This window comes from Vibrio sp. 10N.261.52.C11 (genome assembly GCF_041471405.1).
Lineage (GTDB): Bacteria > Pseudomonadota > Gammaproteobacteria > Enterobacterales > Vibrionaceae > Vibrio > Vibrio crassostreae_C.
On sequence record NZ_JBFROI010000007.1, the window covers coordinates 48,604 to 106,274 of the forward strand.

At 45.9% G+C, this 57,671-nt stretch carries 53 protein-coding genes (1 of these 53 running past the window's edge); 33 read left to right on the top strand and 20 right to left on the bottom strand.

Annotation, left to right across the window (positions count from 1 at the left end; genetic code table 11):
* Positions 1 to 99: 99 nt before the first annotated feature.
* The gene (locus AB4323_RS01765; RefSeq protein WP_104216341.1) at positions 100 to 993 is read right to left on the bottom strand and encodes a DMT family transporter; all 894 of its coding nucleotides are present in this window, start codon (positions 991 to 993) and stop codon (positions 100 to 102) included.
* Between the two features lie 138 nt (positions 994 to 1,131).
* Here AB4323_RS01765 and rmuC point away from each other — a divergent pair, with 138 nt between their 5' ends.
* From rmuC to tatC, 7 genes are all read left to right on the top strand, one after another.
* Positions 1,132 to 2,664 carry a DNA recombination protein RmuC gene (rmuC, locus tag AB4323_RS01770; protein WP_017063049.1) on the top strand — a complete coding sequence of 511 codons (1,533 nt, stop codon included), beginning with the start codon at positions 1,132 to 1,134 and terminating at the stop codon, positions 2,662 to 2,664.
* Positions 2,665 to 2,729: 65 nt separating this feature from the next.
* Positions 2,730 to 3,509: a bifunctional demethylmenaquinone methyltransferase/2-methoxy-6-polyprenyl-1,4-benzoquinol methylase UbiE gene (gene ubiE, locus AB4323_RS01775; protein WP_026012235.1), complete on the top strand. Its 780-nt coding sequence runs from the start codon at positions 2,730 to 2,732 to the stop codon at positions 3,507 to 3,509.
* A 98-nt stretch (positions 3,510 to 3,607) separates the two neighbouring features.
* Complete coding sequence (locus AB4323_RS01780; protein WP_102332587.1) at positions 3,608 to 4,213, top strand: SCP2 domain-containing protein; 606 nt, start codon at positions 3,608 to 3,610, stop codon at positions 4,211 to 4,213.
* Positions 4,210 to 5,844, top strand: coding sequence for a ubiquinone biosynthesis regulatory protein kinase UbiB (gene ubiB, locus AB4323_RS01785; RefSeq protein WP_102332588.1), 1,635 nt, complete (start codon positions 4,210 to 4,212; stop codon positions 5,842 to 5,844). Before AB4323_RS01780 ends, ubiB begins: the two co-directional genes overlap by 4 nt.
* 53 nt (positions 5,845 to 5,897) lie before the next feature.
* Positions 5,898 to 6,152 (top strand): Sec-independent protein translocase subunit TatA, encoded by a 255-nt coding sequence (gene tatA / locus AB4323_RS01790; RefSeq protein ID WP_017060154.1) that lies wholly within the window; start codon positions 5,898 to 5,900, stop codon positions 6,150 to 6,152.
* Positions 6,153 to 6,155: 3 nt separating this feature from the next.
* Positions 6,156 to 6,563, top strand: a complete 408-nt coding sequence (gene tatB / locus AB4323_RS01795) for a Sec-independent protein translocase protein TatB (protein ID WP_017060155.1) — start codon at positions 6,156 to 6,158, stop codon at positions 6,561 to 6,563.
* Between the two features lie 148 nt (positions 6,564 to 6,711).
* Positions 6,712 to 7,467, top strand: a complete 756-nt coding sequence (tatC, locus tag AB4323_RS01800) for a twin-arginine translocase subunit TatC (protein ID WP_017060156.1) — start codon at positions 6,712 to 6,714, stop codon at positions 7,465 to 7,467.
* A gap of 288 nt (positions 7,468 to 7,755) precedes the next feature.
* Here tatC and AB4323_RS01805 read toward each other — a convergent pair whose 3' ends face one another.
* Positions 7,756 to 8,517, bottom strand: a complete 762-nt coding sequence (locus AB4323_RS01805) for a TatD family hydrolase (protein ID WP_372151465.1) — start codon at positions 8,515 to 8,517, stop codon at positions 7,756 to 7,758.
* A 208-nt stretch (positions 8,518 to 8,725) separates the two neighbouring features.
* Here AB4323_RS01805 and hemB point away from each other — a divergent pair, with 208 nt between their 5' ends.
* The 3 genes from hemB to polA all read left to right on the top strand — a co-directional run bounded on the left by hemB (position 8,726) and on the right by polA (position 13,759).
* Entirely contained in the window at positions 8,726 to 9,769 is a 1,044-nt protein-coding gene (gene hemB / locus AB4323_RS01810; protein ID WP_017060158.1) for a porphobilinogen synthase, read from the top strand.
* A 76-nt stretch (positions 9,770 to 9,845) separates the two neighbouring features.
* The gene (locus AB4323_RS01815) at positions 9,846 to 10,280 is read left to right on the top strand and encodes a GNAT family N-acetyltransferase (protein WP_372118381.1); all 435 of its coding nucleotides are present in this window, start codon (positions 9,846 to 9,848) and stop codon (positions 10,278 to 10,280) included.
* 680 nt (positions 10,281 to 10,960) lie between these two features.
* The gene (polA, locus tag AB4323_RS01820; RefSeq protein ID WP_372151467.1) at positions 10,961 to 13,759 is read left to right on the top strand and encodes a DNA polymerase I; all 2,799 of its coding nucleotides are present in this window, start codon (positions 10,961 to 10,963) and stop codon (positions 13,757 to 13,759) included.
* 506 nt (positions 13,760 to 14,265) lie between these two features.
* Here polA and AB4323_RS01825 read toward each other — a convergent pair.
* Both AB4323_RS01825 and yihA read right to left on the bottom strand, forming a co-directional pair.
* Positions 14,266 to 14,865: a GTP-binding protein gene (locus AB4323_RS01825; RefSeq protein ID WP_017060161.1), complete on the bottom strand. Its 600-nt coding sequence runs from the start codon at positions 14,863 to 14,865 to the stop codon at positions 14,266 to 14,268.
* Between the two features lie 218 nt (positions 14,866 to 15,083).
* Positions 15,084 to 15,743 carry a ribosome biogenesis GTP-binding protein YihA/YsxC gene (gene yihA, locus AB4323_RS01830; protein ID WP_017060162.1) on the bottom strand — a complete coding sequence of 220 codons (660 nt, stop codon included), beginning with the start codon at positions 15,741 to 15,743 and terminating at the stop codon, positions 15,084 to 15,086.
* A 148-nt stretch (positions 15,744 to 15,891) separates the two neighbouring features.
* On the opposite strand from yihA, the gene AB4323_RS01835 reads away from it, so the two are divergent.
* The 5 genes from AB4323_RS01835 to hemN all read left to right on the top strand — a co-directional run bounded on the left by AB4323_RS01835 (position 15,892) and on the right by hemN (position 20,433).
* Positions 15,892 to 16,509 carry a cytochrome c gene (locus AB4323_RS01835; RefSeq protein ID WP_012602993.1) on the top strand — a complete coding sequence of 206 codons (618 nt, stop codon included), beginning with the start codon at positions 15,892 to 15,894 and terminating at the stop codon, positions 16,507 to 16,509.
* Positions 16,510 to 17,066: 557 nt separating this feature from the next.
* Positions 17,067 to 17,705 carry a class I SAM-dependent methyltransferase gene (locus tag AB4323_RS01840; RefSeq protein WP_010433503.1) on the top strand — a complete coding sequence of 213 codons (639 nt, stop codon included), beginning with the start codon at positions 17,067 to 17,069 and terminating at the stop codon, positions 17,703 to 17,705.
* Entirely contained in the window at positions 17,705 to 18,262 is a 558-nt protein-coding gene (gene yihI / locus AB4323_RS01845) for a Der GTPase-activating protein YihI (protein ID WP_017060163.1), read from the top strand. The genes AB4323_RS01840 and yihI overlap by 1 nt, the downstream gene beginning before the upstream one ends.
* A gap of 6 nt (positions 18,263 to 18,268) precedes the next feature.
* Positions 18,269 to 18,757 (top strand): DUF2489 domain-containing protein, encoded by a 489-nt coding sequence (locus AB4323_RS01850; protein WP_017060164.1) that lies wholly within the window; start codon positions 18,269 to 18,271, stop codon positions 18,755 to 18,757.
* A gap of 284 nt (positions 18,758 to 19,041) precedes the next feature.
* On the top strand, positions 19,042 to 20,433 hold the full coding sequence (gene hemN / locus AB4323_RS01855; protein WP_017060165.1) for an oxygen-independent coproporphyrinogen III oxidase: 1,392 nt from the start codon (positions 19,042 to 19,044) through the stop codon (positions 20,431 to 20,433).
* A gap of 83 nt (positions 20,434 to 20,516) precedes the next feature.
* Here the strand turns inward: hemN and AB4323_RS01860 are convergent, their stop codons facing one another.
* The 5 genes from AB4323_RS01860 to glnA form a co-directional block, all read right to left on the bottom strand.
* A complete protein-coding gene (locus AB4323_RS01860; RefSeq protein ID WP_017063058.1) occupies positions 20,517 to 23,099 on the bottom strand; it encodes a GGDEF and EAL domain-containing protein in 2,583 nt (860 codons plus the stop codon).
* 108 nt (positions 23,100 to 23,207) lie between these two features.
* Positions 23,208 to 24,611, bottom strand: a complete 1,404-nt coding sequence (gene glnG, locus AB4323_RS01865) for a nitrogen regulation protein NR(I) (protein WP_372151469.1) — start codon at positions 24,609 to 24,611, stop codon at positions 23,208 to 23,210.
* Positions 24,612 to 24,732: 121 nt separating this feature from the next.
* Positions 24,733 to 25,809 carry a nitrogen regulation protein NR(II) gene (glnL, locus tag AB4323_RS01870; RefSeq protein ID WP_019826501.1) on the bottom strand — a complete coding sequence of 359 codons (1,077 nt, stop codon included), beginning with the start codon at positions 25,807 to 25,809 and terminating at the stop codon, positions 24,733 to 24,735.
* A gap of 168 nt (positions 25,810 to 25,977) precedes the next feature.
* The gene (locus AB4323_RS01875; RefSeq protein ID WP_372151471.1) at positions 25,978 to 26,547 is read right to left on the bottom strand and encodes a DUF4124 domain-containing protein; all 570 of its coding nucleotides are present in this window, start codon (positions 26,545 to 26,547) and stop codon (positions 25,978 to 25,980) included.
* Between the two features lie 214 nt (positions 26,548 to 26,761).
* A complete protein-coding gene (gene glnA / locus AB4323_RS01880; RefSeq protein ID WP_017059221.1) occupies positions 26,762 to 28,171 on the bottom strand; it encodes a glutamate--ammonia ligase in 1,410 nt (469 codons plus the stop codon).
* Positions 28,172 to 28,733: 562 nt separating this feature from the next.
* Between glnA and typA the strand changes: the two genes are divergently transcribed.
* Entirely contained in the window at positions 28,734 to 30,569 is a 1,836-nt protein-coding gene (gene typA / locus AB4323_RS01885) for a translational GTPase TypA (protein ID WP_017059220.1), read from the top strand.
* 144 nt (positions 30,570 to 30,713) lie between these two features.
* Here the strand turns inward: typA and AB4323_RS01890 are convergent, their stop codons facing one another.
* A complete protein-coding gene (locus tag AB4323_RS01890) occupies positions 30,714 to 31,244 on the bottom strand; it encodes an AAA family ATPase (RefSeq protein ID WP_171732302.1) in 531 nt (176 codons plus the stop codon).
* Between the two features lie 31 nt (positions 31,245 to 31,275).
* Positions 31,276 to 31,917, bottom strand: a complete 642-nt coding sequence (locus AB4323_RS01895) for a DUF2959 domain-containing protein (protein WP_029235101.1) — start codon at positions 31,915 to 31,917, stop codon at positions 31,276 to 31,278.
* 42 nt (positions 31,918 to 31,959) lie between these two features.
* Between AB4323_RS01895 and AB4323_RS01900 the strand changes: the two genes are divergently transcribed.
* Genes AB4323_RS01900 through AB4323_RS01910 form a run of 3 tightly spaced genes read left to right on the top strand, consistent with a single transcriptional unit; the run spans position 31,960 to position 34,259 of the window.
* Positions 31,960 to 32,901, top strand: coding sequence for a virulence factor BrkB family protein (locus AB4323_RS01900; RefSeq protein WP_032546762.1), 942 nt, complete (start codon positions 31,960 to 31,962; stop codon positions 32,899 to 32,901).
* On the top strand, positions 32,873 to 33,307 hold the full coding sequence (gene dtd / locus AB4323_RS01905; RefSeq protein ID WP_004735590.1) for a D-aminoacyl-tRNA deacylase: 435 nt from the start codon (positions 32,873 to 32,875) through the stop codon (positions 33,305 to 33,307). Before AB4323_RS01900 ends, dtd begins: the two co-directional genes overlap by 29 nt.
* A gap of 16 nt (positions 33,308 to 33,323) precedes the next feature.
* Positions 33,324 to 34,259: a bifunctional GNAT family N-acetyltransferase/hotdog fold thioesterase gene (locus AB4323_RS01910; RefSeq protein ID WP_017065806.1), complete on the top strand. Its 936-nt coding sequence runs from the start codon at positions 33,324 to 33,326 to the stop codon at positions 34,257 to 34,259.
* A 40-nt stretch (positions 34,260 to 34,299) separates the two neighbouring features.
* On the opposite strand, the gene AB4323_RS01915 is transcribed toward AB4323_RS01910, so the two are convergent.
* The 4 genes from AB4323_RS01915 to hslR all read right to left on the bottom strand — a co-directional run bounded on the left by AB4323_RS01915 (position 34,300) and on the right by hslR (position 39,686).
* Positions 34,300 to 36,270, bottom strand: coding sequence for an AsmA family protein (locus AB4323_RS01915; RefSeq protein WP_229648022.1), 1,971 nt, complete (start codon positions 36,268 to 36,270; stop codon positions 34,300 to 34,302).
* 154 nt (positions 36,271 to 36,424) lie between these two features.
* On the bottom strand, positions 36,425 to 38,050 hold the full coding sequence (gene pckA / locus AB4323_RS01920; protein ID WP_229648021.1) for a phosphoenolpyruvate carboxykinase (ATP): 1,626 nt from the start codon (positions 38,048 to 38,050) through the stop codon (positions 36,425 to 36,427).
* Positions 38,051 to 38,387: 337 nt separating this feature from the next.
* On the bottom strand, positions 38,388 to 39,281 hold the full coding sequence (gene hslO, locus AB4323_RS01925) for an Hsp33 family molecular chaperone HslO (RefSeq protein WP_017063067.1): 894 nt from the start codon (positions 39,279 to 39,281) through the stop codon (positions 38,388 to 38,390).
* 18 nt (positions 39,282 to 39,299) lie between these two features.
* Entirely contained in the window at positions 39,300 to 39,686 is a 387-nt protein-coding gene (gene hslR / locus AB4323_RS01930; protein WP_017090220.1) for a ribosome-associated heat shock protein Hsp15, read from the bottom strand.
* A gap of 330 nt (positions 39,687 to 40,016) precedes the next feature.
* Here hslR and gspC point away from each other — a divergent pair, with 330 nt between their 5' ends.
* The 12 genes from gspC to AB4323_RS01990 all read left to right on the top strand — a co-directional run bounded on the left by gspC (position 40,017) and on the right by AB4323_RS01990 (position 51,567).
* Entirely contained in the window at positions 40,017 to 40,898 is an 882-nt protein-coding gene (gene gspC / locus AB4323_RS01935; RefSeq protein ID WP_372151473.1) for a type II secretion system protein GspC, read from the top strand.
* A gap of 41 nt (positions 40,899 to 40,939) precedes the next feature.
* On the top strand, positions 40,940 to 42,964 hold the full coding sequence (gene gspD / locus AB4323_RS01940; protein ID WP_102332599.1) for a type II secretion system secretin GspD: 2,025 nt from the start codon (positions 40,940 to 40,942) through the stop codon (positions 42,962 to 42,964).
* Complete coding sequence (gene gspE, locus AB4323_RS01945) at positions 42,964 to 44,466, top strand: type II secretion system ATPase GspE (RefSeq protein ID WP_372151474.1); 1,503 nt, start codon at positions 42,964 to 42,966, stop codon at positions 44,464 to 44,466. Before gspD ends, gspE begins: the two co-directional genes overlap by 1 nt.
* Position 44,467: 1 nt before the next feature.
* Positions 44,468 to 45,688, top strand: coding sequence for a type II secretion system inner membrane protein GspF (gene gspF / locus AB4323_RS01950; RefSeq protein WP_017070113.1), 1,221 nt, complete (start codon positions 44,468 to 44,470; stop codon positions 45,686 to 45,688).
* 88 nt (positions 45,689 to 45,776) lie between these two features.
* Entirely contained in the window at positions 45,777 to 46,220 is a 444-nt protein-coding gene (gene gspG / locus AB4323_RS01955; protein ID WP_017062485.1) for a type II secretion system major pseudopilin GspG, read from the top strand.
* 96 nt (positions 46,221 to 46,316) lie between these two features.
* A complete protein-coding gene (gspH, locus tag AB4323_RS01960; protein WP_017062484.1) occupies positions 46,317 to 46,910 on the top strand; it encodes a type II secretion system minor pseudopilin GspH in 594 nt (197 codons plus the stop codon).
* Entirely contained in the window at positions 46,897 to 47,292 is a 396-nt protein-coding gene (gene gspI, locus AB4323_RS01965) for a type II secretion system minor pseudopilin GspI (protein ID WP_017062483.1), read from the top strand. Before gspH ends, gspI begins: the two co-directional genes overlap by 14 nt.
* Positions 47,279 to 48,046, top strand: a complete 768-nt coding sequence (gene gspJ / locus AB4323_RS01970; protein WP_017063073.1) for a type II secretion system minor pseudopilin GspJ — start codon at positions 47,279 to 47,281, stop codon at positions 48,044 to 48,046. The genes gspI and gspJ overlap by 14 nt, the downstream gene beginning before the upstream one ends.
* Positions 48,030 to 49,079, top strand: coding sequence for a type II secretion system minor pseudopilin GspK (gene gspK, locus AB4323_RS01975; RefSeq protein WP_372151476.1), 1,050 nt, complete (start codon positions 48,030 to 48,032; stop codon positions 49,077 to 49,079). The genes gspJ and gspK overlap by 17 nt, the downstream gene beginning before the upstream one ends.
* Positions 49,048 to 50,277 (top strand): type II secretion system protein GspL, encoded by a 1,230-nt coding sequence (gene gspL, locus AB4323_RS01980; RefSeq protein WP_102332601.1) that lies wholly within the window; start codon positions 49,048 to 49,050, stop codon positions 50,275 to 50,277. The genes gspK and gspL overlap by 32 nt, the downstream gene beginning before the upstream one ends.
* A 20-nt stretch (positions 50,278 to 50,297) precedes the next feature.
* The gene (locus AB4323_RS01985; RefSeq protein ID WP_102332602.1) at positions 50,298 to 50,786 is read left to right on the top strand and encodes a type II secretion system protein M; all 489 of its coding nucleotides are present in this window, start codon (positions 50,298 to 50,300) and stop codon (positions 50,784 to 50,786) included.
* Between the two features lies 1 nt (position 50,787).
* Positions 50,788 to 51,567 (top strand): type II secretion system protein N, encoded by a 780-nt coding sequence (locus AB4323_RS01990; RefSeq protein ID WP_372058093.1) that lies wholly within the window; start codon positions 50,788 to 50,790, stop codon positions 51,565 to 51,567.
* Between the two features lie 119 nt (positions 51,568 to 51,686).
* Here AB4323_RS01990 and cysQ read toward each other — a convergent pair whose 3' ends face one another.
* The 4 genes from cysQ to AB4323_RS02010 all read right to left on the bottom strand — a co-directional run bounded on the left by cysQ (position 51,687) and on the right by AB4323_RS02010 (position 54,808).
* A complete protein-coding gene (gene cysQ, locus AB4323_RS01995) occupies positions 51,687 to 52,514 on the bottom strand; it encodes a 3'(2'),5'-bisphosphate nucleotidase CysQ (protein ID WP_017062477.1) in 828 nt (275 codons plus the stop codon).
* Positions 52,515 to 52,550: 36 nt separating this feature from the next.
* Positions 52,551 to 53,102, bottom strand: coding sequence for an ADP compounds hydrolase NudE (gene nudE / locus AB4323_RS02000; protein ID WP_019826462.1), 552 nt, complete (start codon positions 53,100 to 53,102; stop codon positions 52,551 to 52,553).
* Positions 53,103 to 53,400: 298 nt separating this feature from the next.
* Complete coding sequence (nfuA, locus tag AB4323_RS02005) at positions 53,401 to 53,985, bottom strand: Fe-S biogenesis protein NfuA (protein ID WP_102332663.1); 585 nt, start codon at positions 53,983 to 53,985, stop codon at positions 53,401 to 53,403.
* Between the two features lie 109 nt (positions 53,986 to 54,094).
* Positions 54,095 to 54,808 (bottom strand): ComF family protein, encoded by a 714-nt coding sequence (locus tag AB4323_RS02010; RefSeq protein ID WP_372151478.1) that lies wholly within the window; start codon positions 54,806 to 54,808, stop codon positions 54,095 to 54,097.
* A gap of 93 nt (positions 54,809 to 54,901) precedes the next feature.
* Here AB4323_RS02010 and bioH point away from each other — a divergent pair, with 93 nt between their 5' ends.
* Positions 54,902 to 55,678 carry a pimeloyl-ACP methyl ester esterase BioH gene (gene bioH / locus AB4323_RS02015; RefSeq protein WP_017063077.1) on the top strand — a complete coding sequence of 259 codons (777 nt, stop codon included), beginning with the start codon at positions 54,902 to 54,904 and terminating at the stop codon, positions 55,676 to 55,678.
* 352 nt (positions 55,679 to 56,030) lie between these two features.
* Complete coding sequence (locus tag AB4323_RS02020; RefSeq protein ID WP_017063078.1) at positions 56,031 to 56,504, top strand: hypothetical protein; 474 nt, start codon at positions 56,031 to 56,033, stop codon at positions 56,502 to 56,504.
* A 126-nt stretch (positions 56,505 to 56,630) separates the two neighbouring features.
* On the opposite strand, the gene AB4323_RS02025 is transcribed toward AB4323_RS02020, so the two are convergent.
* Positions 56,631 to 57,671: the end of a Tex family protein gene (locus AB4323_RS02025; protein WP_102428474.1), read on the bottom strand. The gene runs 1,290 nt beyond the window's last position; the window shows 1,041 of its 2,331 coding nt (coding positions 1,291–2,331); its start codon lies off the right edge, out of view; its stop codon occupies positions 56,631 to 56,633.

Here is a 57,671-nt window from a genome sequence, read left to right on the forward strand (position 1 = left end):
TCATACGACTCGCCATTTTTGTATCTAACATTGTGCTCTAGCTCTAGATTCGACTTTATCGATAGCTTTTCGTGCTCAATTGAATCTTTTAGCTCTTATTTACGCCGGTTTGTTTTTTGAAAACTTGATCTGTTGAATCACTAAGCCAGCAATGATCAGTACCAAGCCAAACAGGGTCGCTGGGTGAATCTCTTCGCCGATAATAGTGGAAAGTAGCATCAACGAGATAAACGGTGACGCAAAAATCAGATTGCTGATACGCGCTGTGTTGTTGGTCAGCTTCAGTGCTGATAGCCATAAGACAAAGGTAATGCCCATCTCAAACAGGCCTACGTAAGTCACAGCCATCCAACCTTTTGCTGTGATTTGGCTAAAGCTCTCGCCTTCGTAAATGGTTAAACCGATCGCGAAGGGCAATGCCACTAAGAAACCAAGCAATACGCCAATCACAGGGTCAGCCTTGTTTTTGGTGTTTAGAATCCAGTATCCCGCCCAAAGCAAGGTTGAAAGTAGCGCCAGAGCCACACCAAGTGGACTATCGAACTGCATTCCTAGCACATCGCCTTTGGTGGCAATGACCACCACACCCGCATAACTGAAGGTACACGCAATCCAATCTTGCTTACGAATCTTTTGTCCGAGAAAAACCGCCGCCATCAAGGTTAGCGTAATTGCCCAACTGTAGTTGATGGCCTGCGCTTGAGATGCTGGCAATAGGTCGTATGCTTTGAATAGAATCAGGTAGTAGGCCAGTGGATTGACCAAGCCGAGCAGTAGGTAATACCAAGGGTTTGAAAGGAACGTTGTACTCAGCTGAGAGAGCTTACCTTGAAAGGCGCAGACTGCGATCAGCGCAATCGACGACACAATGCTAGCGATAGTCAGCATTTGAATAGGTGAAAACTCAGCAAGGGTCAGCTTAAAAGCAGTAGCGACCGTTGACCACAGCAGTACTGCGGAAAGGCCAAAGCCCAAGGCACGACGTTCGTTCATGGCAACTCATTCTAATTTGATGGGACAGAATACGGAGCGCCTAGTCTATCTGTCGAATTTTAATACGGCAAACTGGACATTTATCCAGTATCAAAATACCATTTAATGAGTTATTTCCAATTAGGCTAAATCATTATCATGCAATGGATTATCGAACATCAGGCAACGCTTATTGCTGCAATTTCTGGCGCGCTCGTCAGCGGCGGTGTGGTGGGTTGGTGGATTAAACAGAAGCTCTCTTTTCAGCAGCGATTGCTCGAGCAGCAGCTAGAGTCCGATCGTTTGTTGCATGAATCTCAGCAAGCTCAGCTCAAAGCATCACTCGCAGAGGCGCAACAAGAGCTCGATGAGTTAGATGATGACCGAGACAAAGCGGCATTCGAGCTCAAGCAGGCGCACGGTAAGGTGATGGCTGCAATGGAAAAACTGCGCTACTTTGAGGCGGTAAAGCAAGAGCGCCAGCAGTACGCTGATGAGATCAATGTGCTTAAAGATCATAAGTCTGAATTAGAAGCCGAGCTGCGCGAGCAAGAAGCAAGGCATGACCAAGAAAACCTCGCCAATAGCGAAAAGCTGCAGTTGCTAGAGCAAGCTGAATCACGACTTAAGCAGCAGTTTGAATTGTTAGCGAACCAACTGTTTGAAACCAAAACCGCCAAGGTCGATCAGCAGAATAAGCAGAGCCTAGAAGGTTTGTTGTCTCCACTAAGAGAGCAGTTGGAAGGCTTTAAGAAACAAGTGAACGACAGCTTCAGCCAAGAAGCCAAAGAGCGTCATACTTTGGTGCATGAGCTTAAAAACCTGCAGCGTCTTAATGAGAGTATGACGCGTGAAGCGGTGAACCTGACTCAAGCACTAAAGGGCGATAATAAACAGCAGGGTAACTGGGGCGAAGTAGTACTGGCACGGGTGCTGGCAGAATCAGGGCTGCGCGAAGGTCATGAATACCAAACTCAAGTGAACCTGCAAAACGATGCGGGCAAGCGTTACCAGCCAGATGTGATTGTGCATCTGCCACAAGACAAGCAAGTGGTGGTGGATTCAAAAATGGCTTTGGTGGCGTTTGAGCGTTACTTCAATGCTGAAACCGACCAGCAGCGTGATGCTGCATTGCGTGATCACTTGGTGTCGTTAAGAGCGCACATCAAAGGTTTGAGCCAGAAAGATTATCATCAGCTCAAAGGCATCCAAAGCTTGGATTATGTGTTGATGTTTATCCCGGTTGAACCAGCATTCCAAGTGGCGATTCAGGCGGATCCTAGCTTGGTGAAAGATGCGATGGAGCAAAACATCATCTTGGTCAGCCCAACCACTTTGCTGGTGGCACTGCGTACAATTGATAACCTGTGGCGTAACGACAGACAGAACCAGAACGCACAGGTTATCGCAGAACGTGCGAGCAAGCTTTACGACAAGCTGCGCCTGTTTGTTGATGATATGGAAGGCCTTGGCAGCTCACTTGATAGAGCAAACCAAAGTTATCAAGGGGCGATGAATAAGCTAGTCACAGGGCGAGGCAACGTGATTCGTCAGGCCGAAAGCTTCAAGCAATTGGGTGTTGAAGTGAAGAAACCGATCTCGATTGGTTTGGCCGAAATGGCGCAAAATGAGGCTTTTTCAGAAAATGCCTCCTTAGTAGAAAGACAACCCGCTGAGGATAAAGTAAACTAATCGGCCGCAGCGCCTCTAAACACGGAGCGTGCTGTCGATGAGAACTTACCATGGTAGATAACAGCATTATGGACACAAGCGTGCAGACAAATTCAGCAGTAGAGTCAGAAACCACACACTTTGGTTTCGAAACAGTCGCGAAAGACGAAAAAGTCGCGAAAGTAGCAGAGGTATTTCACTCTGTAGCCGCTAAATACGACATCATGAATGACTTAATGTCGGGTGGTGTTCACCGCTTGTGGAAGCGATTCACGATTGATTGCAGTGGCGTTCGCCCTGGTCAGCGTATCCTAGATCTTGGTGGTGGTACTGGCGACCTTACTGCGAAATTCTCGCGTATCGTTGGTGAAAAAGGCCACGTGGTTCTTGCTGATATCAACAACTCAATGCTGAATGTTGGCCGTGATAAGCTGCGTGATAGCGGCATTGTTGGCAACGTACACTACGTACAAGCGAACGCTGAAGAGTTGCCATTCCCAGATAACTACTTCGATTGCATTACGATCAGCTTCTGTCTGCGTAACGTAACCGATAAAGACCAAGCGCTGCGTTCTATGTACCGCGTACTTAAGCCGGGTGGCCGTCTGTTGGTTCTTGAGTTTTCTAAGCCAGTGCTTGAGCCACTATCAAAGGTTTACGACGCATACTCTTTCCACCTGTTGCCAAAAATGGGTGAGTTGATTGCTAACGATGCAGACAGCTACCGTTACCTTGCAGAATCTATTCGTATGCACCCAAATCAAGAGACTTTGGAAGGCATGATGCAAGAAGCGGGCTTTGAAAATACAAAATACTTCAACCTAACGGGCGGCATTGTTGCGCTGCACCGCGGTTACAAGTTCTAGTCGAGCTTGGTAGCAGGCTCGCTGAGCGTGCTAAACAATAAGAATAAAGATAGAACGGATAGGTTAAGGCTTATCCGTTTTCAAAGGTAAGGACAGTCATGCCATTTGATCCATTGGTAACCGCGGTTATTGAAACCTCTTTAAATACTTTCGTGAACGATGATCCAGCCTTGGTTCGTCGTTTGTCTCGTTTAAAGGGGCAGATCATTCAAGTTAATTTGAAAGAGTTGAATAAAACACTCACTTTCGTTTTCAGCCAACAGATCGATGTGTTGTCGGAATACGAAGGGCAGCCTGATTGCTACCTATCTTTGAACCTATCGGTACTGCCTGAACTGCGTGAGCAATCGAACATCACCAAGCTGATCAAGCAAGATAAGCTGATCTTAGAGGGTGATATTCAACTGGCTCAGAAATTTGCTCAGCTGATGACAGACTGCAAGCCGGACTTAGAAGAGTGGCTATCGCGCGTAACGGGCGATGTGGTTGCGCATACCGTGGTACAAGGCGTTAAAAACGTCGGTGGTTTTGTGGCGAAGCAAGCAACTAAGCATCAAAACCATGTTGCTCAGATTCTGACAGAAGAGTGGAAGATTGCACCGGCTCCGTTAGAAGTAGTGCATTTTTGCGATCAGGTTGATGACGTAAAAAGCTCGGTAGCTCGCCTTGAAGCTAAGTTGAACGCTCTGTTGGAGAAAGCATGACCCCAACAGAACTGAAACGTCTTTATCATATTATCAAGGTACAGTTAGAGTACGGCCTTGATGAATTGATGCCTGAGCACCATTTGACTAAAGCCCCATTGTTAGCGAGAAAGTCTCTGTTTTGGCTCAAGAACAAGCATCAAGATAAAGAATTGGGTCAGCGCTTGCGTCTCGCTTTGCAAGAGTTAGGGCCTGTGTGGATCAAGTTTGGTCAAATGATGTCAACGCGTCGTGACCTATTTCCTCCTCATATCGCTGATCAATTGGCTTTATTGCAAGACCAAGTGGCGCCATTTGATGGTCAACTGGCCAAGCAAGACATGGAAAAGGCACTGGGTGGCAGTCTAGATAACTGGTTTACCGACTTTGATATCGAGCCATTGGCTTCTGCTTCTATTGCTCAGGTGCATACTGCAAAGCTAAAAGAGAGCGGCCGCGAGATTGTTCTGAAGGTAATTCGACCTGATATTCGCCCGGTGATTGATGCAGATCTAAAACTGATGCACCGAATGGCGCGTATAGTCGCTAAGTCGCTTCCTGAAGCACGTCGTTTGAAACCGGTTGAGGTCGTTCACGAGTACGAAAAAACGTTAATTGATGAACTGGACCTGCGCCGAGAGGCAGCCAATGCCATTCAGCTGCGACGTAATTTTGAAGGCAGCGAAGAGCTGTATGTCCCAGAGGTTATCCCTGATTTAAGCAGTGAAACCCTGATGGTATCAGAGCGAATCTATGGTATTCAGGTTTCCGATATTGAAACTCTGAACGCCAACGGCACTAACATGAAATTGTTGGCAGAACGTGGTGTGACGGTATTCTTCACTCAAGTATTCCGAGACAGCTTTTTCCATGCCGACATGCACCCGGGTAACGTATTCGTTAATCCAGAAAATCCAGACAACCCTCAGTGGATTGGTTTGGATTGTGGCATTGTTGGCACGCTCAACAGCGAAGATAAGCGTTATTTAGCAGAGAACCTGCTGGCCTTCTTCAATCGAGATTACCGTAAAGTCGCAGAGCTGCACGTGGATTCGGGTTGGGTGCCACACGACACCAACGTTAACGATTTCGAGTTCGCGATTCGCATGGTGTGTGAGCCAATTTTTGCAAAACCACTTGGTGAGATCTCATTTGGCCATGTGTTGCTAAACTTATTTAATACAGCAAGACGTTTCAACATGGAGGTTCAACCTCAGTTGGTGCTTCTGCAAAAGACCTTGTTGTATGTCGAAGGCCTAGGCCGTCAGCTGTATCCGCAACTTGATTTGTGGGCAACGGCGAAGCCTTTCCTTGAAACCTGGATGATGAATCAGGTGGGGCCGCAAGCTGTGATCAACGCAGTAAAAGAGCGTGCGCCATTCTGGGCAGAAAAACTGCCAGAGCTGCCAGAGCTACTTTATGACAGCTTGCGCCAAGGTAAAGCGATGAACCACAGAATGGATCAGCTTTATCAAGGTTACCGAGATAGTAAGCGTCAGCAAGCAACTGGAAAGTTTTTGTTTGGCGTTGGAGCCACTTTAGTCGTATGCTCCGCAATATTAGTTTCAAGCCCTTATGAGCAGCTATCTATGGGCTGTGGCATCGCAGGTGTCACATTTTGGTTGCTTAGTTGGCGAGCTTACCGTCGTTAGACAGTAGACTCTCTTAATATTTTTATGTGTAGACAGACCCGAGGACAATGACAATGGGTGGTATCAGTATTTGGCAACTTCTAATCATTGCTGTAATTGTAATTTTGCTATTCGGAACAAAGAAACTGCGCGGTATGGGTGGTGACTTAGGTTCAGCGGTTAAAGGCTTCAAAAAAGCGATGAGCGATGAAGACAAGCCTGCAGATAAGAAAGATGCAGACTTCGAACCAAAGAATATTGAACAGCAGAAGACAGAAGCTCACGCTGAAACAACTGCTGAAACAAAGAAAGACAAAGAGCAGGCGTAAATCGTGTTTGATATCGGTTTTTGGGAACTGGTATTAATATCTGTCGTTGGGTTAGTGGTTTTAGGGCCTGAGCGTTTGCCCGTGGCGATTCGCAGTATTTCCAAGTTTGTTGGACAAGCGAAAAGCATGGCAAACAGTGTGAAAGATGAACTTTCTCATGAGCTTAAGGTGCAAGAGCTGCAAGAAAACCTACGCAAGGCGGAAAAAATGGGTATGGAAGATTTATCTCCAGACCTTAAAGCGTCAGTCGATGAACTCAAGCAGGCCGCTGCTGAGGTTCAACGTCCGTATGCTAAGCCTGAGTCTGATAAGCCAAGTGAGACTAAACCTAGTGTCATGGAAACTGTGGAATCTGAAACCATTCAGGTCAACAGCGAAGCTTCAGCACCGTCAGATAAGAAAGCCGAATAGTCTCGCAAGGAGGAGTCGCCGGATACTTGATTCGCTAGATGTTTAAATAGATATCTATTCAAGTAAATAACTATTCAAGTGGATACCAATTCAACTGGATAGATACACGCGCGGCTCCTTTTCGATCTTCCTGTTTAAGAGGTTTGACATGTCTTCGACTGAGCAGACACAGCCTTTAATTAGCCACCTTCTAGAACTACGTAATCGCCTACTACGTGCGATTGTCGCGGTGCTAGTGATATTTGTCGGGCTAATTTATTTTGCTAATGATATTTATGAATTCGTATCAGCACCTTTGGTAGATCGTCTACCGGAAGGGGCGACGATGATCGCAACCGATGTTGCATCGCCATTTTTCACACCGCTGAAATTAACCTTGATCGCGTCTATATTCCTCGCGGTTCCGTTTATTTTGTATCAGGTGTGGGCTTTTGTTGCTCCGGGTTTATACAAGCATGAAAAACGCTTGATCATGCCGCTATTGGCTTCAAGTTCATTGCTGTTTTACTGTGGTGTGGCGTTCGCTTACTTTATTGTATTCCCGTTGGTATTTGGCTTTTTTACGGCCATATCATTAGGGGGAGTAGAGTTCGCAACCGACATCTCAAGCTATCTTGATTTTGTACTCGCGCTGTTCTTTGCTTTTGGTATTGCCTTTGAAGTGCCTGTTGCGATTATCTTGTTGTGTTGGACGGGGGCAACAACGCCTCAATCTCTGTCTGAAAAGCGTCCTTACATTGTGGTGGGTGCTTTCATCATCGGTATGATGCTGACACCACCAGATATGATCTCGCAAACACTGTTGGCGATTCCAATGTGTATTCTGTTTGAGATTGGTCTGTTTTTCGCACGCTTTTATACGCGTAAGCCAGATGCGGATGAAGAGGAAGAAGCTGAATCTTGATTCGGAATGCTTCAGTAAAAATCACATAATAAAAAAGCGGCCTAGGGCCGCTTTTTTATTATGTCTGTTTATCGAATCTTTAACTGATAGCCACAGTTCTGACATATATAGAGCTCTTTGATGCCCAAAATTTTATGCCATAGGGTTCGATGTTGACGTTGTAAGTGTTGTGAATGGTCACACATAATCAACTACCTCTATATGCAGGTGGTTGATACTATACATGTCACTTAGCTTTCTCAAATAAATTCAGGAAAAATCCGTAATAATTACTTATTAATAGATTTGTCATAAATTAAACAATGCCTTAGCATTTTTGGTGGTTATGTTTGCGACTTCTTCAAGGGTAATTCCGCGTAATTTGGCGATGCGTTTTGCTACTAATTCTGTGTAGGCTGGTTCATTGCGTTTACCGCGATTCGGTGTTGGTGCCAAGTATGGGCAATCTGTCTCTAGAATGACGTAATCCATATCGAGATGTGGGATCACCTTGTCCATCCCAGAGTTCTTAAAGGTCGAAACGCCGCCTAAACCTAAATGAAAGCCTAGCTCGTTGATCGCTTGAGCTTCCTCTAAGCTGCTACCAAAGCAGTGGAATACCCCGCGTAAGCTGCCATCTTGTTCTTTACGAAGTAGGGCAAGTGTCTCTTCAATGGAATCACGAGTGTGGATCACCACAGGTAGATCAAGCTCTTTTGCCCACTGCAGTTGAGTCACAAACGCCATCTCTTGTTCAGCCTTGAAGGTTTTATCCCAGTACAAGTCGATACCAATCTCACCCACGGCGATAAAGTCATGCTTATCAAACCAAGCTCGAATGGTTTTGAGGGTTTGCTCGATATTCGCATCCACATAACAAGGGTGTAAGCCCATCATTGAACGGCACACATCAGGAAACTGCGCTTCCGTTGCTAACATTGGTTTGATAGATTCTAAATCGATGTTCGGCAATAGAATGGTATCAATCCCTTGAGCCAGTGCGCGCTGCACAACTTGTTCGCGGTCTTCATCGAATTCGCTAGCGTAAATATGAGCATGGGTGTCGATCATTGTTTTGTCCTGAAAGCGGTCTTTACTGAGTTGTCATGAGTATACGGCAGTGTGAGGAGAAGGTCATTTTTTGCCATTTATCCCTATTTTTGAGTGGGTTTCATATTTTACTGCTAGCGTCCTGAGCCATCAGTGATATGCTTTTGCCTGTATTTAGCACTTTTCATATCTAAGTATTTCGGTGCTTAGACTAGGCAAGGAGAATCTAGTGTCTGTTTCAATTCAAGGTCAATTCCCAGGTCGCCGTATGCGCCGTATGCGTAAGCACGACTTTAGCCGTCGCCTAATGGCAGAAAATCAATTGTCTGTGGATGATCTAATCTACCCAATGTTTATCCTGATGGGTAAAGACCGCCGCGAGCCTGTCGAGTCAATGCCAGGTGTTGAACGCTTGTCGATCGACTACATGCTTGAGGAAGCAGATTACCTGTCAAAGCTGGGTGTTCCTGCGATTGCTCTATTTCCAGTCGTGAACCAAGATGCTAAAAGTTTATGCGCAGCTGAAGCTCATAACTCAGAAGGTTTGGTGCAGCGCGCTGTACGTTTACTAAAAGAGCATGTGCCAAACATTGGCGTTATTACTGACGTAGCACTAGACCCGTTCACCACTCACGGCCAAGACGGCATCATCGATGAAGATGGTTACGTGATGAATGACGAGACGACTGAAGTCTTGATCAAGCAAGCATTATCACACGCTGAAGCGGGTGCTGACGTAGTTGCCCCATCGGATATGATGGATGGTCGCATTGGTAAGATCCGTGAAGCGTTAGAAGAAGCGGGCCATATTCATACTCAGATTATGGCGTACTCTGCAAAATATGCATCGTGCTACTACGGCCCATTCCGTGATGCAGTTGGCAGTGCTTCGAACCTGAAAGGTGGTAACAAGAAGAACTACCAGATGGATCCAGCCAACAGCGATGAAGCGATTCATGAAGTCGCGATGGATCTTAATGAAGGTGCGGACATGGTGATGGTGAAACCAGGCATGCCTTACCTTGATATTGTTCGTCGTGTTAAGCACGAACTGCAAGCGCCTACGTTTGCTTACCAAGTATCTGGTGAATACGCGATGCACAAAGCGGCGATTCAAAACGGCTGGCTGAAAGAGCGCGAAACCGTCATGGAATCACTGTTGTGCTTTAAGCGTGCTGGCGCTGATGGCATTCTTACTTACTTCGCTAAAGATGTCGCAGAGTGGCTTGCTGAAGATAACGCACAAGCTGCTGAGCATTTAAAAGAAAAGTAACCGTGTAGATCTCACTTAAGTGATCAGTAAAGGGTTGGCCATTGTGCCAGCCCTTTCGTTTATAAGGATGAATAAGATGTCAGTTGTCGTACGTGAAGGTTCTTTAGAAGAAGTGGTGTCTGTGGTCGAGCAGATCTCTGAGTTCGCTAAAAAAGAGAGTGTCGCTTCTCTGTCAGAGCGGCTGGCAGGGAAAAAGAGCCTTATCTTAGTGGCTGAAGAAGCTGGCGTGTTGCTTGGCTTTAAGATCGGCTATGAATTGGATCAAGATACTTTTTACAGCTGGTTTGGTGGCGTGTCACCGCTCGCGAGGAACAAAGGCGTTGCACAGGCGCAATTAGACGTTCAGGAACAGTGGGTGAAAGAGCAGGGCTACAGACAGTTAAAGGTTAAGTCTCGTAACCAGTTCCCTGCAATGTTGCGCCTGTTATTGAGAAACGGTTACCTAATCGAAAGATTTGAAGAAAAAGAAGACATTAATGACCATAGAATCCATTTTTTGAAGCAAATTTAAGCACTGCTGTTAACGGTTTATAAATCAAATGAGATTTATTATCATTTAATTGTTGACTATTAAATGAGAATCATTATTATTAACTTCGTCTTAGGGAATGAGGAAATGTTCACAAGGATGTTAAGTACTCAAGTATCTACTTGGTTACCCAACAGAATTCTCGCGAACTTGTACTAAGTTCTTTTTGACACGACATTGCTCACATTGCTTCCAGTGTAATTTATAGCTTTTAGGTAAAGCTGTGGTATTCAATTTGAATGGCTTTACCGGTTTTTGCTAGGCGACATCTTCGGGTGTCGCTTTTTTTTATACCTACCATTTCAACAAGATGCATATTTAGTGGCACGTATTTTTATGAATAAAACGCCATCAGCATTCTTTTCCACAACGCAAGATCGAGAAAAGATCGTTGATCATCTGTTCGATCTGTAAAATTATTCTTTACTTTCAGTTGTTTATTGGTGTTTTTTGAGTTGTTCACCGTAGTTCTCAACAGGGTGGATAAATAATATAAACAGAGTTATCCACAGAACGCTTGCGTCTAAGAACAAAAAATAACAACAAATCGATTATAACGAACACAACTGAGTGAACGGATACAGATCGACAACGTGGAATCCAACCAACAGACGTGGCATTCTTAACAGATAATTTCTGTACTTACTGGATACACAAACATTATGGCTCGTATTCCTGATAATCCATTGATTCTGATCGATGGCTCTTCTTACCTATATCGCGCGTTCCATGCTTACCCTGGCACAATGAGCAATGGTGATATCCCAACTAACGCTGTTTACGGTGTAGTTAACATGCTGCGCAGCATGATGCGTCAATTTGCTTCTGATCGTATTGCGGTAATTTTTGATGCGAAAGGAAAGACGTTCCGTGATGACATGTACCCAGAGTACAAGGCTAATCGTCCACCTATGCCGGATGATCTACGTTGTCAGATCGAACCTTTGCACAATGTGATTCGTGCAATGGGTTTGCCACTTATCTCGATCCCAGGCGTTGAAGCGGATGATGTGATTGGTACGCTAGCTTCTCAAGCATCTAAAGCGGGCATGCCGGTTTTGATCAGTACTGGCGATAAAGATATGGCGCAGCTGGTTGATGACAACGTTACTTTGATCAACACCATGACCAACGTGGTTATGGATCGCGAAGGCGTGATAGAGAAGTTTGGCATCCCACCTGAGCTGATTATCGACTACCTTGCACTGATGGGCGATAAAGTGGATAACATTCCTGGCGTTCCAGGTGTTGGTGACAAAACAGCAACTGCTCTACTACAAGGCATTGGTAGCATCGAAAAGCTGTATCAAAACCTGGATGATATTGCCGCTCTTGGCTTCCGTGGTTCAAAAACCATGGCTAAGAAGCTGATTGATAATAAAGACAACGCTGAGATGTCTTACGAGCTTGCAACGATCAAACTGGACGTCGAGTTAGAAGAGACACCTGAGTCGCTTGTAAAAGCACAACCAAATACGGATGAGCTGATTAAGCTATACGGTCAACTGGTCTTCAAATCTTGGTTGAACGAGCTACTTGAAGGCGGCAGCGGTGTGGTTGAGGCGGATGAGAAGTCGGGTGCAGTGCACAGCAGCACGGCATCAACCACTTCTACCGTAGAAATGAACACCTCTGAAGTGACGATTGATCGCAGCAACTACGAAACCATCCTAGATGAAGCCTCTTTTAATGCGTGGCTAGAGAAACTGAAAGCGTCAGAGGTGTTTGCCTTTGATACTGAAACGGATAGCTTGGACTACATGGTGGCTAACCTTGTTGGTCTATCATTCGCAACTGAAGAAGGCGTTGCCGCTTACGTACCGGTTGCTCATGACTACTTAGATGCACCTCAACAACTGGATCGTGATTGGGTACTTGAACAGCTTAAGCCGATTCTTGAAGATGACGCACAGCCTAAAGTCGGTCAAAACCTGAAGTACGATATGAGCGTTTTAGCGCGCTACGGTATCGAGATGAAAGGCATCAAGCACGACACCATGCTAGCGTCTTATGTTTTTAATAGCGTTGGCGGCAAGCATGATATGGATAGCCTAGCGCTGCGTTTCCTTCAGCACAGCTGCATCTCATTTGAGCAAATCGCAGGTAAAGGTAAGAAGCAGCTTACTTTCAACCAGATTGAGCTGGGAGAAGCGTCTCCATACGCAGCAGAAGATGCTGACGTGACACTACGTCTTCATAACCGTTTGATGGAAAACATTGAGCAAGATGAAAAGCTAAAAGCCATCTATGAAGAAATCGAAGTACCACTGATCCCTGTAATGTCTCGCATTGAACGTACCGGCGTATTCATCGATGACATGTTGCTGGGCGCTCAATCGCAAGAGATTGCGGTTCGATTGGATGAGCTAGAACAGAAAGCCTACGAGATTGCAGAGCAAGAGTTCAACATGAACTCGCCAAAACAGCTGCAAGCGATCTTGTTTGAGAAAATGGGTTTGCCAGTTATTAAGAAAACGCCATCAGGTGCACCTTCAACCAACGAAGAAGTGCTGCAAGAACTGGCTCTTGATTACCCGCTACCTAAGCTGATCATTGAGTATCGTGGTCTTGCGAAACTCAAGTCGACCTACACAGATAAACTACCGAAGATGATCAACGCTGAAACGGGTCGTGTTCATACGTCTTATCACCAAGCGGTGACAGCAACGGGTCGTTTGTCTTCAACAGATCCAAACCTACAGAACATCCCAATTCGTAATGAAGAAGGTCGTCGTATCCGCCAAGCATTCGTTGCACAACATGGCTGGAAGATTCTAGCGGTCGATTACTCTCAAATTGAATTGCGTATCATGGCGCACCTGTCGGGTGATAAAGCGCTTCTGGAAGCATTCCAACAAGGCAAAGATATTCACGCGGCAACGGCTGCTGAGATCATTGGTGTTGATATTGAGAGTGTGACCACTGAACAACGTCGTCGTGCTAAAGCCGTTAACTTCGGTCTTATCTACGGTATGAGTGCCTTTGGCTTGGCTAAGCAACTGGGTATTCCTCGTGGCGAAGCACAGCACTACATGGACACTTACTTTGAACGTTACCCTGGCGTAATGCAGTACATGGAAGACACACGCAGCGCGGCTTCAGAGCAAGGCTTCGTTGAAACCATTTACGGCCGTCGTTTGCACCTTCCTGAAATTCAATCTCGTAATGGTATGCGTCGTAAAGCGGCTGAACGCGCAGCGATCAACGCGCCAATGCAAGGTACAGCGGCAGATATCATCAAGAAAGCGATGTTGTTGGTGGATGAGTGGATTCAAGCGGAAGGCGATGGTCGTGTAAAACTGCTTATGCAGGTACACGATGAATTGGTGTTTGAAGTGGAAGAGTCATCTTTAGCCGAAATTGAAAGTAAAGTACAAGAATTGATGGAATCCGCTGCAGAGCTAGAAGTGCCGCTTGTCGCGGAAGCTGGCCACGGTGACAACTGGGATCAAGCCCACTAATCAGTTTTTGACCTTAATAAGCAAATTAGTATGAGCCAGTGCACAAACACTGGCTTTTTTTTGTCTCAAATAAAGTTAAGTCGTAATAAGAATTTAGGTGTTTTAATAAAACATTCATGAAAAAAAACTACAAAAGTTGTTTTCATTTCTGAGCAATTGTTGTACATTAAATCTCGTAGGGTACAGAGGTAAGATGTTCTATCTTTCAGACCTTTTGTTTCACGTTATTGGATTAGGCTGATTCAGCCGCCCCAGTCAGTATTTGACTGGGGCGTTTTTTCTTGTGCGAAAGAAAAATATTTCCAACCTATCATTCCCCCGTAAACCTCTCATTTTTAGTGCCTTTTATTACACTTTCTCAAGCACAGTGATAAACCCCTGATTTGCCTTAGATCTGAAATTCGATCAGCTTTTGGTAATTTAAATCCGTCTCTAATTCGATTGTTTTATCACTTGAAATAACTTTTATTTTACAAGTTATCGATAAAGGATTGATGGATCACGCCTTATTTATCAGTGTATTGAGTCGGTGAATGCTCAATGTAATCCATGATTTTCTGTTGTTTCTCGGTGCTGTATTTCAGTGCTTCGGCGGTGATCTGGATGGATTGTGCCATCGAAGAGATATTGTTGGTCGCTTTTACCAAGGTTTGCTGCATGGGTTTCAGGATAAGCAGATAGATAGCGGTCAAAGCGATAATAATGACGGCGATAACGGCCGCCAGCGCAATGATGATCTTGGTCTGAATGTCATCCAACAGCATTTGACTGGTTTGTTTAAAGGCGAGTCGAGATTGGTCTAAGGCTTGTGGCAGTTGATTGAGTGATGTCTTGGTGGAGCTCGCAAGCTTATTGATACTTTCAACCGTTTGATTGAGGGCTTGTTGCTGGTCGTCGCTTAGGTTGGGGTTGTTGACTATCGCTTGCAAAGATTGCGATATCACCTCAAGAGACTCACTCGCGTCTTGGGCGTACTTTTCCATGCCATCGAGGTCTAAGGTCATATCGACATTGATCAGTGGGGCTTGTTCTTGTTCTGCTTCAGAGGCAAACCCTGTCAGTGAGACCAACATAAGTGCAATGATGGCCAATGGTGTTTTCCACATGAGTATTCCTTTCTCATTGTTCTGATTATTTAGATGTGTCTTTTAGTATGGTTCACTTCTATTGGTTTTAGTGGCTAAATCCGATTTTTAACACTAAAAACTTATGCTTAACTCACTCATTTTTGGGCAAAAAAATACCCCACCTATATAAGGAGGGGCATTGATAAGGCTAAATCACGTGTTGTAAGTGCTCTAACCTATAGCGATAAGTAGAGGAACTACTCTGAGTCGTTGTGCTCTTCGTCTGCTAACTCATCAATGATTTGATCAGCAAGCGCAGGCGCAAACCACTCATCCATCTTGGCACGCAGTTGGTCAACGCCGATGCCCTTCATTGAAGAGAAGACATCAACCGCAACATCACCACCGAAAGATTTTGCATCGTTACGGATTTTCAGTAGCTGTGCTTTACGCGCACCACTTTTCAGTTTGTCTGCTTTTGTTAACAAAACCTGTACTGGGATGCGGCTATCGATAGCCCAGTAGATCATTTGTTGGTCAAGGTCTTTCATTGGGTGACGGATATCCATCAATACCACTAAACCTTTCAGGCTTTCACGTCGTTGTAGGTATTCACCTAGCGACTTCTGCCATTTTTTCTTCATCTCAAGTGGTACTTGAGCAAAGCCATATCCAGGTAAATCGACGATATGACAACCGTCCGTTACCTTAAATAGGTTGATTAGCTGAGTTCGACCGGGTGTTTTACTGGTTTTCGCCAAGCTTTTTTGGTTTGTAACGCGATTTAGCGCGCTAGATTTACCAGCATTGGAGCGTCCTGCAAACGCAATTTCGATCCCTTCGTCTTCTGGTAAATGACGAATATCAGGTGCACTGGTAATGAAATGCGTGTTTTGATAATGAATTTTTACGCTCACTGTTAACTCCATCTCGACTTTGTGTAGTCGATTGATTACTTTTTTGTGAATTTGTGTAAAATAACCGTGCTCGGCATAAGGTCGCCTATTGTACCATGAGTGGCAACATAGAGTGGTACTGGAAGCTTGATAATTATAATGGAATGTCATGAAGAAATTAGCGCTAATTTTGAGTCTTTTAGCCAGCTGCTCAGTATGGGCTCAAGGTAGTATTGAAGCTGGTAAAGCCAAATCACAAACATGTGTTGCCTGCCACGGTGCTGACGGCAACAGCCTGATCACTCAGTACCCTAAGCTGGCTGGTCAACATGAGAAGTATCTAGAGAAGCAGTTAAAAGAGCTTAAGCTAGGTATGACAAGTGGTGGTAAGCAAGGTCGTTACGAACCTGTAATGGGTGCAATGGCGATGCCTTTATCTGAAGAAGATATGGCTGACCTAGCGGCATACTACGCCTCTCTACCTATCTCTAGTAACTCTACTCCTGAAAATGTAGTAGATGAAGGTAAGGTTCTTTACACAGCGGGTAACGCAGAACGCGGCGTAACGGCGTGTATTGCTTGTCATGGCCCTCGTGGTAATGGTACCGAACTTTCTGGTTTCCCTAAGATTTCAGGTCAGCACGCAGATTACATCAAGGCTCAACTTGAAAAATTCCGCGATGGTGACCGTAATAACGACATGAATGCGATGATGCGTGATGTAGCTAAAAAGTTAACAGACGCTGATATTGATACCTTATCGAAGTACGTTGGTGGTTTACACTAATTTGTCGGTTTCTTGCTCTTAGCCAGAGTAAAGGAATGTACGTTCGAGCGAGATTGAAGAGACGCCCCGATCAGTAATGGTCGGGGCGTTTTCTTTTGTATTGGTTTTATTAATGCGTTTTGTGTTTATGTCTGATTTATCAATGTGTGATCGATTTGTGTACAAAAGTGTGAAGTCGCACTCTTGTAGTCTTTTTGTAACACGGTAAAGTAACCGCCATCAGCTAGGAGCTGACTTAGATATGGATGATCATCTAGTCTAACGGTATAGACAGAAATGGATCAGGCTAGGACAGCCCAGCAACAAGGTGTTAGAAAAGGATAGCCAAAACTCATCAGGACGATGAACAACAAACAAATTTGGCATGGAAAGCACCAATAACAAATGGAGATTTGTGTACCAAGTTGAGTATGCAAATTTTGGCCGATATAGGCAGATTTAGAGAGCGATAGGTTTTCCTATCGCTTTTTTTATTGATTTGATGAAAAAACACCCAATACCTCTCCACTATAAACTCAGTTTCTGGTATGTTTCGCATCCCTGTTTAAGGATGTGCTATGTATACTTGTCCCTTATGCCATCACCAAGGCGTGAATCACTATTTTGAAGACAAACGCAGAGCCTATCTGCAGTGTCAGCAATGTGAACTGGTATTTGTTAAACCTGAACAAAGGTTAGAAGCAAAAGAAGAAAAAGCACACTATGATCTCCATGAGAACGATCCTAGTGATGCAGGCTATCGCCGCTTTTTATCTCGCATCGCGGATCCACTAACAGACAAAATTTCATCTAACTCACACGGGTTGGATTTTGGTTGTGGCCCAGGCCCTACGCTATCTATTATGTTAGAAGAAGCCGGACACACCATGGAGTTGTACGATATCTATTACCACCCAGAACCCTCTGTGTTGGAAAAAACGTATGACTTTATGACTGCCACGGAGGTGATAGAGCATCTTTATCACCCAGACAAAGTGTGGCAGCAATGGTTGAATTTAGTTAAACCCAAGGGCTGGATTGGTCTTATGACTAAACTAGTAATAGACGTAGACGCGTTTGCTGGTTGGCACTACAAGAATGACCCGACACATGTCGTCTTCTTTAGTCGTCAAACATTCCAGTTTTTGGCAGAGCGGGATAAGCTCGAACTAGAATTTTTTGGAAATGATGTAATTTTACTGAGGAAAGTGCAGTAATGGGTCGTAGTAAGAAATCAAGAAAGCCGGGAGCACTTGGCGCTCCGGAGCCTATGGTTACTCGTAACCGTAGTGAATCTGATGTTGAAGGTCGTGAACGTAAGCGTGTTAAAAAGCGTAAAGGCCTTAAGTCTGGCAGCCGTCACTCAGATGGTAGCGAAGCAAAACAGCGTAAAGCTGCACAAGCTCGTGATCCACGTTTAGGCAGCAAGAAAAAAATTCCGCTGATCGTTGAACCAGCGAAGAAGCCGACTAAACAAGAGCGCAAGCTATCTAACGAACAAGAGTTAGAGATGCTTGAGAATGACGCTCAACTGAACACACTCCTAGATCGTATCGAAAATGGTGAAAACCTAGGTGCTGGTCTACAGAAGTTTGTTGATGAGAAACTTGATCGTATCGAACACCTAATGGGACGCTTAGGTCTACTAGAGCCAGAAGACGATGAAGAAGAGATCTTCGAAGAAGCACCGGTTGCCTCTAAGAAGAAAGCGAGCTCTGACGAAGACTTGCTATCTCAATTCGAAGATTTCGATTTAGACAGCTTTAAAGGTTAATAGCCAGTGAACGTAACCTTATTAGCAATTGCTGGTGGAATTATCATTCTCGGCTTGGGCTCTTACGCAGGTTACCTTCTACTTCAAGTGAAGAAGCAGACGGAGTTGCAAAAGCAGCATCAAGCACTAGCCATTGAAAAACGCAACGCGACGATTTACGAAAACGTAAATACTTTGTGCTTAGCGGGCATTCAAGGGCAATGTGACTTACCTGAGATCAGTATCCGAGTGTGTATCATTATGGATAATGTTCAGGGTGATGAGCGTGTCGATTTTGATTCTGAGTATCCTGCTCTTTCTGAGCTGTACCATATCGTAAAAGATATGGCTCGCGGAGAGGCAAGACAGGAACTGACGAAGAAAGAGCGCATGCAGCAGAATCTCACGCGCCATAAGGCAGAGACTCGCTTGAATGATGCGGTCATTGAAGATCTGAAAAGGTTGCAAGAGAAGGTTAAACCTCTCAACAACCAAATCAACATTCAGATGATCTAGTCGCTAAGACTATTTAAAATAGAGGCTTGTTTAATACAGGGTGTTCTTGAGACACCTTATCTTTATAGATAGTGTTAAATGAGCCTTCTTACCTTTTGCGTCTCGTTAATCCCGACGCTTTGTTAGTGATCAAGCTAGCAGTTCTGAGTTTTTGTCTAAAAAATTGATTTTGTCTTGGAACGACCTTACAGGTCGTGTGGCAAAATAACCCGTCTATATTTTAATGTATGTAAAATGATTTGAGAGACCTTAGGTTCTCGCGGATCTAAATTGGAAATACCGCTATGTCGAGCAAGCCAGTAACAACGAATCAGCAAATCGTTTGGGATCAAGAGATCTTAAACAAGTACAACTATTCGGGACCTCGTTACACCTCATACCCAACTGCGTTGGAGTTTCATGAAGCGTTTACCGTCGCTGATTACGACATGGCGTGTACTCAATATCCTGAGCGTCCACTCTCTCTTTACGTGCATATCCCGTTCTGCCACAAGCTTTGTTACTACTGTGGTTGTAATAAAGTCATTACTCGTCACTCGCATAAAGCGGATGAGTACCTTGATGTGATTGAACATGAAATCCGCCAACGCGCCTCTTTATTGAATGGCCGTGAAGTGACGCAATTGCACTTCGGTGGTGGTACGCCAACGTTCTTGACCAAAACACAAATCACTCGTTTGATGAGTATTTTGCGTGAAGAGTTTAACTTCACCGCTGACGCTGAAATCAGTATTGAAGTTGACCCGCGTGAGATTGAGCTAGACGTACTTGACCACCTGCGTAACGAAGGCTTCAACCGCCTGAGCATTGGCGTGCAAGACTTCAATAAAGAAGTGCAGAAACTGGTTAACCGTGAGCAAGATGAAGAGTTCATCATTGCGATGGTTAAACGAGCGAAAGAGCTAGGCTTCCGTTCAACTAACCTGGATTTGATCTACGGCCTACCAAAGCAGACTCAAGCTTTGTTCGCTGAAACATTGAAGCAAGTGTTAGAAATGAAGCCGGGCCGTTTATCGGTATTTAACTACGCACACATGCCTCAGCTGTTTGCGGCGCAGCGTAAGATTAAAGACGAAGATCTACCTGAAGCGAAAGAGAAAATGGCTATCTTGCAAGATACCATCGAGACGCTAACGGGAGCGGGTTACCAGTTCATTGGTATGGATCACTTCGCACTACCTGAAGATGAGCTAGCCGTAGCACAGCGTGAAGGTATTCTGCATCGTAACTTCCAAGGCTACACCACCCAAGGTGAAGCTGACTTAATTGGTTTCGGTGTTTCTGCGATTTCTATGGTTGGTGATGCTTACGCTCAAAACCAGAAAGAGCTGAAGAAGTACTACGCTCAAGTGAATGACCTGCGTCATGCACTTTGGAAAGGTGTGGTATTAGACAGTGATGACCTAGTGCGTCGTGAGGTCATTAAACAGCTTATCTGTAACTTTAAGCTTGATAAAACCATGATCGAGTCTGAGTTTTCTGTAGACTTTAATGGTTACTTCAAAGAAGACTTAGGGCTACTGCAAACCTTCATCAATGATGAGTTGGTTGAAGTGGATGACAAAGAAATCCGCGTGACTTTGCGTGGCCGTTTGCTGATCCGTAACATCTGTATGTGTTTTGATAAATACTTACGTGCAAAGGCTCGCCAGCAGCAATTCTCTCGCGTTATCTAATCGCTCGATAGAGAATAGAACAATAAAAAATGCCAGCATCATGCTGGCATTTTTGTATCTGACTCATTCGATTTCTGCCTGGTTTAGGTGAGACTCTCAGTGGTATTTTGTTTGACCTTGGCACTTTGCTTGGAGTTGATGAGGTCGGTAGGCCATTGGTCAAACGGAACTGGGCGACTGTATAAGAAGCCTTGAGCAAGCGGGCACTGCAGCTGCTTGAGAAGTTCAGCCTGTTGCTGTGTTTCAACGCCCTCTGCCACCAAGCTTACTTTGAAGCCCTTAGTGATGTTAACGATGGCCGCGACGATGGAGCTATCTAGGTTCTCTTTATCAAGTTTGCTGACAAAGCTGCGATCGATCTTTAAGCAATCAAATGGCAGTTTGTGTAAATAAGCCAGTGACGAATAGCCGGTACCAAAGTCATCAATCGCAATTGATATCCCTAGTGCTTTTAGAGTCAGCATGTTATCGATGATGGTCGGGTCGTTGTCGACGATGCGTGATTCGGTGATCTCTAGTGTCAGGTTGCTTGCTGGCAGATTTGTGTCTCGCAACGTGCCTTTTACTTGTTCCACAAAGCCACTTTCACTCAGTTGATCGACCGACAGGTTAACGTGAATAGAGAAGTCCTTGCTCCACTTTCCTGATTCAATCGCGATGGCAGTATCTCGACACGACTTATGCAGAATTTGCTTGCCGATATCGTCAATGAGCCCGCTCTCTTCCGCGAGAGGAATGAACTCGAGTGGCGAGATCACCCCTTCATCCGTTATCCAGCGAGCTAAAGCTTCTGCTCCTATGGTCGAGCCAGATTCCAGATCAATAATAGGCTGATAAAACGGTTCGAACTGTTGAAGCTCAATCGCTCGGTTCATCCGCGCTAACATCTTGGTGCGATGTCTCGATGCTTTGCCCATTTCAAGGCTATAAATACAGACACTGGTTTTGTCTTGTTTCGCATTGCTCAATGCAATGCTGCTGCTGCGTAGCAGGAGTGTAATGTCGTGAAGATTCGAGACATTCACTATCCCCATCGATACCTTAATCACCACGCTTTCCGATTCCATTGAAAATGGGGAAGCGAAGGTTTGAAGTAAGCGGTTAGTCAGCAGCTGAACATCATCGCTTTGCGTTACGTTTGGCGCGTAGATGGCAAACTCATCACCACCAGTGCGAGCTAGTAGGTATTCGGATGGCAGTGTGCCTCTTAAACGAGCGGCCGCAATGATAAGTAGCTGGTCGCCATTGTAATGACCTAGGCTGTCATTGATGTCTCGGAAGCGATCAATACCAATCAAATACAGTGTGCCTTTTTCGTTGTCGGGGTGTTTCTTGGCAGCGTCAATAAAGCCTTCACGGCTGTATAGCTTGGTTAATGAGTCATAGGTAAGTTGAGACTGTAATGCATGAAACGAAGCCTTTAAGTTGTTGGTCATTTCATTGAATGACTCGACCAACATGCTGGTTTCATATATATGCCCTGTTTTTGGCATGCTCGCGTCCCAATCGCCCTTAGCAAGGCGTTTTGCCGCATCCGCTGTCGAGGTGATGGGTTGGGTTGCGCGATTAAAGGCAATTAATCCTGCAATGACCCCAATGCAGCTCAGTGCTAGCCCAAGCAACCAACTGTTTCTTTGATTTTCTGGCAATTCACCGAGCAGATTGCTTTCAGGGATCGACACCCCAATAAACCACGTGAGCCCGTGCTCATCTTCGTATGGGGTGATTTGGTTGAAGTAGCGTTCGTTGTCTAGGCTAAAACTAAAGCGCTGCTCGCCCAAATTCTCGATTAGGTGGAATTGCTCTACGTAGCTAGCACTCTCACGTATGACTGGATTAGCACTCTCTGTTGCTAGTTTGCGTTGCCCTTTGTTGGTTTGTCCTGTGCCCCATGAAACGACACTGCCTCCGCCTGAGTGCGCGACCAAGCGTTGCTGCTTATCGATGATGTAAACAGAGGCATCCGTTCTATCTTTGAGCTTTCTGAGAAACGCATTGAAGGTATTGATTTTGATGTCGCTGACTACGACGGCTTTGAATTCATTATCATCATAGATAGGCGCTAGAGCAGATAAGGTGATTTCTTGACGTTCGTCAGCATTGGCATAAATTGGTGACCATAACGGTTTTTTCTGTGTCGCAATGGGTGTGTACCAAGGACGGATTCTAGGATCGTAACCTGAAATCACCGATCGAATGTCTTCACTAATTTTGCTGCCACGGTAAATGACCAGCTGATCATTGGTGCGTTCGTCTTGCACCATCAAGGTGTAGCCTTTGTTGGCTTCTTTGCGGAAACCGACGTAGTTACCATCTTCAGAACCAAAGCCGATCGCATCGAGTTGAGGTACAGCAGTGTAATGGTCTGAAAACGTATAAAAAATATAGTCTTGGACCTTACTAAGATTGCCTGCTTGATAAAGATGGTGGTAGCCGATGTTATGGCTGAGCGAGAGGTTGGCGTGAAATGGCTTTTCTAAAAAATTAGACAGGCTTTGATGAACATTGTCAGTCAGTGATGTCAGCTGGCGTGCACTAACATCACTCACCATCTCTTTGTAGCTTAGCTTTTGAGTGAAAACCATTACACCCATAGTGAACAGAAAAATCATCACGAATGGCAGAACCACTGCGGTTCTCAAAGTAATTTGTGTTTTCAAAGACATCTTTAGCTACAACTTTGGTGAATAGTGTACTGTAATTGTACCGACACTATTCAAACCAAGCGACACTTTTTTGGTTAAAAAGTAGCTGCATCGAGAATCATATAAGGTCTAGTACAGTTCTTTGAGTTTACGAGTTAGGGTGTTTCTTCCCCATCCCAAAACCTTAGCTGCATCCTGTTTATGACCATTAGTGTGGTGGAGTGCAGCTTCTAGCAGTATACGTTCAAATTCTGGCAGAGCATAAGTTAGCAGCTCTTTTTCTCCTGAATCAAGCGCACACTTTGCCCAATTAGCGAGCAGTTGTTGCCAGTTATCTCCAGTTCCTGAAGTGGTCACCACTTTTTCTTCTAGCAGCTCTGGTGGCAGGTCTGAAGGAAGAATTTCGCTGCCGCTGGCCATCACGGTAAGCCAACGACAAATGTTTTCAAGCTGACGCACGTTACCCGGCCAATTGAGCTGGTTGAGCTTCAAAATGGTCTCAGGATGCAGTGTCTTCACTTCAACACCGAGCTCTTCGGCGGCGGATGCTAGGAAGTGATGAGTCAGCTTTTCAATGTCTTGTTTACGTTCGCGAAGTGCCGGGATATGGATTCGGATAACGTTCAGTCGATGGAAAAGGTCTTCACGGAAACCACCGTCATGCACCAAGCGCTCAAGATCTTGGTGGGTTGCTGCAACGATACGAACATCAACCTTAACCGCAGAATGTCCACCGACGCGATAAAATTGGCCATCAGAAAGCACGCGCAGTAGTCGAGTCTGAATATCGAGTGGCATATCGCCTATTTCATCAAGAAACAGAGTACCGCCGTTGGCTTGTTCGAATCGTCCTTGGCGAACACTGTTAGCGCCAGTAAAGGCGCCTTTCTCGTGGCCAAACAGCTCTGATTCGATCAAGTCTTTAGGGATTGCCGCCATGTTTAACGCAATGAAGGGCTTTTTAGCTCTTGGGCTGTGACGATGCAGCGCGTGCGCGACTAATTCTTTACCAGTCCCCGATTCACCATTGATCAGCACGGATATGGATGAGCGAGACAAACGGCCAATCGCTCGGAAAACCTCCTGCATTGCCGGTGCTTCACCGATGATTTCTGGCGCGTTGGTGTCTTCAGCGACCTCACTGGCTTGTTCGCGTTTCTGCTCTTGGCTGTGCGCGATCGCTCGTTCGACTAGAGTCAGTGTTTCATCAATATCGAACGGCTTTGGAAGATATTCAAAGGCGCCTTTTTGATAAGCATTCACCGCCGCATCAAGGTCTGAGTGCGCGGTCATAATGATCACGGGCAGGTCGGGAGAGCGTTGATGAACCTGATGCAACAGCTCAATCCCGTCAATGCCGGGCATGCGAATGTCAGACACCAATACGTCCGGTGTCTCGCGCTCAAGCGCAAGCAACACGCTCTCAGCATCAGCAAATGTTTCACACTTAATATCCGCAGATGAAAGTGTTTTCTCTACTACCCAGCGGATAGAGCTGTCGTCATCGACGACCCAAACGTATCCCTTACTCATAATTCAATTCCTTTGCAGCCAAATCTATTGTGATAATCATTGTTGTTTTTATGATGTCTTAATCTTTGTGTTACCGAGCTAAGCCTTTCATCTCGCTGTCCAATAGCGAGGTTCTTATGACCTAAATCGGTAGATAAATCGTGAATGTTGTGTTGCCTGGCCAGCTTTCAACATCAATTTTCCCATTGTGTTGATCGATCAGGTTTTGAGAAATCGATAGCCCCAGCCCTGTTCCACCTTCTCGTCCGCTGACCATTGGGTAAAACAGCGTGTCTTTTAAATCATCGGGGATGCCCGGACCGTTATCGCTGATCTCAATGCGCGCTGCGAGTTTGTGTCGCTGCCCGTGAATATTTGCTTGATGCACCGTTCTGGTGCGAATGGTGATTTTGCCAGAATCTTGAGTCTTTAGAATCTGCGCTGCATTGCTCACGATATTGAGCATCGCTTGTTCAACCTGTGCCGAATCCATCAAGATGTCCGGTAGGCTCGGGTCGTAATCCCTTTCGATGGCGAGCGTTGAACCCGATTCGAGCTCTACGAGCTGCCTGACTTTCTCAAGTATCTGGTGAAGGTTCTCTTCTGATTTAGTCCCCGGCTTCTGTGGGCCAAGCAGACGGTCGACTAATGCTCTTAAGCGGTCGGCTTGCTCAATAATGATCTGCGTATATTCATTAAGAGACTGATCAGGAAGCATTTTCCCAAGTAACTGCGCCGCACCTCTTAAGCCTCCGAGTGGATTTTTGATCTCATGTGCTAACCCGCGTACCAGCAACTTAGCCGCTTGTTGTTGTGCATGTTGGTTGAGCTCTTGGCTAAGGCGTCTTTGCTGGTCTATCTTGCGCATCTCAACCAATAACAGCGTCTCTCGCTGCCAAGATATTGGGCTAACCGTGACTTCAAGCATCAGTGGGCGGTTATCAACAACGAAGGTAACGTCACTGTCGGTAATGCTCTGGCCACTTTGTAGCGGTTGCGTCAGAAGCGCCAAATCAAGTGAAGCGTGTTGGATAAGTTGGCTCAGTGGATGATCAACGATGCGTCGTGCGCTCTGTGAAAAGAGCTGCTCAGCCGCCGGATTTGCGTATCGGACATACAATTGCTCATCGAGCATTAATGTCGAAGTCACCATATTGTCGAGAATGGCGCTGGAAAGATGGTGTGTATCTATGCTGTCGCTTTTGGCTGATCGATTCACTATTTCGTCCTTGAACTGGTGTTTTTCTCACTGCACCAAATTGGTGCGTAGCTAAGTTCAAGTATGGCGCATATCAACCAGAAGCTAAAGATAATTCATTAGAGTCGCTGAAAGCTGCTTCGATTAGGTGAAAAGTAGAGGTTATTTGGCCTCTTTTAACACATTGGCCTACTTGAGCGTCGCTCGATGTAAATACACGGTGACTGGACTAGTAGATGCAATAAGCTTGCCGCTTCTATGTGCTTGAATTGCAATGGTGTGAGTACCTCGATCGATACCTTTTAATTCCCAAATAGGTTGGGTCTGTGGGGCGCCATATCGACGGCCATCGAGCATCAATTGTAATTGCTCACCTATACCAAGCTTTCGGTTGAGTTCTATCTGAATCGGGATTAAGCCGCGATTACTACGAATGGTTTGATCATGAACTGGAGTCAACATGGTGAGGGCTAATTGAGTAGGAACCTCGCGCTTTGTGGTTTCGGTTTCTGCCTGAGTTTTGGCTGGCGTTGCCGTTTTAGTTGTAGAGGAAGCAGTAGCGTCAACCGGAGTTGAGGCCTCAAATTTAGGGGCGGGTGCTGAAGCTTGCACATCTGGCAGGCGAAGAGCCTCGGCATCTTGAGCGCTAGGGTTATCACTAAAGTGGAGCACGCCATCTTCATCTATCCAGGTATACACCGTTTGAGCAGAGCACGAGAGCGCGACTGTTAACCCGATTAGGAACAGTATGTTTTTCATATCTTTAGCCTCTTTTCACCGCTAGGTGATTTCACGTTTGGCGTTGGTTTTATTGTATTTAGCGCGACAGCCTCTGAGGGCTTTTGTCTAAGGTATGGTACGAGGAAGCGGGGGGAGGGAGAATATAAAAAAGGCCCGCCTGCGAGGCGAGCCTAATATTTAGTCAGCGATTCTTACAAGGTTGCAGTAAGAAATGGCTTATCTCTACAGGAGATTAAACTGAGTAGTACAGTTCAAACTCAAGTGGGTGTGTAGCCATGTTCACGCGTTGTACGTCGTCAGATTTCAGAGTGATGTAAGAATCGATGAAATCGTCAGAGAATACGCCGCCAGCTGTTAGGAACTCACGGTCTTCGCTAAGCGCTGCTAGAGCTTCTTGTAGAGATTCTGCAACTGTTGGGATTTCAGCTGCTTCTTCTGCAGGAAGGTCGTATAGATCTTTATCCATAGCTTCGCCTGGGTGAATCTTGTTCTTGATGCCGTCAAGGCCAGCCATAAGCATTGCTGAGTAGCATAGGTATGGGTTAGCTGCTGGGTCACCAAAACGTAGCTCGATACGACGTGCTTTAGGGCTTGGTACTACTGGGATACGGATAGAAGCAGAACGGTTACGTGCTGAGTAAGCAAGCATTACAGGTGCTTCGAAACCAGGTACAAGACGCTTGTACGAGTTAGTTGATGGGTTAGCAAACGCGTTGATTGCACGAGCGTGCTTGATTACACCACCGATGTAGTAAAGAGCCATTTCAGATAGGCCGCCGTACTTATCACCAGCAAACAGGTTAACGCCGTCTTTTGCTAGAGATTGGTGAACGTGCATACCAGAACCGTTGTCACCAACTAGTGGCTTAGGCATGAATGTCGCTGTTTTACCAAATGCGTGAGCAACGTTGTGTACAACGTACTTGTAGATTTGAGTTTCATCAGCTTTCGCTGTTAACGTGTTGAAGCGAGTAGCGATTTCGTTTTGACCCGCAGTTGCTACTTCATGGTGGTGAGCTTCAACAACTAGGCCCATCTCTTCCATTACTAGACACATTGCTGAACGGATGTCTTGAGATGAATCTACTGGAGCTACTGGGAAGTAACCGCCTTTAACGCCAGGACGGTGACCTTTGTTACCGCCTTCGAAGTCAGAACCTGTGTTCCAAGCTGCTTCTACGTCATCGATCTTGAAGAAAGAACCAGACATGTCGTTTGAGAACTTAACGTCGTCAAATAGGAAGAATTCTGGCTCTGGACCAACTAGAACTGTGTCTGCGATACCTGTAGAACGTAGGTACTCTTCAGAACGTTTAGCGATAGAGCGTGGGTCACGGTCGTAGCCTTGCATTGTTGCAGGCTCAAGGATGTCACAACGGATGTTTAGTGTTGCGTCTTCTGTGAATGGGTCCAGTACAGCAGATGCTGCGTCTGGCATCATTACCATGTCAGATTCGTTAATGCCTTTCCAACCAGCTACTGAAGAGCCGTCAAACATTTTGCCTTCTTCGAAGAAGTCTGCATCAACTTGGTGAGAAGGAATAGAGATATGCTGCTCTTTACCTTTTGTATCAGTAAAACGTAAGTCGATAAATTTAACTTCGTTCTCTTGGATCAGGGATAGTACATTTTCTACTGACATCTTGGATAACCTCCAGTGTTATTAATTCGGTATTAGCTCGATTCGGTTGAAACTAGCATTGATTAATGTCTATAAGTGCATTAATCGATGCTGATTTATCTATAGCCAAAAACGTGCCAAAAAAATTATTCCATTAATTTCAATGATTTACTTGTTTTTCGGTTTTGCTTAATTTGGTTTTTGCACCAAAATGATCTCCGGGCGCACCTTATTGGTGCAATTGTTTGTCTGTGCACCAATATGAGACATAAGCGAGCACCATTCAGCAATGAATTGCCTAAGTTGTCAATCCACTTTTGTTATTTTGCGGGAGATTTGGTTCGCCACTCGCAGGTAATACTTTTTTAGAGTCCTACGAATTGGGCTGTTCAACACTGTACTGAATCAAAGTTAAGCGGATATGAATCGCTAATAAAGAAAAAAGCCCCGGTTCAGATCACATATTTCTGGGTTTTTGTCTAGAATCTGGTATATTATTGACCGTTTTTTAAATCAAGCTAGCGGTTATTATCCAAACTTTTGAGATAAGTGACGGCTACTTTTATGAGTGAATCGAGAATCCATGTCTACTCCACAGATTGATAAGTTAAGAAATATCGCGATCATCGCGCACGTTGACCACGGTAAAACGACTTTGGTTGATAAACTGCTACAACAGTCAGGCACTCTTGAGTCTCGTGGTGAAGCTGAAGAGCGTGTCATGGATTCGAATGACATCGAAAAAGAGCGTGGCATTACCATTCTTGCTAAGAACACAGCAATCAACTGGAATGATTACCGCATCAACATCGTAGATACTCCGGGACACGCGGACTTCGGTGGTGAAGTTGAGCGTATCATGTCTATGGTTGACTCTGTTCTGCTTATCGTTGACGCAGTTGATGGCCCAATGCCTCAAACTCGTTTCGTAACGCAAAAAGCATTCGCACACGGTCTTAAGCCAATCGTTGTAATCAACAAGATTGACCGCCCAGGCGCTCGTCCTGATTGGGTTATGGATCAAGTATTCGACCTTTTCGACAACCTAGGTGCTACTGATGAGCAACTAGACTTCACAGTTGTTTACGCTTCAGCTCTAAACGGCTGGGCAACAATGACTGAAGGCGAAACTGGCGAGAACATGGAACCATTGTTCCAAGCTGTTGTTGATACAGTAGACGCGCCTGCAGTTGACCTTGACGGTCCACTACAAATGCAAATTTCGCAACTTGATTACAGCTCTTACGTAGGTGTTATCGGTGTTGCTCGTGTTACTCGTGGTTCTGTTAAACCAAACCAACAAGTAACTATCGTCAATGCAGAAGGCAAAAAACGTAACGGTAAAGTAGGTACAGTTCTTGGTTACCTAGGTCTTGACCGTCACGAAGTTGAGCAAGCTAACGCTGGCGACATCATTGCAATCACTGGTCTTGGTGAGCTGAAAATTTCAGACACTATCTGTGACGTAAACAATGTTGAAGCAATGACTCCGCTTTCTGTTGATGAACCAACAGTAACAATGACGTTCCAAGTAAACACTTCTCCGTTCGCGGGTAAAGAAGGTAAGTTCGTTACTTCACGTAACATCCTTGAGCGTCTAGAGAAAGAACTAGTACACAACGTTGCACTACGTGTTGAAGAAACTGATAACCCAGATCGTTTCCGTGTTTCAGGTCGTGGTGAACTTCACCTATCTATCCTGATCGAAAACATGCGTCGTGAAGGTTTCGAGCTAGCTGTATCTCGTCCAGAAGTTATCATCAAGAAAGACGAAGATGGCAACCTAACTGAACCGTTTGAAACTGTGACTATCGACGTGCTTGAAGAGCACCAAGGTGGCATCATGGAAAACATCGGTCTACGTAAAGGTGAGCTAACTGATATGTCTCCAGATGGCAAAGGCCGTGTTCGCATGGACTTCATGATGCCTTCTCGTGGTCTTATCGGTTTCCAAACTGAGTTCCTAACTCTAACGTCTGGTTCTGGTCTTCTTTACCACTCATTTGATCACTACGGTCCTCACAAAGGCGGCGTAATCGGTCAACGTAACAACGGTGTTCTAATCTCGAACGCAACTGGTAAAGCTCTGACTTACGCACTATTCAACCTACAAGAACGTGGTCGTCTATTTGCTGAGCACGCGGATGAAGTATACGAAGGTCAAATCATCGGTATTCACAACCGTTCAAACGACCTAACAGTAAACTGTCTGAAAGGTAAGCAGCTAACGAACGTTCGTGCATCTGGTACTGATGAAGCACAGGTTCTTTCGCCACCTATCCGTCACACTCTAGAGCAAGCTCTTGAGTTCATCGACGAAGACGAACTAGTAGAAGTAACGCCAGTAAGCATTCGTATCCGTAAGAAGCTTCTTACTGAAAACGAACGTAAGCGTGCAGCACGTCCAGCTAAGGCTTAATTGCCAGCTGACTAGCTTCTAGCTAAGTAGATAAGAAAGCCCCGAGTAGCCTAGCTGCTCGGGGCTTTTGTTTTTTAGTTTGTTTAGATACGGTTAAACGAGATTTCGTCATCCTCAAGAGGGAGGAACGACCGAGTTGGGGATCTAGCTTTTGATACCTAAGTAACGCTCAACGAATTGAAGCCGTTCTTCGACTGGCATAAACGGCACTTCAACCACCTCATAACCAAGTTCTTGGTAGACTCTTTCTAACGCGTGGTGAATCTCTAACGCCTCCTCAAACGGATAAGGTCTCACATCATCTTGGACATAAATTGAAGCCTCAGGGCGACAGAACAACACTTGGGGGTGATAACCTTGGCTCGCTTCTCGGTAGGTTGTGTTTATCTCTAGTTTCGCCTGAGCCAAGTAGCCACAGATATCTGGAATGGCGCGATCGAGAAAGGCAACAGGATGCTGACTGGCTTGGTCTTTGTGTTCGCTCATGACGGTTAAACATAGGCGAGCAAAGCCTGGAAGGTCTAACCAAGGTAAGATACCGTTCTCAAGTTGACTCTGCTGTTCGATTAACTGGCGAGAGGACTCAGCGAAGGTGGGGTAACCCGCATCACCCAAAGCATTGATCAATGTGGTTTTTCCGGCGCCAGGGCCGCCAGTAATAATGATTGGGTTCATACGGGCTTATCTTTATTTGTGCCTACGGGCGTTATTTCTGGTTTAGTTGAGCAAGGAACTTATCCGATTCGGCGATCGCAGCATTCATCTGTTCTATTGCGTAGGCGATGTCTTTTTCTAAGCTCATAAACTCACCTTGCAGCGAGCCGACAGCGCTCGCATTGAGGTTGTGCTTCAAGTAAAGCGTGTTGTCGCGAAGGGTATTGAGCACTGGGTCCATTTTCTTCTCGGCGCGCTTCATTGCTGACAGCATCGTTTGGTAAGACAATTTAGTTTCACGAAGCTTTTGCTCGCTCGAGCGGCGCAGTGAATCACTGGTGTAGAGATCTAACTCACTCTGCCACTCTTCAAACAGCGCATCCGACACATCTTCAATCGCAGCAATGCGGTCACTGACATTTTGCGCGGCTTTCTCGCTGTCTTGGTATTTATCATTGATTTGGTTGTACATGTCTTCAAGGTCGCCGCCACTGAAATTAGTCAGGCTACTCAAGGCTTCAAGTGCGCTGGTAAACTCTTCCTGAGCATCCTGCTGCGACTCTTTAGCGTCTTCCACTCTATCGACCATAATGTCACGCTTGTGGTAACCCACTTGCTCCATGGCGGAGTAATAAGCTGACTGGCATCCAGTAAGAGTAAAAATAGAGAGGACTATAACTATTAAATAAGGCATCCTAGTTTCCTATAGTTAAGTAACGGAATATTAATTAGGACTATGAACGAGTTACAAGGGAGTTACAAGTTGAAGATAAAAAAGGTCGCCACACTCAGTATTCAGTTTTCTCGCTATCTTTTGGCGCGAATGACGCACGATAGAGTCAACGTGAATGCGGGCTACTTGGCGTACATTACTTTGCTCTCGATCGTACCGATGTTGACGGTTCTGCTCTCTATCTTGTCATCATTTTCCATCTTTGCTGATGTTGGTATCGTGATTCAAAACTTCGTTATTATCAACTTTGTTCCAGCGTCAGGAGATGCGGTGCACGGTGCCTTGCTCGAGTTTGTTGCCAACACGGGTAAGATGACGGCGGTCGGTAGTGTGTTCTTGTTCATTGCGGCACTGATGTTGATCTCGAATATCGATAAGAACCTAAACTACATCTGGCGTGTTAATGAGAAGCGACGTGCGGTATTGTCGTTCTCAATGTACTGGATGGTGCTAACACTTGGGCCGATCTTGGTTGGGGCGAGTATTGCTGCCACTTCGTATGTGACATCGCTCAGTCTGCTACAAAATGAAGTCGTATCTGGCGCCTTTAATACCGTAATTCGCAAACTGCCTTTGATTCTCTCTTTCTTTGCGTTTTTCGGTCTGTACCTGTTGGTTCCCAACAAAAAGATACACTTTTCTCATGCGGCTGCAGGTTCTCTAGTGGCGGCTCTGTTGTTCGAACTCAGTAAGAAAGGCTTCGCGGCCTACATTACTCAATTCCCTTCTTACCAGTTGATTTATGGCGCATTGGCGGCAATACCAATTCTTTTTGTCTGGGTTTATTTGTGCTGGTTGATTGTGCTGGTGGGTGCTGAGGTGACCGCTGCATTGGGTGAGCAGGAACAGTGGAGTGACTCGAAAGAAATGGTACACTCGTCGGATAAAGACAAAATCACAGAGCAAGGAAACAACAGTGATAGCACTGATCCAGAGAGTAAGTGAAGCTGCCGTCCGTGTTGATGGCGAAGTAGTTGGTGAGATTGAACAAGGCTTATTAGTTTTGTTAGGCGTAGAAAAAGGTGACGACGAAGCCAAAGCCAAACGTTTGATGGAACGAGTGACCACTTATCGTGTCTTTGGAGACGAAGACGATAAAATGAACCTCAACGTGAAGCAAGTAGAAGGTAAGGTATTAGTGGTGTCTCAATTCACTCTGCCGGCCGATACCAAGAAAGGGACTCGAGCAGGGTTCTCTCGTGGTGCTCACCCAGAAGATGCTGAGCGTCTTTATAACTATTTCTCTGACCAGTGTGAATCAGTGTTACCAACGGAACGTGGCCGATTCGCAGCCGACATGAAAGTGTCTTTGGTTAATGATGGCCCAGTGACATTCTGGCTGCAGGTTTAGGCTTAAAGGAATAAGCATGTTTAAACTCATAACACCAACCACCGAAAATCAGCTAAACAAGTATTACCATTTTCGTTGGCAGATGCTCCGTGAACCTTGGCGAATGCCGGTAGGTTCTGAGCGCGATGAATATGACCCAATGAGTCACCATCGCATGATTGTTGATGGTCGTGGTCGCCCGATGGCGATTGGTCGTCTGTATATCACCCCAGATCTGGAAGGTCAGATCCGCTATATGGCGGTGAAGAAATCTCGCCAAAGTAAAGGCATGGGTTCGTTGATTCTAGTCGCACTTGAGTCATTGGCTCGCCAAGAGGGTGCTAAGCGCTTGGTGTGTAATGCACGTGAAGATGCGATCTCATTCTATGAGAAGAATGAATTTGAACGTCGCGGTGAGATTAACGATCAACGTGGCCCTGTGCGTCACCAACAGATGGTTAAGCATCTTGACCCAATGGCAGACGTTCTGCGTAAGCCTGAGTGGTGTAATGAGCTTCAGCAGCGCTGGGAACATCAGATCCCGATCAGTGACAAGATGGGCATCAAGATCAACCAATACACGGGTTACCAATTTGAGTGTAGTGCTCAGCTGAATCCCAACTTGAACCCGCATAATACCATGTTTGCAGGCTCTGCCTTTACCTTAGCGACCTTAACTGGTTGGGGGATGACTTGGTTATTGATGAAAGAACGCGGGCTGACCGGTGATATCGTGCTGGCAGACAGTAATATTCGTTATCGTCACCCGGTTGAGCAAAACCCTGTTGCCTCTACTTCATTGGATGGGATCAGTGGTGACTTGGACCGCCTTGCGTCAGGAAGAAAGGCACGTATCATCATTCACGTGACCATTCATAGCGGCGATGTGGAAGCGGTAGAGTTTACGGGAACCTATATGCTGATCCCTGACTACAAAAAGCGATTATCAACAGACTCCAACGTAAACGTATAGCTGACACTGGCTAACAGATACAGATTAAAGATACAAGGCGCTACTCCTGAGGAGTGGCGTTTTTTTGTTGGCAGTCGTTAATCTCCGAATACTCAGCTTGGGTGAGCTTTCCTGAGATTTGATGGCATGGGTCCGATAGGGTAATCGAGAGGGTGTGTTGCTCAGCTTTAAGCAAGTCGAGTTCTCCAGAAGCCTCGCCATTGAGCGTTTGAACCCTTTGTTCGCCTTGCTCTGCTGATGATGCACCAATAATATGCATCGGTTCGAGAGTGAAGCGCCCACGGTCAAAATGCGCATTAAGCTCTGGAATTTCAAACACGTTATCAGTCGATGTTTCAGAAAGCTTGTCATTAAAGGTCATCACACCCTGGCGAACGCTGCCAGTGAGTTGCCCTGTGGTTGAGTAACCGAGCATCAGTGAGTCGCCATATAAACCTGCGGCTTGAAGTTCAAACTCGCCATAGCCGGTTGCATCGAGTGGTAATTCAAGTCGCTGCAGCATAGGCGCAATGGGTAACCCATCGGCAGAAATATCTAAGCTCCATGGCTTGCTGATTTGGTTAAAATCGAGCGTTGCATTGGCTTCAATGTAGCCATTCCTGAGTGGTGCAAACAGACGAGTCAGCGTCCATTTTCCTTGTTCGCTATTCATCTCAACCACGGGCTGTGCGCTGAGAATATTTTGGTAGCTGGCATCATTGGCGCTCGCCATCAGCTTCCCTTGCCATAAGCCCAGTTTTCTATCTTGCAGCAGTTGAACTTGATGCCCCTCGACATGTAATCCAGAGACCTGCCAGTAAGGCGTTTGTGCTAGTTGGATAAGTTGGCTGCGTTCTATATTAAGTCGGTTAATCTCGACGTTCTGGATTTGTGTAAGCCAAGGTATTAGTCGAGCTGCGACTAGAGGGCTATCTTGGTTTTCGGTAATCCACTTGATGCCTTGTAGGTCGAGTTGCGCTAATTCAATGCTGCTAGGGGTGACTTCGCCATTGAGCTGAACAGTGCCTTGCAGGAATTGAGTATAGAAATCTTCAATCAGAATCTGGTTTGTTTCTAGATTGAGCTTGAGGCTTGGCTCGATGAACATGTCATCATCAATGGTCACTCCTTCAGCTTGCAGAGAAAAAATGGCTTTCTGTTGTTTCCAGATTTCAAAAGGCAGTTGGATATTTTCTAGTGAGGCATCAAAGGCAGCGAGGTGCCCATCTTGCCACTCTACGTCGCTGCGTAGAATATCTAAGCTATTGATGTGATTGATCTGAATACCTGCCACATCCCATTCTTTGCTTAGTAGGTTTTGGGTCTGCTTCTGATTGAGTCGTAAGCCATCGACGGTCACATTCACCAACGACCAATCTTGTTGATATTGTTCAGCTTGCCCAGAAATCTTGGCGCCACGCCAGTCAAACGAAGCACCATAAAGGGTGCTGTCGCTAGGTTTTAAGTCTAGGTCAATCAACAGATTATCGAATGCCTCACCTTGCCAATACAGTTGTGAGGCAGAGAGTTGGGTTTTTCCATAAGGTAGCAGCGAGTTATCGTTGTTCCACGTTGGGGCGGAGATCTGTAGGTCGATGCCTCGCGCATTAAACTCTGGCGTCGAAAAGTCGAGATTGTTGATGGCCAGCTGGTGGAGCTTGATGTTTGGTTGGGTAAATAAAGAAGTCAGTGTTTTTAGATCGTCTGCCTCTAATTGTAGGCCGCTGATCAAAACAGATTCAAAGACCAGTTTGGCCTCTGTCATCGAGCTGGGGCTGAACCAAAGATCGATCTTGTCGATATACAGAGGTGTTTGCTTTTCTGGTTGGCTTTGGGTAATGCCCATTAAGGTGATGTGATAAGGCGCCTGATACTCAACATCTTCAATGAATACAGGTTGTTCAATCGTATGTTTGATAAAAAAGTTGGCAACATCCGCACGGTATTGGGTCTGCAGGCTTAATAGCAGCGCTGCGATAGTTGCAACGGCGATAGCCAACACAATGCCGAACACCATGAATACCTTTTTCATTCCCTGAAAGCCTTAAATTTCAATAGTCTTAAAACAGAGTGGAACAAAAAGGGTCAAGCATCAACAAAAAAGCCCCTCAAAAGAGGGGCTTGCTACAAAAATATCATTTTAAATTGGGCGTTTGCTTTTGGCTAAGCCCGAGCAGATGGTTGGATTAGTCCAGTTGAGGACCAGCTGCAACCAGTGACTTACCTTCAGCGTTATCTGTGTACTTGTCAAAGTTGTTGATGAAGCGCTCTGCTAGATCTTTCGCTTTGCTTTCCCACTGCAATGGATCAGTGTACGTATCACGCGGGTCAAGAATCGTAGGATCTACGTCGTGCAACGCTAGCGGTACTTCTAGGTTAAACATAGGGATAACCTTAGTTTCAGCGTTGTCGATTGAGCCATCTAGGATAGCGTCGATGATGCCTCGCGTATCTTGGATAGAGATACGTTTACCAGTACCGTTCCAACCTGTGTTCACTAGGTAAGCTTCAGCGCCAGCTGCTTCCATACGCTTCACAAGCACTTCAGCGTACTGAGTTGGGTGGAGAGTTAAGAATGCCGCACCAAATGCAGCAGAGAACGTTGGCGTTGGCTCAGTAATACCACGCTCAGTGCCCGCTAGTTTTGCAGTGAAGCCAGATAGGAAGTGGTACTTCGTTTGCTCTGGAGTCAGTTTAGAAACGGGTGGCAGTACACCGAATGCATCAGCAGTCAGGAAGATAACCTTTTGAGCGTGACCGGCTTTTGATACTGGTTTAACGATGTTATCGATGTGGTGAATCGGGTAAGAAACACGAGTGTTCTCAGTTTTTGAACCGTCATCAAAATCGATAGAACCATCACCACGAACTGTTACGTTTTCTAGTAGTGCATCACGACGGATTGCATTGTAGATTTCAGGTTCTGCTTCTTTAGATAGACGAATCGTCTTCGCGTAACAACCACCTTCGAAGTTGAAGATACCATCGTCATCCCAACCGTGCTCATCATCACCGATTAGCTCACGCTTAGGATCGGTTGAAAGCGTAGTTTTACCTGTACCAGATAGACCGAAGAAGATGGCTACATCGCCTTTCTCGCCGACGTTTGCACTACAGTGCATTGAAGCAATGCCTTGCAGAGGAAGCAGGTAGTTCATCATTGCGAACATGCCTTTCTTCATCTCACCGCCGTACCAAGTACCACCGATAATTTGAACGCGCTCTGTTAGGTTGAAAGCAACGAAGTTTTCAGAGTTTAGACCCTGCTTTTCCCAGTTAGGGTTAGTTGTTTTAGCACCGTTCATTACCACGAAATCAGGTTCGAACGTTGCTAGCTCTTCGTCAGTTGGACGAATGAACATGTTCTTAACGAAGTGCGCTTGCCACGCTACTTCAGTGATAATACGCACGCTTAAGCGCGTATCAGGGTTAGCACCACAATAACCGTCGATGACAAACAGGCGCTTGCCAGATAGCTGAGTTGTCACAAGCTCTTTCAGCTCATTCCATACTTCAGTTGTAATCGGTTTGTTGTCATTTTTGCCTTGATCTGACCACCACATGGTATCGCGGGTCGTGTCATCTTTAACAATGTACTTATCTTTTGGTGAGCGGCCAGTAAAGATACCAGTGTCTACCGCAACAGAGCCTAGTTCCGTTACTACGCCTTTTTCGTAGCCTTCCAAACCTGGCAGTGTTTCTTCAACGAATAACTGCTCGTAGCTAGGATTACGAAGAACTTCAGTAACGCCAGTCAGTCCGTGCTTAGTTAGATCAATTTGTGCAGCCTTTGTATGTTCCATAACGGTCATAGGTGCTCCTTGTAGGATATTTTGTAGGGATTTTGTATTAATTTTTTATTGTTATCTGCTCACCATGCTAGCAACGAGACTCGGGGGAAACAGGGATATAGCTCAAAAAATATCCATATTAGCCATGGGGTTTTAAGCGTCTCGTCACATATTGGCCCAACTAGTCTATCCTGTACGCAAACCTTTGCGCTAGGGGCGAGAACATTATTAATTGATTAAAATTAAGCGGTGATTTTATTACGAGATGTTACGGAGTTTGCGCTATTTTGATCACAAAAAAGGCCAGCTGAGGGCTGACCTTTTTGGGGTAAATTACGTGTTTTTGGTACGCCGTAAATTAATGAACCGTATTGCTGCCTTTATCTGCTGCTTCTGCGTACAGTGCATCAACATCATTCTTGTCGAACGAGTAGTTTGTGCCACAGTAATCGCAGTGTAGACCAACGCTTCCTTCGGTGCTTAGGATGTCGTAGATCTCTTCTTGAGCAACAGTAATGATTGCTGCTGCACTTCGATCGCGTGAACAGCCACAGAAGAACTCAACCGGTTGTGGTGTGAATAGCTGTACTTTCTCTTGGTTGTACAAACGGTAAAGCAGTTCGTTCGCTTCTAGAGTGAATAGCTCTTCGTTTTTCACGGTGTCTGTTAGTTGCTCTAGGTGCTCGAAGTCGTCTGGAGTACCGGTGCCGTCAGGCATTACTTGTAGCAACATACCTGCAGCGTGTGCTTTGCCTTCATGCTCGCCAGTGCGCAGCCATAGACGAGTCTTAAGCTGTTCAGAGTTAGCGAAGTAGCCTTCAAGCACTTGTGCAAGCGTGTCACCTTCAAGACCAACGATACCTTGGTAACGCTCACCTTTCTTAGGATCGATAGTGATCACTAGATGACCTTTACCCATTAGGGCGTGTAGACCTGCGTCGTCTGCGATATCGCCTTCAAAGCGAGCAACACCACGGATCTTCTGATCGTGATCGCCATTGATAACTGCTAGAGATACTGGGCCGTCACCTTGCAGCTGCATCGTGATAGAACCTTCAAACTTTAGGGTCGCCGTTAGTAGCGTCGTTGAAACCAGTAGCTCACCCAACAGCTTTTGTACTGGAGCTGGGTATTCCTTGCTAGAAATAATCTGTTGGTACGCTTCGTCCATCTGTACCAATTCACCACGTACTGATAGGTCTTCAAATAGGTAGCGATTTAAAACATTACTTGTAGACATTGGGTCTGCCATTTGGCTATTCCTTCTAGCTTATTGAGTCTTGAACTTGATGATGTCACGACGTTGCTTTTTATCTGGGCGACGTTCTGGTGCTGGGCTATGAGCATTTAGCTTGCGTTGTTGTGCAAACTCTTCTCTTTTTGCCAAGCTTTCGGTGGTTTCTTCATAGAGGGTTTGAGCGACTGGCGCCCCGCCGCGGTGTGCGGATATTTTCTCTATGGTGACCGTCTTTTCTTCATTCCCTTGGCGCAGGGTAACCACTGCCCCAAGTTCTACGATTTTGCTGGGTTTACTGCGCTGACCATTATAGTGGACTTTGCCACCATCGACCATGTTGCGAGCAATTGAACGAGTTTTATAAAAGCGTGCTGCCCACAACCATTTATCGAGTCTGACAGCTTCATTAGTCGTTTTCATATAGGACAGTGCCTTTTCAGTTAGAAATGAATGCGGTTTAACTGTAACGAACAGTGCGCAACATGTTTTTGATGATGCTTATCACATTAAGTAGAAGCTTAAAGTGGAGGCGGTTGGCATTTTTTTCAAGTCATAATACAAAATAGCCATGTTATGCCGATTTATCGATTTGCTATGATATAGTTCAGGATCTTATTGCTTAAATAAGCTTGGTATCGAACGAATGAATAAAAAAGCTGAAAGTTTAATGATTTGCAGCGTTTGTCGTCATGAAAAGGGACTAGGAAAGTGAACTTTTTAGAGCTCAAAAATCGCGTAGGGAATTCTCCTATGTTGAGCCGCTTATTAGAGAATGGATTTGTACTTCAGCAGAAACTAAGCTTAGCGACCTGTTGTGTATTGATTGCAGCTTCCGCATGGATCTTAGGGCAGCTTGTATGGTTTATCGAACCTGCTGAGCAAACTATCGCGCCTTGGACAGCAACGGCTTCATCGTCTTCAGCACCTCAATCGACCCTTGATATCTCTTCTTTGCAGCAGAGCAACATGTTTGGTGCTTACAACCCAAGCACGCCCGCTGTGGTTGAACAGCAAGTTATCCAAGATGCGCCTAAGACGCGATTAAACCTCGTTTTAGTGGGTGCAGTCGCGAGCTCGAATCCAAAACTGAGCTTAGCGGTGATCGCCAATCGCGGCACGCAAGCGACCTACGGAATTAATGAAGAGATTGAAGGCACTCGAGCCAAGTTAAAAGCGGTATTAATCGACCGCGTTATCATTGATAACTCAGGACGAGACGAAACCTTGATGCTTGAAGGTATTGAGTACAAGCGTTTAGCGGTATCAGCACCTGCGCCACCTCGTACCACTTCTTCTGTTCGTGGCAATAACCCCGCTTCCGAAGAAGAGAAGCTAGACGAAATTAAAGCGAAGATAATGCAAGATCCACAACAAATCTTCCAATATGTTCGACTGTCTCAGGTGAAGCGTGACGATAAAGTGATTGGTTATCGTGTGAGCCCTGGCAAAGATTCAGAACTTTTTAACTCTGTTGGGCTCCAAAACGGAGATATTGCCACTCAGTTAAATGGACAAGACCTGACAGACCCTGCTGCTATGGGCAACATATTCCGTTCCATCTCAGAACTAACAGAGCTAAATCTGGTGGTCGAGAGAGATGGTCAACAACATGAAGTGTTTATTGAATTTTAAAACTTTGCGTCTAACGAAGGACGAAAGTGTAGGAGAAGTACGTGAAGCATTGGTTTAAGAAAAGTGCATGGTTATTGGCAGGAAGCTTGATCTGCACACCCGCAGCCATCGCGAGTGATTTTAGTGCCAGCTTTAAGGGCACTGACATTCAAGAGTTTATTAATATTGTTGGCCGCAACTTAGAGAAGACCATCATCGTTGACCCTTCGGTACGCGGGAAAATTGATGTGCGCAGTTATGACGTACTCAATGAAGAGCAATATTACAGCTTCTTCTTAAACGTATTAGAGGTGTATGGCTACGCGGTCGTTGAAATGGACTCGGGTGTTCTTAAGATCATCAAAGCCAAGGATTCGAAAACATCGGCAATTCCAGTCGTTGGAGACAGTGATACGATCAAAGGCGACAACGTGGTGACACGTGTTGTGACGGTTCGTAATGTCTCGGTGCGTGAACTTTCTCCTCTGCTTCGTCAACTAAACGACAATGCAGGCGCGGGTAACGTTGTGCACTACGACCCAGCCAACATCATCCTTATTACAGGCCGAGCGGCGGTAGTAAACCGTTTAGCTGAAATCATCAAGCGTGTTGACCAAGCGGGTGATAAAGAGATTGAAGTCGTTGAGCTAAAGAATGCTTCTGCGGCAGAAATGGTACGTATCGTTGATGCGTTAAGCAAAACCACTGATGCGAAAAACACACCTGCATTTCTACAACCTAAATTAGTTGCCGATGAACGTACCAATGCGATTCTTATCTCAGGTGACCCTAAGGTACGTAGCCGTTTAAGAAGGTTGATTGAACAGCTTGATGTGGAAATGGCAACCAAGGGCAACAACCAAGTAATTTACCTTAAATACGCCAAAGCAGAAGATTTAGTCGATGTGCTGAAAGGCGTGTCGGACAACCTGCAATCAGAAAAGCAATCTTCAACCAAAGGCAGCTCATCGCAACGTAACCAAGTGATGATCTCCGCTCACAGTGATACCAACTCGTTGGTGATTACCGCACAACCGGACATCATGAATGCGCTTCAAGATGTGATCGCACAGTTGGATATTCGTCGTGCTCAAGTATTGATTGAAGCCCTAATTGTCGAGATGGCAGAGGGTGATGGCATTAACCTTGGTGTGCAATGGGGTAACCTTGATACTGGTGCTGTGATTCAGTATGGCAACACAGGTGCGTCAATCGGTGGCGTAATGGTTGGTTTAGAAGAAGCGAAAGACACTGAAACGACCACCGCAGTCTATGATGATAATGGCGCCTTTTTGCGTAATGAAACGACCACAGAATCCGGTGACTACTCAACGTTAGCTTCTGCTCTTTCTGGCGTTAATGGCGCGGCAATGAGCGTAGTGATGGGTGACTGGACTGCCTTGATCAGTGCAGTAGCGACCGATTCAAATTCAAATATCCTATCTTCTCCAAGTATCACCGTGATGGATAACGGCGAAGCGTCGTTCATTGTGGGCGAAGAGGTGCCTGTTTTAACTGGCTCGACCGCAGGCTCAAGTAACGATAACCCATTCCAAACGGTTGAACGTAAAGAAGTGGGTATCAAGCTAAAAGTCGTGCCACAAATCAATGAAGGTGACTCAGTTCAGCTGCAAATAGAACAAGAAGTATCGAACGTATTAGGCGCAAACGGGGCAGTAGATGTTCGTTTTGCTAAGCGTCAGCTAAATACGTCAGTGATTGTTCAAGACGGTCAAATGCTGGTGCTGGGTGGCTTGATTGACGAGCGAGCGCTGGAAAGTGAATCTAAGGTGCCGTTCTTGGGCGATATCCCTGTTCTAGGACACCTGTTCAAATCAACCAGTACTCAGGTTGAGAAAAAGAACCTAATGGTCTTCATCAAACCAACCATTATTCGTGATGGTATGACAGCCGATGGTATCACGCAGCGTAAATACAACTTCATCCGTGCTGAGCAGTTGTACAAGGCTGAGCAAGGACTGAAATTAATGGCAGACGATAACATCCCGGTATTGCCTAAATTTGGCGAAAGCATGAATTACCCGGCTGAACTTCAAGCCTTCATTGATCAGATGGAAACAGAATAATGGCTGAATTGGTAGGGGCGGCACGTACTTATCAGCGCTTGCCGTTTAGCTTTGCGAATCGCTATAAGATGGTGTTGGAGTATCAACATCCAGAGCGCGCACCGATACTTTATTATGTTGAGCCACTGAAATCGGCGGCGATCATTGAAGTGAGTCGTTTTGTGAAAAATGGTTTCACGCCACAAGCGATTACTCTCGATGAGTTTGATAAAAAACTGACCGATGCTTATCAGCGTGACTCGTCGGAAGCTCGTCAGCTCATGGAAGACATTGGTGCTGATAGTGATGATTTCTTCTCACTAGCGGAAGAACTGCCTCAAGACGAAGACTTACTTGAATCAGAAGATGATGCACCAATCATCAAGTTAATCAATGCGATGCTGGGTGAGGCGATCAAAGAGGGTGCTTCGGATATACACATCGAAACCTTTGAGAAATCACTGTCGATCCGTTTCCGTATTGATGGTGTGTTACGTGATGTGTTGGCGCCGAGCCGTAAACTGGCTCCGCTGCTCGTGTCACGTGTAAAGGTTATGGCTAAATTGGATATTGCGGAAAAACGCGTGCCACAAGATGGTCGTATTTCTTTGCGTATTGGTGGCCGAGCGGTTGATGTTCGTGTTTCAACCATGCCTTCTTCGCACGGTGAGCGTGTGGTAATGCGTCTGTTGGACAAAAACGCCACTCGTCTAGACTTGCACAGTTTAGGTATGACAGCAGAAAACCATGAAAACTTCCGTAAGCTGATTCAGCGCCCACACGGCATTATCTTGGTGACCGGCCCGACAGGTTCAGGTAAATCGACGACCCTGTACGCAGGCCTGCAAGAACTCAACAGCAATGAACGAAACATTTTAACCGTTGAAGACCCGATCGAATTCGATATCGATGGCATTGGTCAAACACAAGTGAACCCTAAGGTTGATATGACCTTTGCGCGTGGTTTACGTGCGATTCTTCGTCAAGATCCCGATGTGGTAATGATTGGTGAGATACGTGACTTAGAGACCGCAGAGATCGCTGTTCAAGCCTCTTTGACCGGTCACTTAGTGATGTCGACCCTTCACACCAATACGGCAATCGGTGCAATTACGCGTCTGCGTGATATGGGCATCGAACCCTTCTTGATCTCTTCTTCGCTGCTGGGTGTTTTGGCTCAGCGCTTGGTTCGCACCCTGTGTAACGACTGTAAAGAACCTTACGAAGCGGATAAAGAACAGAAAAAACTGTTTGGGTTGAAGAAGAAAGACAGCCTAACGCTTTACCATGCCAAAGGGTGTGAAAGCTGCAGTCACAAAGGCTATCGAGGCCGTACTGGTATTCATGAGCTATTGATGATTGACGATTCGGTACAAGAGCTGATTCACAGTGAGGCTGGTGAACAGGCGATTGAGAAAGCAATTCGTGGCACAACACCAAGTATTCGAGATGATGGCTTGAGCAAAGTTCTGAAAGGGGTAACGTCCCTAGAAGAAGTGATGCGAGTGACCAAGGAAGTCTAGTATGGCGGCATTTGAATACAAAGCACTGGATGCCAAAGGCAAAAGTAAAAAAGGCTCGATTGAAGCGGATAACGCTCGTCAGGCTCGCCAAAGAATCAAAGAACAAGGCTTGATGCCGGTTGAGATGACCGAAGCTAAAGCTAAAACGACGAAAGGTGCACAGCCTTCGACCAGCTTTAAGCGTGGTATCAGCACGCCAGACCTTGCTTTGATTACTCGCCAAATTTCCACCTTGGTGCAATCAGGCATGCCGCTAGAAGAGTGCTTGAAAGCCGTGGCGGAGCAATCTGAAAAGCCACGTATTCGAACCATGTTACTGGCGGTTCGTTCGAAGGTAACGGAAGGTTATTCGCTAGCCGATAGCTTGGCTGATTACCCACATATCTTTGATGAACTGTTTAGAGCCATGGTCGCGGCTGGTGAGAAATCGGGTCACTTAGATGCGGTATTGGAGCGACTGGCTGATTACGCAGAAAACCGTCAGAAGATGCGCTCTAAGTTGCTGCAAGCGATGATCTACCCTGTGGTGCTGGTGGTGTTTGCGGTGACGATTGTTTCGTTCCTGCTGGCAACCGTGGTACCTAAGATCGTTGAACCGATTATCCAAATGGGCCAAGAACTTCCTCAATCGACACAATTTTTATTGGCATCGAGTGAATTTATCCAGAATTGGGGCATCCAATTACTGTTGTTGATCATCGGTGTGATTGTGTTGATTAAGACCGCTCTGAAAAAGCCGGGTGTTCGCATGAGTTGGGATCGCAAGCTATTAAGCATTCCACTGATCGGCAAGATCGCGAAAGGAATTAATACCTCTCGTTTTGCACGAACACTCTCTATCTGTACCTCGAGTGCGATTCCTATCCTTGAGGGGATGAAGGTTGCGGTTGATGTAATGTCGAATCACCATGTGAAGCAACAAGTACTGCAGGCGTCAGACAGTGTTAGAGAAGGGGCAAGCCTGCGTAAAGCGCTCGATCAAACCAAACTCTTCCCTCCAATGATGCTGCATATGATCGCCAGTGGTGAGCAGAGTGGTCAGTTAGAGCAAATGCTAACAAGAGCGGCAGATAACCAGGATCAAAGCTTTGAATCGACCGTGAATATCGCGTTAGGTATCTTTACGCCAGCACTTATCGCTTTGATGGCAGGCTTAGTGCTGTTCATTGTGATGGCGACTCTGATGCCGATGCTTGAAATGAATAATTTGATGAGTGGTTAATCAACTGCTCATAAGACGTTAGTTTTTGGATTAACGAGAAGAAGGACATTATTACCTTCAACTCGCTGTCTGTAATTTGGAGAAAATAATGAAAAACAGAATGAAGAAACAATCAGGCTTTACCCTATTAGAAGTGATGGTTGTTGTGGTTATCCTTGGCGTATTGGCGAGCTTTGTTGTACCTAACCTATTGGGTAACAAAGAGAAGGCTGACCAACAAAAAGCCATCACTGATATTGTGGCGCTAGAGAACGCGCTAGATATGTACAAACTGGATAACAGCGTTTACCCAACAACGGATCAAGGTCTTGATGCATTGGTTTCTAAGCCAAGCAGCCCAGAGCCTCGTAACTACCGCGACGGTGGCTACATCAAGCGTCTGCCAAACGACCCATGGGGTAACGAGTACCAATACCTAAGCCCTGGTGATAACGGCACTATTGATATTTTCACTCTTGGTGCTGATGGCCAAGAAGGTGGTGAAGGTATTGCGGCGGATATCGGCAACTGGAACATGCAGGATTTCCAATAAGCTTCAGCTTATTGTTTGATACGTTATTGATGCTTGATACGTTATTGATGCTTGATACGTTATTGATGGTAGGACGTAAACAGATGGAGTCTAAAGGTGAAAACTAAGCAAACACAGCCAGGTTTCACCTTGATTGAGATTCTCTTGGTGTTGGTACTACTGTCAGTAACGGCGGTTGCGGTGATCGCGACCATTCCTACCAATAGCAAAGATGTTGCTAAAAAATACGCTCAAAGCTTTTATCAGCGAGTTCAATTACTCAATGAAGAGGCTATTTTGAGCGGCTTAGATTTTGGCGTTCGAGTTGATGAAAAGAAATCGACCTATGTACTGATGGCGCTTAAGTCTGAAGGCTGGCAAGAAGTCGATTTTGAAAAAATCCCCTCTTTAACTGAACTACCGGAAGAACTCGCATTGTCACTGACCTTAGGTGGTGGCGCATGGGAAGACGATGATCGGTTGTTCAACCCAGGAAGCTTGTTTGATGAAGATATGTTTGCTGATCTTGAAGAGGAAAAGAAGCCGAAACCACCACAGATCTACATCTTGTCGAGTGCTGAAATGACGCCATTTGTATTGTCGTTTTATCCAAATACCGGAGACACCATACAAGATGGTTGGCGTATTCGAGTATTGGACAATGGTGTGATTCGACTGCTAGAACCGGGAGAAGAAGATGAAGAGGAATAACCGTTCTCCTTATCGTTTTCGTGGTATGCCCCTTGGTTCTCGAGGAATGACGCTGCTAGAGGTATTGGTTGCGCTCGCTATCTTTGCGACTGCGGCGATCAGTGTGATTCGTGCTGTTACTCAGCACATCAATACCCTCAGTTATCTCGAAGAAAAAACCTTCGCGGCTATGGTCGTTGATAATCAAATGGCTTTGGTGATGCTGCATCCTGAGAAGCTAAAAAAAGCGCAGGGCACACAAGAGTTGGCCGAGAGAGAGTGGTTTTGGAAGGTCACGCCAATCGATACTAGCGATGATTTATTAAAGGCGTTTGATGTGAGTGTGGCAACCAGTAAACAAGCTTCTCCAGTGGTCACGGTGCGCAGCTATGTGGTCAAGTAAAAGCGTGTCGTTAGCTCAGAGCAAGTCGCTAAGTAAGAGCATGTCCGCCAATAAGCGTGTGCCTCGTAAACAAGGACTATCTTCGAAAGGGAGAGGCTTTACCTTAATTGAGGTTTTGGTCTCGATCGCTATCTTTGCCACGTTAAGCATGGCGGCTTATCAGGTAGTAAATCAGGTTCAGCGCAGCAACGAGCTTTCAATCGAGCGCAGTGCTCGTTTAAATCAACTGCAACGTAGCTTAGTCATTTTAGATAATGATTTTCGCCAGATGGCGGTGCGACAATTTCGTACCAACGGTGAAGAAGCATCATCTAAGCTGATCTTAATTAAAGAGTATTTACTGGATTCCGACAGCGTTGGCATCATGTTTACTCGCCTTGGCTGGCATAACCCACAGCAGCAGTTTCCTCGCGGAGAAGTCACCAAAGTGGGTTACCGCATTAAAGAAGAAACGCTTGAGCGTGTGTGGTGGCGCTACCCCGATACTCCTGCAGGACAAGAAGGTGTGATTACGCCTTTGCTTGATGATGTTGAAAGCTTGGAATTCGAGTTTTATGACGGAAGCCGCTGGGGGAAAGAGTGGCAAGCCGACAAATCGCTACCGAAAGCGGTAAGGTTAAAGCTAACCTTGAAAGATTATGGTGAGATAGAGCGTATTTATCTCACCCCTGGTGGCACGCTAGATCAGGCCGATGATTCTTCAAACAGTGACTCTTCAAGTAGTAATGAGGGGAATAATGACTCATCGAACTAATAAGTTTGCACTGACAAGGTCTGCCATGGGGCGCAAGCAGCGAGGTGTTGCGCTGATCATTATCCTGATGCTACTGGCGATAATGGCAACCATCGCAGGCAGTATGTCGGAACGCCTGTTTACTCAATTTAAGCGCGTGGGCAATCAACTGAATTACCAACAGGCTTACTGGTACAGCATTGGTGTCGAAGCGCTGGTGCAAGACGGCATTAGGCAAAGCTACAAAGACAGTGATACCGTCAACTTGAGTCAACCATGGGCGTTAGAAGAACAGGTATACCCGTTGGATTATGGTCAAGTTAAAGGCCGTATTGTTGATGCTCAGGCATGTTTTAATCTCAATGCGTTGGCTGGTGTGGCGACGACTTCAAGTAACCAAACACCTTATTTAATTACGGTTTGGCAAACCTTGTTGGAAAACCAAGATGTTGAGTCTTATCAGGCCGAGGTTATTGCACATTCAAGCTGGGAATTTGTTGATAGTGATACCCGAACCACCTCTTCAGCTGGTGTAGAAGACAGTACTTATGAGGCGATGAAGCCATCTTATTTGGCAGCGAATGGCTTAATGGCCGATGAGTCCGAGCTACGCTCGGTTTATCAAGTCACTGGTGAGGTGATGAATAAGGTTCGCCCCTTTGTTTGTGCTCTGCCGAGCGACGATTTCCGTTTGAATGTGAATACTCTTACGGAAAAGCAGGCGCCGTTATTGGAAGCGATGTTTGCCCCCGGCTTAAGTGAATCGGATGCCAAACAGCTGATAGACAAACGCCCATTCGATGGTTGGGATACGGTGGATGCGTTTATGGCTGAGCCTGCTATTGTGGGTGTGAGTGCCGAAGTCAGCAAAAAAGCGAAAGCATATTTAACTGTAGATAGCGCCTATTTTGAGCTAGATGCAGAGGTATTAGTTGAGCAGTCACGTGTACGTATACGGACGCTTTTCTATAGTAGTAATCGAGAAACAGTGACGGTAGTACGCCGTCGTTTTGGAGGAATCAGTGAGCGAGTTTCTGACCGTTCGACTGAGTAGCGAACCACAAAGCCCTGTGCAGTGGTTAGTTTGGTCGACAAGCCAACAAGAAGTGATAGCAAGCGGTGAACTGTCTAGCTGGGATCAGCTTGACGAGTTAACGCCTTACGCTGAAAAGCGCAGCTGTATCGCTTTATTGCCGGGAAGTGAATGCTTAATTAAGCGTGTTGAGATCCCGAAAGGTGCTGCTCGCCAGTTCGATTCTATGCTGCCGTTTTTATTAGAAGACGAAGTCGCACAAGATATCGAAGACTTACACCTGACTATTTTAGAGAAAGACGCAACGCACGCGACAGTGTGTGGTGTGGAACGTGATTGGCTTAAGCAGGCGCTGGATACTTTCCGCGAAGCGAACATTATCTTTCGTAAAGTATTGCCTGATACCTTAGCGTTGCCTTTAGAAGATCAAGGCATCAGTGCGCTGCAGATCGACCAACATTGGTTATTGCGTCAAAGCAACTATCAAGCAGTGTCGATCAATGAGGCGTGGCTAGCGATGTTCTTACAAAGCGATTGGGTTGCCTTAGATGACGAAGAGCAATCACCAACGATTTTTAGCTACACCGCACTGCCAAGTGATGACGTTCAACTGCAAAGTGGCATTGAGTGGCAAGCTAAACCTGCTGAACTGGTGATGTCTTTACTGAGCCAACAAGCCATTACAAGTGGCGTAAACTTACTGACTGGCACCTTTAAAACCAAATCTTCATTCAGTAAGTACTGGCGTGTATGGCAAAAAGTAGCGATCGCAGCTTGTTTGCTGGTGGCGGTGATCGTCACTCAGCAAGCCTTAAAGGTTCAGCAGTACGAAGCACAAGCCGAAGCGTACCGAACGGAGAGTGAACGTATCTTTAGAGCGGTGCTGCCTGGTAAACAGCGTATTCCGACGGTCAGCTACCTTAAGCGCCAGATGAACGATGAAGCTAAGAAGTATGGTGGCTCGGGTGATGGTGATTCCTTACTTGGATGGCTAGCGTTACTGCCAGAAACTTTAGGACAAGTGAAAGCCATCGAAGTGAATAGTATTCGCTACGACGGCAACCGCTCAGAGGTGAGATTGGAAGCGAAAAGTACTGACTTCCAATATTTCGAGACTGCGCGAGTGAAACTTGAAGAGAAGTTTACCGTTGAGCAAGGGCCATTGAATCGTAATGGTGATGCCGTATTTGGCAGCTTTACTCTTAAACCCCATCAATAACCTGCGTAAGGAGATCAGTGATGAGAAATATGATTGAGCCACTCCAAGCGTGGTGGACTTCAATAAGTCAAAGAGAGCAACGACTAGTGATTGGTTGCTCAATTCTATTGGTGGTCGGTGTCGTTTATTGGGGGCTAATCCAGCCACTCAGTCAGCGAGCTGAACTTGCGCAGACCCGCATTCAAAGCGAGAAGCAACTACTGGCTTGGGTAACCAATAAAGCCAATGAAGTGGTTGAACTACGAGGCAGTGGCGGCATTAGTGCCAGTCAACCTCTGAATCAATCTGTGCCAGCTTCTATGCGTCGCTTTAATATCGAGCTAATACGCGTGCAACCACGTGGCGAAATGTTGCAAGTGTGGGTAAAACCTGTGCCTTTTAATAAGTTCGTTGACTGGCTAACATACCTGAAAGAAAAACAGGGTGTGGAGGTTGAGTTTATGGACATTGATCGCTCCGATAACCCAGGGGTTATTGAGGTCAACCGACTACAGTTTAAACGAGGTTAATGTGAAACGCGGTTTATCTTTGAAGTTAGGTTTACTTTTTGGCGGCATCTTTATTGTCTTTTTCTCGGTTAGTCTGTTGCTGCATCTACCGGCCTCTTTTGTACTCAAACATGCACCGGCTGTGCGTGGCTTGAATATTGAAGGTGTTGAAGGAACGGTTTGGCAGGGCAGCGCCAATAATATCGCCTGGCAGCGTGTTAATTACGGTTCAGTACAGTGGGACTTTCAGTTCTCTAAACTCTTCCAAGCCAAAGCTGAATTAGCGGTTCGTTTTGGTCGTAATAGCGACATGAACTTGTCAGGAAAAGGGCGTGTTGGGTACAGCATGAGTGGTGCGTATGCGGAAAACTTAGTCGCATCAATGCCCGCTGCTAACGTGATGAAATATGCTCCAGCCATTCCAGTCCCGGTTTCAATTGGTGGAAAGGTTGAGCTGATGATCAAGCATGCGGTTCATGCTCAACCTTGGTGTCAGTCTGGTGAAGGTACTGTGGCTTGGTCTGGTGCTGCAGTCGATTCACCTGTTGGTTCATTAGACCTTGGTCCTGTGATTGCGGACATAACCTGTGAAGACAGTACAATTGCAGCCAAAGGCGTTCAGAAGAGCACTCAAGTAGACAGTGAGTTCTCAGCGAGTCTAACATCTAACCAGCGCTACACATCTGCAGCGTGGTTTAAACCGGGTGTTGAATTCCCGCCAACGATGCAAAATCAGCTTAAATGGTTGGGTAATCCTGATAGCCAAGGTAAGTACCAGTTTACTTATCAAGGTCGTTTTTAGCTAAACGGCTAAGGGTCACTAAATTACGAGATATAAAAAACGGGCACCTCACTGAGGTGCCCGTTTTGTTTGTTCTGAGAATCTAGAGGATATCTGACAGTTAAAGGGAGCAAACTCGCCTAGTCTTTGCCTTGCAAAATTTCTACCCACGGTAAATCTGCATCACCGAGTACAATGAAGTTCGGGTTTTCTAGCGTTTCTCTTTCATTGTACGAAAGCGGTTCTAGTTGAGTACTTAAGATACGTCCGCCAGCTTCTTCAACAATGCACTGCGTTGCGGCGGTATCCCACTCTCCGGTTGGTCCAAGGCGCAGATAACAATCCACAGCGCCTTCTGCGACTAAACAGGCCTTAAGCGCTGCTGAGCCTAGAGGAACCAAATCATAATTCCATGCTGAGCTCATACGGCTAGTGATGCGATTGATGTCCTGGCGACGGCTGATCGCCATGGCGATTGACTGGTTTGGCAGCTCGTGACGATGCGTTTTGATTTTCACGCTGTCATTAAGGTCTGGGATCTTCCAAGCGCCTTTGCCACTGTAAGCGTAATAGCTCACACCTGAAACGGGTGCGTATACCACGCCCATCACTGGCTTGTTATGCTCGATTAGGGCGATAATTGTCGCGAAATCACCACTTCGTGCGATGAACTCCTGGGTGCCGTCCAGTGGGTCAACTAACCAGTAGCGATCCCATTGAGAGCGTTGCTCTAGGCTGATGTCGGCGTCTTCTTCGGATAATACGGGAATATCAGGCGTCAATTCACTGAGTTTTTTTAATATCAGCTTATGTGCTGCAAGATCGGCACTGGTTACTGGAGTGTCATCACTCTTAATGAACTCTTCGTAATCCTTTTTCTCGTAGATCTCTAAGATGAGTTGACCAGCAGAGCGAGCAATCTCAATGACAGAGGGTAGGAGGTGAGACAAATCTTTTGTTATTGGCATAAATGTTCTCTTACTCTTAGAGCGAGCCTGAATGTTCTAGTTATTGTTTAATACACGAAGGCTTAAAAGCAGGGCTGTAATACTCCGAGCCTCACAGAAATCGAGATGTGTTAACAGTTCTTCGGCTTGAGCAAGTGGCCAGCGCACAATATCGAGAGGCTCTGGCTCATCACCTTCTAGCTTTTCTGGGTAGAGGTCTTCTGCAATAAACAGCGTCATTTTGCTAGAGAAGTAAGAGGGTGCAAGGATCACTTCCTTCAGCGGAGTAAGCTTGTTGGCACCGAAGCCTATCTCTTCTTTGAGTTCGCGAACGGCGGCTTCGTTTGGCTGCTCACCTGGATCGATAAGCCCTTTCGGAAAGCCCAGTTCATAGCGTTCTGTGCCCGCTGCGTATTCACGCACCAATAGAATGTCGCCTTGTTCAGTAATCGGAACCATCATTACTGCGTTGCGGCCACTAGGCTTCATGCGTTCGTAAGTGCGCTGTTCGCCGTTTGAAAAGCGTAAATCGAGAGACTCGATAGAGAATAGTTTTGATTGAGCGACAGTTTGCTGAGCCAAAATCTCTGGCTTGGTCCTTTTTGTCATTGCGCTCGCTCCTTAGCTCATTGGAATTCTTTCTTATAAAGTCATTCTAATATAGGGGAAATGACGTTGAGTTCCTAGATCCGAGTTTTCATATCCTAGAATTATTAGAGCAGGAACCGATTGCGATCACTTGAATACCTTACTCAAGATGGTAACCAACCGAGAATTCGGGTTATTTCGTTCGGGAATACAAGAGCATAGTGAGATCGTGTTCGAGCGTATCTGTTTAGCCCTAAAACAAAAAAGGTTGATGCTTGCGCATCAACCTTTCAAATAACAACTAACACTAAATCAGTGATTAGTAGTAAGAGTGCTCACCACGATCGTGCTCAGTTGCATCACGAACAGCAGTCAGTTCACCTTCAAACTGTTGAAGAAGTTCTTTCTCGATGCCTTCTTTTAGCGTTACATCAACCATAGAACAACCGTTACAACCACCACCGAATGCTACAATAGCTGCGCCGTCTTCAGTGATTTCTACCAAGCTAACGTGACCGCCGTGACCAGCAAGTTGTGGGTTAACTTGTGTTTGAATTGCGTATTCAACACGTTCTACAAGTGGTGCATCGTCTGCGACTTTACGCATCTTAGCGTTTGGTGCTTTAAGCGTTAGCTGAGAGCCCATTTTGTCAGTAACGAAGTCAATTTCAGCTTCATCTAGGAACGGTAGGCTTAGCTCATCTACGTATGCACAGAAAGCTTCGAATTTAAGCTCTGTGTCAGACGCTTCGATAGCATCTGTTGGGCAGTAAGAAACACCACACTCTGCGTTTTGTGTACCCGGGTTTACCACGAACACACGAATGTTTGTACCTTCAGGCTGCTGTGACAGCAGATTGGCAAAGTGAGTTTGAGCTGTTTCTGTAATAGTAATATTTGACACGACGAATACCTGAGTAGATTTGTAGGTTATTAGCGCCATTCTACTCCTGTCAGATTTGTAATTCAGCCCTTTTTTGTTGGATTGCTGTACAAGTAGTGATTCACAGCTTTTATCCAGAGGGCTCAGGAGTGCGGCAGATGCAGTAAATATCAATCCTTTTAACGTCCACTTCAAGTAGTAATTGGCATAATTGATACACAGTACTGCCGGTGGTTACAACATCATCAATTATCGCGATGTGAGAGGGGATAGTTCCTTGAACGTCTTGTTTTCGCAGCGCAAAAGCGCTCTTTAGATTGTGTAATCGTACGGATTTAGTCAGCCCCTGCTGGGAAGCCGTTGAGCGAATTCGACGAAAGAGCACATCACTTTCAACGCCAAGCTCTTGAGCCGTGTAGTCGGCTAGCAGCTTACTTTGATTAAAGCCGCGATGAGTATATCGACGCCAATGCAGCGGCACGCTGGTGATCAGCGGAGCAGGATATTCGATACGTGATGCCAATAGCTTAGATAGATCACGTGCAAACCAAAACTTATCAGCGTACTTCATTTGCTGAATGTAACCTGCTGTAGGGAAGGTGTAATCGCCGACACAGTAGAGGCGATGCCAAGGTGGAGGTTGAGATAAGCACTGTCCGCACTGCTCTACTGTGAGCAGTGTTTTTAAACCACATCGTTGGCAGCGTGGTACTGGCTGAAAGAGTTTGAGACAAGAATTGCACCATCGAGGATGTGTATCACTGGGCAGTTTATCAAGTTTGCACAGGTGGCATTGAGGTGTGACCAGACGTGGTGTGTGTTTTTGTAGCCAATCGGATAACATAGCTCGTGATGCTTTTGGGTTATGGTGTTCCTTTTGCTCACCATACTGAAAAGCGCGGATTATCGCTGATGGAAAAAGTAGGGAATATTGAGAATGAGTGACGCGTTATATTGGCATGTTTCTGGGCAAGGGCCTGATTTAGTACTGGTTCACGGCTGGGGAATGAACGGTGCGGTATGGCAACAAACCGTTAATGCATTACAAGCTGATTTTCGAGTGCATGTTGTCGATTTACCAGGGTATGGACACAGCGCGCACTGCCACGCTCAAGATCTTGAAGAGATTGCTCAGCAGCTTTTGGCCGAAGCACCAAAGCAAGCGATTTGGGTGGGTTGGTCACTTGGAGGCTTGGTCGCAACGCACATGGCTCTCCATCACTCAGATTACGTGAGCAAGCTGGTGACTGTCGCCAGTTCTCCCAAATTCGCCGCTGCAAAAGAGCCCGTGTTATGGCGAGGCATTCAGCCCAACGTATTAAGCGCATTCACCGAGCAACTGGTTGAAGATTTCCAAACCACCATCGAACGCTTTATGGCATTGCAAGCCATGGGCAGCCCTTCAGCAAGGCAAGATGTAAAACAACTCAAGCAAGCGGTGCTGTCTCGCCCGTTGCCGAACCCTGACTCATTATTGGCAGGATTAAAGATGCTGTCGGATGTCGATCTGCGTGAACAACTGCCTGAGATTTCAGTACCAATGCTACGCTTGTATGGTCGATTAGATGGATTGGTGCCAATCAAGGTTGCGAAAGACTTAGGCACAGCCTTGCCTCATACCGAGCAATACATATTTACCCAGTCTTCGCATGCACCGTTTATGACCGAAGCGGATGCCTTTTGCAGTGAGCTTGTCAGCTTCGCACAAAAATAATTGCTAAATATATATCCGGCTTGGTCGATATATAAGCTAATACCAATCACAGTAAGTAAGTGTTCAAAAATAGCGTAGGTAAAAGGCTTGAGAACAAGGCAGCTTTTTTTGACAAGTAGTTTCGATAAGTAGTTATTCTACAATCAAAAAATCTAACGCCGTTATCGAGCATTTTAACAAGCTAGGATGATCAGTTATTTACTACGATTGGTATAACACCAACGTGTTGCATGATACTCAGACCTAACTCTCTCCAGAGCTGATTGCGGTAAGTTGGGCTATGCCTGTTGTGCGTTCTCGGTATAACAGTGCTATGGCAATAGTGATGGGCGATTCTTGAGGAGAGTTCGCGATGATTGTGTCACCTGCAACTGCAGTGAGTGTGCCATTAATCGCCCCGTCCGTTAATGTGCAAACAGAGCAAGTTGCGCGTGATAATAGAGTCCGAGAGCCTGTTGCTCCCGCAGTAGCATTGGCGAGAACCAATGCAGAGCGTAAGGTAAAATCAGACGATAAACGAAGGCAGCAGTCGGCTTGGGATCCTTCAGACCATCCAGGTTATGAAATGGAGAACGAGTCAGAGGCCAATTCGGTTAGCCAAGAAGAGCCACAAGACCCTTTTGATCGGCTGTTCAGCTTATTGGCACTGAAAACATACAGTGCTGATCAAGGCAAAGGTTATACCATGCGTTTCCGCCTGCCAAAGCATGTTTTAGATGCGGCGATTCAGGAAGGACAGATGGAGAAACGACGTAAGGTCATAAAGTATCATTATGGTCATGCTGTTGCGCCTCATGCTCCATCAGAGATGTTGGTGGTCTTATAAATCAAAAGTTTACGAGTCAACCAAGCTTCGATGTCTTTTTTGAACACATAATAAAAAAACCTGCATACCCTAAGGGATGCAGGTTTTCTGTTTTAAGCACATCAGTTTTTTAGATGAGCTAATGGATTACTTTTTCGCTTTAGCAAAAGCGGCAGCGAATGCTCCACCCATTGCAGCGTTTTGTTGCGGCTCTTCACGACGGCGTTGGCCACCTTGCGAGTTTTGATTCGAGCGGTTTTGTGTACGAGGTGCACTTGAACGTTGAGCACGGTTGTCTTGTCCAGGCTCGTCCTTCATACGCATGCTCAGTGCAATACGTTTACGCTGAACATCCACTTCCATCACCTTCACTTTCACGATGTCGCCCGCTTTAACCACTTCACGTGGGTCAGAGACAAAGCGATCGGTCAGCGCTGAAATATGAACTAAGCCATCTTGGTGAACACCAATATCAACGAAGGCACCAAAGTTAGCCACGTTCGATACCACACCTTCTAGAATCATGCCTGGTTCTAGGTCTGAAACGCTGTTTACGCCATCTGCGAAGGTTGCAGTCTTGAACTCAGGGCGAGGGTCGCGTCCCGGCTTATCCAGCTCCTTGATGATGTCGGTGACCGTTGGAACACCAAAGTTTTCATTAGTGTAATCAACCGCGTGCAAACCACGTAAGAAGTCGGTGTTACCTACCAGAGATTTGATGTCTTTGTGGTTTTTCTCAGCAATGGTTTTCACTACTGGGTAAGCTTCTGGGTGAACCGATGATGCATCTAACGGGTTCTTACCATCCATAATACGTAGGAAACCAGCACACTGTTCAAAGGCTTTTGGCCCTAAGCGAGCGACTTTCTTTAGCGTAGTACGTGCTTCGAAGCGACCATTCTCATCACGGAAATCCACGATGTTCTGAGCGATGGTGCTAGAAAGGCCGGCTACGCGAGTAAGTAGCGCGGCAGACGCTGTATTCACATCAACGCCTACGGCGTTTACACAGTCTTCGACAATCGCATCTAGGCGCTTAGCGAGCATGGTTTGGCTCACATCGTGTTGGTATTGGCCCACACCGATCGATTTAGGGTCAATCTTCACTAGCTCTGCCAGTGGATCTTGCAGACGACGAGCAATAGACACCGCACCACGAATTGATACATCCATGTTCGGGAACTCTTT

Bases quoted from the DNA above. Each gene is read 5' to 3' on its own strand.
- AB4323_RS01765 (WP_104216341.1), bottom strand. From the start codon at position 993: ATGAACGAACGTCGTGCCTTGGGCTTTGGCCTTTCCGCAGTACTGCTG.
- rmuC (WP_017063049.1), top strand. From the start codon at position 1,132: ATGCAATGGATTATCGAACATCAGGCAACGCTTATTGCTGCAATTTCT.
- AB4323_RS01780 (WP_102332587.1), top strand. From the start codon at position 3,608: ATGCCATTTGATCCATTGGTAACCGCGGTTATTGAAACCTCTTTAAAT.
- ubiB (WP_102332588.1), top strand. From the start codon at position 4,210: ATGACCCCAACAGAACTGAAACGTCTTTATCATATTATCAAGGTACAG.
- tatA (WP_017060154.1), top strand. From the start codon at position 5,898: ATGGGTGGTATCAGTATTTGGCAACTTCTAATCATTGCTGTAATTGTA.
- tatC (WP_017060156.1), top strand. From the start codon at position 6,712: ATGTCTTCGACTGAGCAGACACAGCCTTTAATTAGCCACCTTCTAGAA.
- AB4323_RS01805 (WP_372151465.1), bottom strand. From the start codon at position 8,517: ATGATCGACACCCATGCTCATATTTACGCTAGCGAATTCGATGAAGAC.
- AB4323_RS01815 (WP_372118381.1), top strand. From the start codon at position 9,846: ATGTCAGTTGTCGTACGTGAAGGTTCTTTAGAAGAAGTGGTGTCTGTG.
- polA (WP_372151467.1), top strand. From the start codon at position 10,961: ATGGCTCGTATTCCTGATAATCCATTGATTCTGATCGATGGCTCTTCT.
- AB4323_RS01825 (WP_017060161.1), bottom strand. From the start codon at position 14,865: ATGTGGAAAACACCATTGGCCATCATTGCACTTATGTTGGTCTCACTG.
- AB4323_RS01835 (WP_012602993.1), top strand. From the start codon at position 15,892: ATGAAGAAATTAGCGCTAATTTTGAGTCTTTTAGCCAGCTGCTCAGTA.
- AB4323_RS01840 (WP_010433503.1), top strand. From the start codon at position 17,067: ATGTATACTTGTCCCTTATGCCATCACCAAGGCGTGAATCACTATTTT.
- yihI (WP_017060163.1), top strand. From the start codon at position 17,705: ATGGGTCGTAGTAAGAAATCAAGAAAGCCGGGAGCACTTGGCGCTCCG.
- hemN (WP_017060165.1), top strand. From the start codon at position 19,042: ATGTCGAGCAAGCCAGTAACAACGAATCAGCAAATCGTTTGGGATCAA.
- AB4323_RS01860 (WP_017063058.1), bottom strand. From the start codon at position 23,099: ATGTCTTTGAAAACACAAATTACTTTGAGAACCGCAGTGGTTCTGCCA.
- glnG (WP_372151469.1), bottom strand. From the start codon at position 24,611: ATGAGTAAGGGATACGTTTGGGTCGTCGATGACGACAGCTCTATCCGC.
- AB4323_RS01875 (WP_372151471.1), bottom strand. From the start codon at position 26,547: ATGAAAAACATACTGTTCCTAATCGGGTTAACAGTCGCGCTCTCGTGC.
- glnA (WP_017059221.1), bottom strand. From the start codon at position 28,171: ATGTCAGTAGAAAATGTACTATCCCTGATCCAAGAGAACGAAGTTAAA.
- typA (WP_017059220.1), top strand. From the start codon at position 28,734: ATGTCTACTCCACAGATTGATAAGTTAAGAAATATCGCGATCATCGCG.
- AB4323_RS01890 (WP_171732302.1), bottom strand. From the start codon at position 31,244: ATGAACCCAATCATTATTACTGGCGGCCCTGGCGCCGGAAAAACCACA.
- AB4323_RS01895 (WP_029235101.1), bottom strand. From the start codon at position 31,917: ATGCCTTATTTAATAGTTATAGTCCTCTCTATTTTTACTCTTACTGGA.
- AB4323_RS01900 (WP_032546762.1), top strand. From the start codon at position 31,960: ATGAACGAGTTACAAGGGAGTTACAAGTTGAAGATAAAAAAGGTCGCC.
- AB4323_RS01910 (WP_017065806.1), top strand. From the start codon at position 33,324: ATGTTTAAACTCATAACACCAACCACCGAAAATCAGCTAAACAAGTAT.
- AB4323_RS01915 (WP_229648022.1), bottom strand. From the start codon at position 36,270: ATGAAAAAGGTATTCATGGTGTTCGGCATTGTGTTGGCTATCGCCGTT.
- pckA (WP_229648021.1), bottom strand. From the start codon at position 38,050: ATGACCGTTATGGAACATACAAAGGCTGCACAAATTGATCTAACTAAG.
- hslO (WP_017063067.1), bottom strand. From the start codon at position 39,281: ATGGCAGACCCAATGTCTACAAGTAATGTTTTAAATCGCTACCTATTT.
- hslR (WP_017090220.1), bottom strand. From the start codon at position 39,686: ATGAAAACGACTAATGAAGCTGTCAGACTCGATAAATGGTTGTGGGCA.
- gspC (WP_372151473.1), top strand. From the start codon at position 40,017: ATGTTGAGCCGCTTATTAGAGAATGGATTTGTACTTCAGCAGAAACTA.
- gspE (WP_372151474.1), top strand. From the start codon at position 42,964: ATGGCTGAATTGGTAGGGGCGGCACGTACTTATCAGCGCTTGCCGTTT.
- gspF (WP_017070113.1), top strand. From the start codon at position 44,468: ATGGCGGCATTTGAATACAAAGCACTGGATGCCAAAGGCAAAAGTAAA.
- gspG (WP_017062485.1), top strand. From the start codon at position 45,777: ATGAAAAACAGAATGAAGAAACAATCAGGCTTTACCCTATTAGAAGTG.
- gspI (WP_017062483.1), top strand. From the start codon at position 46,897: ATGAAGAGGAATAACCGTTCTCCTTATCGTTTTCGTGGTATGCCCCTT.
- gspJ (WP_017063073.1), top strand. From the start codon at position 47,279: ATGTGGTCAAGTAAAAGCGTGTCGTTAGCTCAGAGCAAGTCGCTAAGT.
- gspK (WP_372151476.1), top strand. From the start codon at position 48,030: ATGACTCATCGAACTAATAAGTTTGCACTGACAAGGTCTGCCATGGGG.
- AB4323_RS01985 (WP_102332602.1), top strand. From the start codon at position 50,298: ATGAGAAATATGATTGAGCCACTCCAAGCGTGGTGGACTTCAATAAGT.
- cysQ (WP_017062477.1), bottom strand. From the start codon at position 52,514: ATGCCAATAACAAAAGATTTGTCTCACCTCCTACCCTCTGTCATTGAG.
- nudE (WP_019826462.1), bottom strand. From the start codon at position 53,102: ATGACAAAAAGGACCAAGCCAGAGATTTTGGCTCAGCAAACTGTCGCT.
- AB4323_RS02010 (WP_372151478.1), bottom strand. From the start codon at position 54,808: ATGTTATCCGATTGGCTACAAAAACACACACCACGTCTGGTCACACCT.
- bioH (WP_017063077.1), top strand. From the start codon at position 54,902: ATGAGTGACGCGTTATATTGGCATGTTTCTGGGCAAGGGCCTGATTTA.
- AB4323_RS02020 (WP_017063078.1), top strand. From the start codon at position 56,031: ATGATTGTGTCACCTGCAACTGCAGTGAGTGTGCCATTAATCGCCCCG.